The organism is Paenibacillus sp. S-12 (assembly GCF_030363895.1).
Lineage (GTDB): Bacteria > Bacillota > Bacilli > Paenibacillales > Paenibacillaceae > Paenibacillus_B > Paenibacillus_B alvei.
In genome coordinates, this window is record NZ_JASIUF010000010.1 from 1 (window position 1) to 57,671 (window position 57,671).

The following is a 57,671-nucleotide window of genomic DNA, read 5'->3' on the forward strand; positions in this document are numbered from 1 at the left end:
CCGGAGCAACAGGAGCGACAGGAGTAACAGGAGCGGCAGGAGCCACCGGAGCGACTGGAGCCACCGGAGCAACAGGAGCAACAGGAGCAACAGGAGCGACCGGAGCGACTGGAGCCACCGGAGCCACTGGAGCGGCAGGAGCAACAGGAGCGACAGGAGCAACAGGAGCGGCAGGAGCAACAGGAGCGACTGGAGCCACCGGAGCGACTGGAGCAACTGGAGCGGCAGGAGTAACAGGAGCGACCGGAGCAACAGGAGCGGCAGGAGTAACAGGAGCGACCGGAGAGACTGGAGCGACCGGAGTAACTGGAGCAACCGGAGTAACTGGAGCGACTGGAGAGGCAGGAGCCACAGGAGCAACAGGAGCGACCGGAGCCACAGGAGCCACAGGAGCGATCGGAGCCACCGGAGCCACAGGAGCCACCGGAGCGACCGGAGCCACAGGAGCAACAGGAGCGACCGGAGCGACCGGAGCCACAGGAGCAACAGGAGTAACAGGAGCGACTGGAGCAACAGGAGTAACAGGAGTAACAGGAGCGACAGGAGCAACAGGAGTAACAGGAGTGACTGGAGTAACAGGAGCCACAGGAGCAACAGGAGTAACAGGAGCGACTGGTTCTTCAGCAATTATCCCACTTGCTTCTGGTGTACCTGTACTGTTGACCACGCTCGCAGGCGGATTGGCAGGAACAGGCGGACTAATTGGATTTGGAAACTCTGCACCGACCACGAGTGCATTAGGTGCAACGATTGATCTTACTGGAGCGGCAGGTTTGCTTTTGAACATGGCATTCTCGATGCCGCGTAATGGCATAATTACGTCTATCTCTGCTTACTTCAGTACGACAGCGGCCCTTAGCCTTATTGGAGCAACTGCAACGGTACAGGCCCAATTGTGGCAATCGACTACACCGAACAACATATTCACTCCAATTCCAGGAGCTATCGTTACATTAGCACCATCTCTTTCTGGAGTAGTAGCAATTGGTACGATATCCCACGGAGTAACGTCAGGGTTGGCAATACCTGTAACAACAGAGACTCGCTTGTTAATGGTCTTCTCAGTTACAACAACAGGTCTTGCAGCGGGTACTACGGTTGCTGGATATGCAAGCGCTGGTGTAGCGATTTCATAATAACTAAGACGAAATAACAAAGAAGCGGCAGTCTTCACGCTTATTCGACGGTGAGGGCTTCCGCTTCTTTGTTTTGTTCATATTAATCAATTTCCAGTTCGGTTCATGTTTATATTGACTATATTCTTTTAAGGGTCATCATATCATTATTAAATTTGTTGATTCGTTCTCACCTACATATTGAACAGGGGTGAATATATAAAATGTTGGCTTCCTCAACTACAACGATTTCTCCTCAAGATCAAAAAGATCAAAAATAATCCGTTTTCCGGCATAATCAATCCGTCTTGCGGTAGCCGCAGCATTCCGATTTCTTATATCATCATAGGGAAACATTTGAAGCAGCTACTTTGGGAAAGGAGTGTCAGTCAAAATGGTTAGAATAAGGTTCAGCGTATTTTTCAGTGTTTTTGTCTCGATGGTGGCGTTAATGATTATTGCACCGGTCATGCCGCCGCTCATTCGTGAATTGGGGTTAAGCGAGATGCATTCAGGCATCATCATTTCATTAGGCTCTGTCGCTATGGCCGTGATGGCTCCTGTATGGGGACGCCTCAGTGATCTCAAGGGGAGAAAGCCGGTCATACTATTCGGATTCATCGGAATGTTCGTCAGTTATGTCATATTCACTGCAACGATGTATGCTGGATTAAATGGGGCAATAAAAGGCAGTGTGCTTCTTGGATTGCTCATCGCGGCACGCGCCATGGTTGGATTGTTCATTCCAGCCGTCCCTTCATCCGCACAGGCGTATATGGCGGACGTTACCGATGTGAAGGAGCGTTCTTCAGGCATGGCCCTTATAGGTGCGGCTAATGGACTTGGTCTTGTTCTCGGTCCTGCAATCGCAGGTATATTCGCGTTAATTGGACTAATATGGCCTTTGTACGTTGGAGCGGTATTGCCGATCATCGCATTTCTTGTCGTGTTGCTGTTAATTCCGACTCATAAACCAATGATTTACACCAAGCCGCCTAAGGTAAGTCCGTTTCAGAAAGGAATCTCTCTCTATCTATTTGCAGGGCTAACTACCATGATTAGTATCGTTACACTTCAAGTGGTTGGCGGATTCTACTTTCAAGACCAACTGGCCCTCAGCACGCAAGAAACTGCCCGTATGGTCTCAATGGGTTTAATGCTGACAGGAATCGCAATGATATTGACACAGGGTATTCAAATGAAGTCGTCGAAGCTGAAGCCTAAGCAGTTGCTGCTCATAGGATCGCTATTGCTGCTATGCAGTATCGCCCTCTTCCTATTCATTAACAGCTTGATCAGCTTCTATATTGCGTTCTTTTTGTTCGGGGTAGGGGCAGGATTGTTAATGCCGGGCTTTATGACCGGCGCATCGCTTGCAGTATCAAGCGAACAGCAGGGTGGAGTTGCAGGGCTTATTTCAGCAGTACAGGGGATATCAGCAGTCATTGCACCCATTGTGAGCTCGATGCTGTATCGTTTGGATAAGCATATTCCATTCGCAATCATTGGCGTACTCGTACTTCTATTGACCGTTACGTTGGCATCCGCATCGAATAAGCCAGTATTAAATCATTCAGCTATTGAGAAATAGGACAAGATAATGTCAAGAGAATAATCAGCAGCGCATCATCGAAATCGCAAAAAAGGGTGTTACGCTCTTTTGTATTGATAATGATTATCATTTTCTTTAAGATAAAGGTATGTGCATGTACTTGCTTTCATCCAGCAAATGATTGAAGGATGGGATTACATGAACGCCAAATCTGATATATCAGATTTAATGAAGATTGCAGCAGGATTACAATACAATTCATGGAAAATGGATTTTGAGAGTGGAGGAGAAAAACTTGAAACTGCACATCGAGTCCCGCGATTTAAGTGATGCATTCGGAGAATTCGTAGATGTCACCCCTTCACCACGAGCAAGTGCTCAGAACCGCATCTATTCCATTCCGGCACCAAGCGGATCAGGGCATCTACAGAGGTTTCTTATACGAAGAGGCCTTGAAATTAATTTCTTCAATGCAGAATTCCATCGTCCGGTAACTATGGACGTTGAAATCCACTATCCTCATCTTGAAATATCATATACAACGGCAGGCAACGGAAGCTGGTCGGCATCTTCGCAAGAGATCGCTATAACCCCAGGTATGTCAACGCTCATCTATGTTCAGGAGGCAAACATCTATGCGGAACTGTACCCTAACGAACAAATGCAGCATATGGAGCTACGGATTGATCTGCGCTATTTCGACAATAAGATTCCAGAGCTTGATCGCTTGGCCCGCATTCCCGTCTTCTGCAAGCAAATGGCGGGTTCTTCCCAAATTCCGCTGCTTGTAGAGCAAATGAAGCAATGTCCTTATCAAGGTTCGCTTCAACAACTCTATCTGAAAGGAAAGGCACTAGAGCTGCTTGCACTTCAATTGGATGGGGTAGATAAGGAGGTAGCCGCTCGGCAGGTCATTTCCAAACTGACTGCTGATGATATCCAATGTCTATATGAAGCGAAGGAAATCCTGTCGCATACGTGGAAGCAGCCTCCTAGTTTGCTCGGACTGGCACGATTGACAGGACTTAACGATTATAAGCTGAAGCTTGGGTTCAAGGAATTGTTCGGAAACTACTGTATTCGGTTACGTGCGGGGACTGCGCATGAACGAAGCAAGGCGAATGTTGGAACAAGGTGAAGCGAATGTGAGCCAGACTTCTATCATCGTTGGGTATCATAATGTAAGCCATTTTGCTTCCCTTTTCCGCAAAACTTTCGGCTACAATCCAAGTGAATGTGGAAGGCCCACAGTCTCCGCTTCAAGCAATGCGCTTGTTGTCAAACAATAAGGCGAATTAAGATGGTAAGGGAAATCATTCATCATAAATTATGAAATCTGCAGATCATTTCACTCCTTTGAGCGAAATGATCTTTTTTAGCTAGTTTAAAAAGAAGAGCAACGTCCATAATTGAAATTAGGATGCACAAATGAAAATGATGCGGATATGAATCGAAGAGCTCGGAGGTGCATGTGTCTATGTTGGCTAGTATCGGAATCTTGATTGTTGCCGCCATCACCATCCTTATCGATTATCCAACTCGCTCGAGGAATGGCAGTAAACGCGAAGCAACCATATTTGTCATACTGCTGGCTTTAAGCACACTTATTGGAGTGTTACTGGCCCTTCATGTAAAAGTCCCAAGTCCACTTAATATTCTGGCGGCCATCTATAGACCGATAACTAACCTAATTTCAAGTATACTTCAAGGATGATGAATAGGAGCAATGATGAAGCCAATTGGTGAAAATAATGATATAAGCGTTCGTCAGTTTACCATTCTCGTCTTCTTATATTCGGTTGGTACTGCAATATTGGTTATCCCTTCTGGCCTCGCGGAAGAGGTTAAGCAAGATGCATGGATTGCAGCATTAATCAGTATTGGAATAGGTCTGCTGCTTGTCAAACTTTATCTTGCAGTAGGACAATTACATGCAGGATATACACTTATTCAATTAAATGAGAAACTATTAGGGAAATGGGTCGGTCGAGCGGCATCTATAGGGTTCGTTATCTTTACACTCATAACCGCAGCGGAATTGCTCTATTATATGGGGAGTTTTATGACGACGCAAATATTGCCTTCAACCCCGATGGAGGCTACCAATATTATATTTGCGATAATCGTTATAATGGGAGTGCGCTTGGGTCTGGAGGTTTTGTCTCGATCTGCAGAAATCCTCTTTGCATGCTTCCTGTTCTTAATGTTCATTCTCCTGTTCTGTGCGGCTCCAGATATCAAGGTTCACTACATTCAGCCTGTACTTGAGACAGGAATGAAGCCGCTCATGCGTGCAACGCTGTTGTTCACGTGTATTTTCTCACTCCCTGCAGTCGTCTTCTTAATGATCTACCCGTCATCCACCAATGACACACGCAAAGCAGCGAAAGGATTCTACATTGGCGTAATTCTCGCTGGTACCGTATTAACGCTTATTATTGCCTGTACGATTCTCGTTCTGGGAGCAGAGACTACCGCGCGACAACTATATCCAAGCTATACACTGGCGAAAAGAATTATGCTCGGATCTTTTATCCAACATGTCGAAGTGGTCGTTGCGATCATGTGGTTTATCACGATCTATTTCAAAATGTCTCTCTACTTTTATGCAGCCTGCCTGGGCTTATCACAGACATTTCGCCTTGCGAACTACCGAACGGTTGTCATTCCTTTAGGCATACTTATGGTTGTACTCTCTCTAATCGTTCATCCAAACACAGTTCACTATATTAATTATAATAAGACGACTTGGATTCCATTCGTTGCTACGTTCGGGCTCGTACTTCCAATCACGCTATTATGTGCTTCGGCATTTCGGCAACAGCGATCGCAATCAGCCGCAAATCATCCTCAGGAAGGCGAGTAAGCGTGACATTGTCTATTGGGGGGGCCATCTATTGTCATACTTGCAGATGCTTGTGCAAAATCAAGTGATTTATCAAGTCGGTTCTGCTGCTTTGCAAATGAAACACAATATGGAAAACTGCATTTTCGATCTGGGCAAGCAATATACGGGTAAACGTGTGCGAAAGCACTATATACTGAAAAGTCCTCCTCACTCCTTAGAGGCGGTGGACTTTTATTTTCATTCCAAGCATATCTCCTTATCAAGAACCATTTTTCTCGAAAGGAAATGATCAAGCTTGAAGCTGAACCATCTTAACCTTACTGTCACGAATGTTGCCGCAGCCAAGCAATTTTTGCAGACCTACTTCGAACTTACTGACAGAAGCCCGAGCGGAAATCCAAGAGAACATTCCTTTGCACTTTTATCTGACGACAACGGCATGGTACTCACCTTAATGAAAGGAACAGAAGTTCAATACCCCAAAACCTTTCATATCGGATTCGTACAAGAAAGTGAAGAGAAAGTGAATGAACTGAATCAGCGGTTGAAGAACGACGGTTTCGAAGTATCTCCTCCGAAACGCTCACACGGCTGGACATTCTATATCAAAGCACCGGGCGGATTTACAGTAGAGGTAATGGCCTTAGAGAAAGGAAGTTAAATACTCATCGACTTATATTGTTGCTAAGTAACAAGCTCTTTCTGAGCATAAACTCAGAAAGAGCTTAGTTCGTTATTACTACCTAGCGTGTCATTACGACTTAACGCGTCTGAACATCTTGTAAACGTTTCTTAGCTCTTAAGGGTTTCTCAAACAATTGCTTCAGGCTGTCGTAATTGACAATCGCTGTACCAATCAGAATCGTAATCGCTCCAACAGCAGACATCCATGTGAGTGATTCCCTATAGAATAGCACGCCAACGAAAAGCGCCAACATGGGGGACACATACAACCAAGTTGAAGCAAAGATAGGCGTCGTTTTTGCAATCAGCCAATAGAACAGACTGTGTCCAATCATGGAACCAATCACAATTAAGTAAAGCAATGAACCGAGCGCACGAGTTGACAGCATGTTCTGGAAATGCCATTGCTCCGTGAACGCAGAAAGGAGAAGCAATAAGGCGCCCCCATACAGCATCTGAGATGCATTTAGTGCAATTGGTGAGATATCGGCGAAGCGTTTAGCAACTCGTTTGGAATAAATCGCGCCGCCTGCGTAGAACAACTCGCCAGCTATAATCACGATGCTTCCTATAAGCATCCATGAATGCTCAGAGACTGCCATGCTCGGAGCCATCATGATAATAACTCCAATAAACCCGATGACGCAGCCAATTAAAGAATGAACTGACGGCTTGTGGCGCATGATGGTGATCTGGATGATCAGAACCAGAATGGGGCCAGTTGCTGACAATACCGCCGCCATTCCAGATGATACATATTGTTCCCCCCAATATAATGCGGAGAATGTACCGAAAGTAAGACCGAACCCTGTAATCAACATTTCCTTATGGAAAAGCAGAGTGAGGCTTGCCTTTTTCCGCCATAGCATCCACATAAATAAAATAAGACCTGCAACGAAAAATCGTATGCCCCCGGATAAGAATGGTGGTGCTGACGCATCGACGCCAATTTTCACGGCAAGAAATGTCGTGCTAAAAATCAGACACATGAGCACATAATTGAACAAAACCATGGTTTCTCCTCCTTTTGAATTGATCATATACGTGAGGAGATAGAACAGTTTAAAAAGAGTAGAACAGATCGGGGATATATTTGGGAATTTATGTAGTACAATGAGGTTGAGGAAGATAGGAGATGTACCCATGCGATCCAAACAAATATACGACTACATCATAACGAATATCGAACGCGGCGAATGGGGTGCACACGACAAGCTCCCTTCGATTCGCTCTCTGGCTGTAGAGCTTAACGTGAATCGATTGACGGTGTTTAAAGCCTACCAATTGCTGAAGCAGCATGAAAAGGTTTATGTAAAGGAGAAGTCCGGTTACTATGTATGTCCGGATTGTGCTGGGACAGCTGCTGATGCGGTTCATCATACACCCAATGGGGTGTCTGCATTGCAGGTGACCAGCCAACTGTCCGACATTCACAGAATAGCGGTAGAGTATCAGTTTTCCCAGGCCATCATAGACCCCAACTTACTTCCAAATCTGTTTTTATCGGATTACGTCAAGAAAGTATTCGACATTTACCCCAAGCTTATGGGGAACTATTCCACACCGCAAGGCGATGAAGAGCTTCGTGATCTATTATGTCAATACTTCAAGCGCAGCAACCGAGTAGAGCTGAACAATGGCGAAATTGTGATTACGACTGGGGCGCAGCAGGCAATTGATCTGCTCTCGCGAATTCTAATCCGGCCGCTTGATGCTGTATTGGTCGAGCGCCCGACATACAGTGCTGCTATTGACATCCTCCGAGGACAAGGCGCGAGATTGATTCCAGTTGAATTCACGCCGGAAGGCTATGACTTAGAAGCGATAGAACGGCTGATGAAGCAGCATCGTCCAAGGATGTTCTATATGAATCCGACGTTCCACAATCCAACTGGATATATACTTCCCGCGTCCCAACGCAAACAGCTCGTGGAATTAGCCGAACGTTATCGGTGCGTCCTTGTTGAGGATGATGCATTTCATGACATGTATTTTCATGAACGACCGCCGCAGCCATTATTCATGTATGATACAGATGGCTGGGTTGTCTATTTGCGCAGCTTTAGCAAGTACGTCGCTCCAGGACTTCGCATCTGTGCCGTATTCGCCCGCAAATCGATGATTGAGCCGTTAATTGCGGCCAAATCACTGGCTGACAACGGGACTCCGCTCGTCACACAAAAGATATTCCTGCATTATTTTCAATCTGAGCGCATGCAGCAGCATCTAAAAAAATTGAGAACCGCGCTGCAAATTCGCAGAGACGTAATGGAGGAAGAACTGGCGGCTGCTTCGATCGATTGGCAATGGACAACTCCGCAAGGCGGATTGAACATATGGCTCCGTTTGCCGAATCATATATCTGCGAGCATGCTGCTGCAAGAAAGCCTTCAGCACTCGCTTTCCTTTGTTCCCGGGCATATCTGTGATCCCAATAACGGCTATCAGTCCTGGGTGAGGCTCAGTTATTCGTTAATGAACGAAATCCAAATACGCGAGGGCATGCGTCAGTTAACACAACTCGCGCAGCAGCTAGCAACACGATTCGATTTTCCGTCATACCAAAGGAAATAAAAATGGGAAGGAGAAGGGGACAATGAAAAACTTCATCATTTTCGGAGCAAGTAAAGGATTAGGAGACGCATTCGTGAGAGGCTTGCCTCAACAGGGGGATCAAGTATGGGTGGTGTCCCGCAATCGCCCGAACAGCTTGGATGTGGACGACGGGGTGAAGCGAATATGGGTGAAAGCGGATTTGTCTCAGCAGGAAGCAGCCTCGAGTATAGCGCATTCGATTGGGGATGCAGCCATAGATGTATTGATTTATAACGTAGGGATATGGGAACAGAACGGGTTTGAGGACGACTACAATTTTGAACAAGATGAACCTGCGGATATCGCTAACATTATTCAAGTAAATATCACGTCAACCATTACTTGCATTCAAGCGTTGCTGCCGAACCTTCGAAAATCGGATGCAGGCAAAATCATTTTCATTGGCTCCACAGCTGGATTAGAACATACTAACAATTCACAGGTGTCGTTCGTTGCTTCTAAATTTGGATTGCGCGGGATTGCAAATGCTCTGCGCGAGCATGTTCGTAAAGACCAAATTGCCGTTACCTGCGTTAATCCGGGTGAACTGGCCGCAGAAATTCCTTATGAAGAGGGAGCTGAGAAGGCGCTTAAAGCCTATGACAGCAGCCGCATTCCCGTACAAGACATCATTTCACTGGTTACATGCATAATTGGCTTATCCAAAGCAGCCTGCGTAAAGGAAATCGATATTCCTGCAATGCAGGATACGAATGCTTAATCGAAAAGATATACACAACCGTGCCTTGCACGGTTTTTTTTTATACATTTTGGTCATATTCAATATTCATTTATCGTTGACATTTGTAAAAAAAGGAATATACTCCTCTATAACAGGAGATGATCAGATGAATTTGAATGCACCCAAGTTTTCTGCCGTCCCTCGCCGCAAACTGGTGGATCAAGTGCTTGAACAGCTGCACGATGCGCTTAACCACCACTATCGCCCTGGCGATCGCATGCCGACCGAGCCGGAGCTGATGGACATGTTCGGCGTAGGACGTTCGACGATCCGTGAAGCCGTCAAGATTCTGGTGCATGCCGGTGTGCTGGAAGTTCGACAAGGGGACGGGACGTATGTTCGTTCACGCCCCTCTGATTCTGACTCGTTGGAGCAGCGTCTGCTTAGAGCGGAGACCGCACACATTACCGAAGTAAGAAGCATGATGGATGCTCTGGCAGCGCGTTTGGCCTCAGAGCGGCGCACGGACAAGGAGCTTGAGCGGATGAAGCAGCTTCTTGAAGAGCGAAAGAAGGCACTGGTGGTTGGCAATTACGCTGCCTATGTAGACCATGATGTGGAATTCCACTGTTCAATTGCAGAGGCGTGCCACAATCCTGTGCTAATTGACCTGTACCGCGCCTTCTGTAGTGCGCTTCGCGGTGAATTGAGCCATCTCATTGTAGACACGCAGCATTATGAGGATCGATCGGAGCTGCATGATCAATTGCTGCAGGCGATTGCGAACAGAGACGCTGATACAGCCGTTCGCTTGTCGATGGCTAATCTGGAGCCCCAACAGGGCCGCAGAGGCAATAAATAACTGTCGGATACACATAGGAGAGGAGAGAAGTTATGGTTATAGATGTTCGCGATGTTGCCTGGAAGAGGGACAAGAAGATGATTCTGGATCAGGTATCCTGGAAGGTAAACCCAGGTGAGCATTGGTGCCTCCTTGGGCTTAACGGTTCAGGGAAAACAACCTTATTGAATATGATTAACGGCTATATCTGGCCGACTTCAGGGAGCGTTTCTGTCCTTGGAAAGCAATTCGGCACGTTCGACCTGCGTGAATTGCGCAAGCAAATCGGTTGGGTCAGCACCTCTTTGCAGCAGAAGCTATATGGGCATGATACGGTGCAGAAGATCGTACTAAGCGGAAAATTCGCCTCGATCGGCATATACGAGAACATCGAGCAGGCTGACGAGGACAAGGCATTATCCTTAATCCGGCTGCTCGGGTGCGAGCGGCTGCTTGACCGCACCTATGATACATTATCGCAGGGTGAGCGGCAGCGCGTGCTCATAGGGCGAGCGCTGATGGCTTCACCGAAGCTTCTCATCCTCGATGAACCATGCACGGGACTCGATATCTTCGCTCGTGATCATCTTCTCCACATGATTCAAGCAATTGCACGCGAGCCTGATGCTCCGACGCTCATCTATGTTACGCATCATGTCGAAGAGATTATGCCCTGCTTTAACAAAACGCTGCTTATTAAGCAAGGAACTGTATTTTCATCAGGCAATACGGCCGATCAACTAACCTCAGCGCATCTAAGCGAATTTTTCGATTCGCCTATCGAGGTGCGGCAGGAGTTGGGCCAGCGCTACTCTCTTCAATTGCTATCCAACGAACTTAATTACAATAAGTGATAATAAAAGCGGGCGAATATGCCCGTTTTTTTATTTTGCAACCTGTAATGTAAAAATTGGATAAAGGTGTTGAAATATCGTAATAAATGATCTAAAATTATATCAAATGATAGAAAGATCTATCATTATAATTTAAATCCTACAAATGAGGATACTGCTATGAACAAAACGCGATCATCGAAAGAAGCGAAGCTCCATATGATTCTGGATGCGGCAACAGAGATCTTAGTCGAAAAGCCTACTGCTTCGTTGAATGACATTGCCGAATATGCAGGTATTGGCATCGCGACACTGCACCGTTATATCGAGAGTAGAGAGCAGCTTATGCTCCAGCTCGGTCTGCGTGCCGTTAAGGTCGTCGGTGAGACCATGGATCAGCTTGAGCGCTTGCAAAGTAACAATGAAGCGTACATTCCCCAGCTCGTGGATGCGCTAATCCCATTAGGGGACAAAATTCACTTTCTGACCCAAGATGCATCACTGTATTACAATGAGGAGATGGTTGCCGCAGAAGAGCAAATATTGCGGCGCTTACGACAATCCATCGAACAACTTCAACATAAGGGACAACTGCGTCAGGATATGAGCACGGATTGGATTGTCAATGTGCTGTACTCACTTCTCATCCTTGCTTGGCAGCAAGTGCATCAAGGAAATATCGCCAAAAATGGCGCAGCAAAACTAGTTGTGGACACACTGTACAACGGCGTGAACGCATAAGCCTCCATGTAACTGTCCACTTTGCCCCCTGAAACGCTACCTTCCTACTTACTTGCGGAAATAGACAATGGGTATCTTGTATCAATCCATTTGAGAGGATGTTGTATATGAGAGAAGCAGGACTCATTCCTGAACCAAAATCGTATGGACCGCTTGGCCACTTGCCCCTTATGGACAGCGACCAGCCAACGCTATCCCTCTGCAAGCTCGCAGAGCAATACGGCCCAATATATCGGCTAAGGCTCCCCGGATTCACGAGTCTGGTCGTGTCCGGTCATAAGCTTGTAGCGGAAGTTTGCGACATTACCCGATTCGATAAGAATGTGTACAATGATCTGCTCTTCGTGAGGGCGTTCAGTGGAGACGGGTTATTTACTAGTCATACGACTGAGCCGAATTGGAGAAAAGCCCACAATATTTTGCTGCCAACGTTCAGCAAGCAGGCCATGAAGGATTATCATCCCATGATGCTTGATATTGCGCTTCAGTTGATCCAAAAGTGGGCGCGCCTCAATCCGAACGAAAGCATTGATGTGCCTGACGACATGACCCGTCTCACCCTCGATACGATTGGAATATGCGGTTTTAATTATCGATTCAACAGCTTCTATCGGCAAGATCACAGCCCCTTTATCGTTAGCATGGTGCGGGCGCTGAATGAAGCAATGCAAAAAAGCTCCCGCCTGAAGATTCAAAACTTCTTCATGGTCAAAACAAAACGACAATTTCAATCGGATATCGATACCATGTTTACATTAGTCGACAAAATCATTGAGGAACGGAAAGCACAAGGAAATCAAGGGGAAACTGATTTGCTCTCTCGCATGTTGAACGGGATAGACCCTGACACAGGAGAGGGGCTCGATGATGAAAACATCCGGTATCAGATCATTACCTTCCTTATTGCCGGCCATGAAACGACGAGCGGCCTCTTATCCTTCGCGCTTTACTTTTTACTCAAGCATCCACAAGCATTGAAAAAAGCCTATGAAGAAGTGGAACAGGTACTGGTAAGCCCGCTCCCGACCTATCAACAAGTGCTTCAACTGAAGTATATCCGTATGATACTGAATGAATCGCTCCGCTTATGGCCGACTGCACCGGGATTTGACCTCTATGCGAAGGAGGACACCGTTATCGGCGGCAAGTATCAGGTGCGCGAAGGGGACAATGTCAGCGTGCTCCTTCCACAACTGCATCGTGACAAGGAGGCATGGGGAGAGGATGCCGATGAATTCCGTCCCGAGCGATTCGCGGATCCTGCCAAGGTACCGAATCATGCCTACAAGCCGTTCGGCAACGGCGAGCGAGCCTGTATCGGCATGCAGTTTGCCCTATACGAAGCGATGTTAGTTCTCGGTATGATCCTCCAACATTTCAACTTGATCGACCATTTAAATTACCAATTGAATGTGAAGCAGACCTTAACTTTGAAGCCGGGAGATTTTCAAATGCGCGTACAGTTGCGTGATCATAAGCAGGTCGCGAGTATGACGACGGGTGCAGCTGCTATTGTACAGAATGAGGCGGAACAACACAGTTCAACGAATAAAGATGAATCAGCACCTGATGATCGTGCTCTAATAAATTCTGCCCATCTTACACCGCTGCTTGTCTTATACGGCTCGAACTTAGGAACGGCAGAAGGGCTTGCACATCAGCTCGTCAATCAAGCTCGCCTTTACGGATTCCGAAGTGAGGCAGCTCCGCTCCATGATTATGTTGGCAGACTGCCGAAGGAGGGTGCTGTTCTTATTGTGACCGCATCCTATAACGGAAGACCGCCGAAAAATGGAGCAGCGTTTGTAAAATGGCTGGAGGAGACGCAGCCTGGAGAACTCGAAGGTGTGCAGTATGCGGTATTGGGGTGTGGGGATCGCAATTGGGCGAATACGTACCAAAGTGTACCGAAATTTATCGACGAGCAGTTGGAACGAGCAGGCGGCAAGAGGCTTGTACAGCGAGGCGAGGCAGATGCAGGAGGGGAGTTCGAGCAGCTGGTTCATACATGGAAAGATACGATGTGGGTCAATGTAAAGCAGACTCTCGGCTTTGAAGAGGACAATTCGTCGGATGATAGGGATCAAACACAAAGCGCGATTCACGTTCAAGTTGTAAGCAGACTATCAGCGATCCCGCTTGTTCGAAAGCATGACGCGTTCTTAGCTGTCGTACAACATAATCGAGTACTGCATATGACAAGCTACAAGACGTGCACGAGACAGATCGAGGTTGCGCTGCCACACGGAATCATATACAAGAAAGGGGATTTGCTCGGCGTGCTTCCGGTCAACAGCCCAGCGATTGTCGAGCGAGTGGTAAGGCGGTTCCAACTGCAAGAAAATGACCAACTTTTCGTAACTGCGAACGGACATAATGAGGCTGACCATTTTCCACTAGACCGATCCGTCTCTATACAAGATCTGCTTCGCTACTGTGTTCAATTACAAGAGCCTGCAACACCTGCACAGCTTCGGGAATTAGCGGCTTATACGCGATGTCCGCCGCACAAGCGAGAGTTAGAAGCAATGCTAGATGAGAAGGCTTACCGCGAGCACATCCTGACCAAACGCATCACCATGCTGCATTTGCTCGAAACCTATGAAGCATGCGAACTGCCATTCAACAAGTATTTGCAGCTCTTGTCGCCTCTCCAACCTGGCTATTATCCAATCGGCATTGATTCAGAACCCACTTCTCAACAGCCGAGTATCGTAATCGATTACAATGAAGCCGCGTCTAATCAAAGAAAGATGGAACACAACAACGAGCTCACTTCCGCCTACTTATCCATTTGCAATCCGGGAGACGATATCCTTATTTTCATACAAGCAGAGAACCTTGCTGTTCAGCATATCTAAATAAAGATAGATCAACCTATAGAACAATAAAAAGCTGCTGCTAAGCGGTATCATCAGATAAAAGTCATGGGTTGTACACGATGCCCTGAATACAACATCTTAGCATTTCATAACCGAAGAGAACTAGCATACTGGATTGGTAAGCCATACTGGGGCAAAGGATATGGTACAGAGGCGGCTCAAGCGACTCTACCTTATGGGTTCGAACAGCTTAAACTTCAAAAAATATTCGCTGAAGCATACACCTCCAATCCTGGATCGTGGAGAAGATTGGACTCAACTATGAAGAAACACTCAAGCAACATATGTGTCGATTCGGGCAATATCACGATTTAGCATTCTATGGATTAGTAAAAGACGAATATGGACAAAGAACGAGCTGATTGGGCTCGTTTTTTTGTGGCCAGATTTACAGTTCGTATAATAGTAAGGTCCCCTGTCACAAAATATTCGTCTGTAATTGTTATATCCTGTCACAAATAGCCGATTTGAAATTGTTATATAGAGTAGAAACAGCAGTTATAAAACAAGAGAGATTGGAGTAGTGAAACAGAATGATCCGTAAAGAGGGAAATCATCAATCGAATGACAAGCTTAGTTTGATCAAAAAATCCATCATTGTCACTTCTACAGCAGTACTTCTTGGCATAGGAACAATCGGCTCCAGCATACCCGCAACGGCAGCACCGAGGATAGATGGCTTCAATGAAAAAGCTGCTATCGAGCAAGGCTACCTTTACAAGCCTAATTTGAGTGTCAAGCATGACGGGATTACCTTAACTTTGACCGACGTTCGTTACGATGGATCAACATTATCCTTCGCATTGCGTCCAGAAGGGGCGAATCTGGATTTTCCCTTTACCTCCGACCCGGAGAAAGAGAAAATCAAAGGCTACATCAAGCCAGATTGTGAGGTGCTTGCCGATGGCAAACCAATTGCCTTCAGCAGCTCTGATGCAAATGGAGCAAACAAGAGTCTGCAATATTTTGCAAAAGGTGTGAAGCTCCCTGACGAATTCGAGCTTTCGATTAAGGCCGAAGTGACGAAAGTGAAGGAAGCTTTTGATTTTAAGGTGCCAGTGAAGTTGAAAAGCAAGCCGCTCGTCGTGAAGCCTGATGCATCGAAAACTTCCGGGAAGTTCAGCTATACCGTCAAGCAGCTTGTGCTGTCGCCGTTCTCTACCCGACTTATCCTTGACAGCCAAGGGCCGGTTCCTGCTTCTGCCGAACAATCCGGGAAGTACCATGCAAGTCCGGTTTATTATGAGTTATTAGACAACAATGGCAACGAGATCGCGCCTGAAATGATTGGGTTTTTCAATAAAAAGCCGGAAACCAAGTATCATATCGATAAATTCTACTACCCGATGGACGATAAGGCGACATCTATCACGATCAAGCCATATACGTATACGATTAACAGCAAAAACTGGGCTATCCTCGAAGAAAAGGGGAGCAACGGGAAAATGACGAATAAGAAAACCTATTTGAAAGACTTGGAGCTCACAATTCCAATCAAACGATAACACAAAAATGATTTACAATTAGAAGGGAAGATTGATAGAAATGAAACCATTCAAAAAAACGGCAATCGTCGCCTTATCCGTGGCAGCACTGCTTGGCGTAGGTGCATTCGGATCCAGTATGCCCGCAGCGGCAGCATCGAAACTAGACAACCGCATCAATGAAAAGACTGCAATCGAACAGGGTTACTTGTACAAGCCTAATTTAAGTGTCACTCATGACGGAATTACCTTGAATTTGGCCGAGGTTATGTACGACGGTTCAACATTGGCCTTCTTAATTAAGCGAGAAGGAGCGAATCTGGAACGTACCTTGTCCCCATATTACAGCATGGATGATCTAAAGAAAAATCCAAATAATGAGCATATCAAAAAAAATGTCGTTCCTGAGAAGGATCAGCTAAAGGGCTACATAAAATGGGGGACGAAGGTTTTAGTCGATGGACAGCCGATAACATCGACCACTGGCAGTTTCTCTGATCCTAAAGATGAATTTTATTATTACGCAAAAGGTGTCAAAGCGCCCGAAAAATTCGAGCTTGCGATTACGGCTGAAGTTACAAAGGTTAGTGAACCATTTGAATTCAAGATGCCTATCGAGTTGAAAAGCAAGCCGCTCGTCGTGAAGCCCGAAGCAACTAAAACGTCCGGGCAGTTCAGCTATACCGTCAAGCAGCTTGTACTGTCGCCGTTATCTACCCGACTTATCCTTGACAGCCAAGGGCCTGTTCCTGCTTCTGCCGAGCAATCCGGGAAGTATCATGCAAGCAAGGTCTATTATGAGCTTGTCGACAACAAAGGGAAGGAAATAAATCAAGAAACGATTGGTTTTTTGAATAAAAAACCGGAAACCAAGTACCATGTTGATGAATTCTACTATCCGATTGACGACAAGGTGACATCCATCACGATTAAACCATATACGTATACGGTGAATAGCAAGGATTGGAGCATTCTCGGAGCAAAAATGAAGGGCAGTGAAGGAAAGAGAACCTATTTGAAGGATTTACAAATTACGATACCGATCAATCGATAATACAGTGAAAAGCAGGGGAGTTCTAGAACGGCGAAGGCTTTGACTGGAACTGCCCTATTAACAGGCATTTACTCGCATATCATCAGATGATGATTGCGGTAAATGTCTTTTTACTTTGCCTAAATAAAAAAAATTTAGAATGCCTGTCACAAAACCGCCTGTTCCGATTGTTATATATAATAAGTCAACATGAAAGGAGTTAAGCTCTTGCAATCCGACATCTCTGGGGAACGAGTTGTGAAACCTATGAATATTGAAGAGGTTGTAGCGCAGGTACAATCCGGTGATAAGCAGGCATACAGAGTAATTCTGCAACATTACGAACGTCAGATGTATACATACTGTTACTATATTTTAAAAAATCATGCAGAAACAGAAGATGCCGTTCAGGAAATATTTATCCGTGCCTATGAAAATTTATATCAATATAATAGGCGGGTTTCCTTTTCCGCCTGGCTTTATAAAGTCGCCTATCACCATTTGATCAATTTAAAGAAAAAGAAGATCCGATGGCTCAATCTAATTAAGCAGGTTGAGAAGCAGAATGAGCATTTTGAGATTGCCTTTTCCCAGCATGAAACGATAGTCAGTCAACTATTGACCTATCTCACTGCTGAAGAGAGGCATATTTTGCTTTTAAAGGCAGTAGAACAGTATACCTTTGAGGAAATTAGTGAAATTATGGGCCTTAAGTCTGCTACTGTACGCAAAAAGTATGAGCGATTACGCGCAAAATTAATGGATCGCATTTGTAAAAAAGGAGAGAAGGTCCATGGAGCATATGCAGCGCACGGATTACGCTGAAATGGATGGAATCGAGCAAATGATTCGTGATTCGTCGCTGCCTAATAGCCGAAGCGATGAAATTATGAATCACATTGAACAAGAAGGCTGGTCAAGAACACAAAAATTTTCGCGTAAGCCGAATGTATGGAAGAAAACTGTTTTAGTTGCTTCTATTACGTTAGTATTGGGAGCGGGAATCATCGCTATGGGGTATGTATCACCGGCAATGGCAGAAGCCCTGAAAAAAGTACCTATGATCGGACAATTATTTGCGGATATAAGCGAGGAATCTGCACAACTGGCGTTTGACCGCGGTATTGTAACACAGCCTAATCTGAGCGTGACTCACGATGGAATTACCTTGAAATTGGCTGAGGTTCTGTACGATGGCACTCGTTTGTCGATTCTTATCGAGCGCAAGGGGGATAATTTGCCCCAAAGCACCATCAGTTCATATATTATGGATAATGATACTCAGCAATTAAAAGGGAATAAACGAGAGAAATTAAAAAAGACGCCTGAGGAAGAAAAGGAAAAGGGGTATATCACGCTTCCCATTATTCTTGTAAATGGACAGCCTTTTCAATACGGATCAGCCAGTTTTGGAGACTATCCTTTAGAGGATGTTGCTTATCGTATCGAATATACGGAGGGTCTGAATTTGCCCGATGAGTTTGAGCTGAGCATGAAACTGAATGTCACCGGAGTGAAGGAAACGTTCGAATTCAAGGTTCCGGTGAAGGTTGAGAATAAATCCATTGTATTCAAGCCGAATATGACGAAATCCGATGGCAAATTCTCTTACACGGTCAAGCAGCTCGACTTTTCGCCTGTGTCCACTAGGCTCGTTCTGGATAGTAAAGGCCCTGTTCCGGCAACGCCGGAGCAAACCGGCAAATATCACGCCAGCCATGTCTATTATGAGATGCTAGATGACCAGGGACGCGTCATTGAGCCGCGAATCTTCGGTTATGTTCATGCAAAGCCCAAAACCGAATATCATGTTGATGAACTATACCTGCCTGTTGAAGGTATACCGAAGTCCATCACGATTAAGCCGTTCACGCTTACAATTTACAACAAAGGATTCATCGTGAAGGGGTTAAGCAAAACGAGTCAAGGGGATCGAACATACTTGAAAGATCTTGAACTCACCATTCCCATTCAGGATTAATTTTTATGTAGAGGGAAGTTTCTCGACTCCATGAAATCATGGCGAGGGGGCGACCCTCTCTATGTGTTTGCTCTGCTCTTCCAAATTTACATTGCCTAAAATTCATGCCATGAAATGGCTTGTCCTAATTGTAGACATTAAAAAAATGAAGTTTGAAAGGGGCTGAGCTCTTGCAGTCCATTACTGCCGAGGGATTAGAAGCAAATTGTATAGATATAGAAGCAGTTATCATACAAGTCCAAGCAGGAGATAAACAGGCGTATAGAAAGATACTTGACCAATATGAACGACCGATGTATACATATTGCTATTATATTTTAAAAAATCATGCCGAGACGGAAGATGCCGTACAAGAGATTTTTATCCGTGCCTTTGATAATCTGCATCAATACAAGAGGCAAGCATCCTTCTCCGCTTGGCTTTATAAGGTAGCTTATCACCATTTAGTGAATGTGAAGAAGAAAAGAAGCCGATGGTTTCGCATGATTGAACAGTGTAAAGAACGGGAATCGGAGCGGCAATTCTCCCAACATGAAACGCTAGTCAGTGAACTGCTGACCTATCTGACGGCTGAAGAGCGGCATATTTTGCTGCTTAAGGCGGTGGAGCAGTACACCTTTGAGGAAATTAGTGAAATTATGGGTATCAAGTCTGCCACAATACGCAAGAAATATGAGCGATTACGTACGAAGCTGATGGAACGTACTTGTCAAAAAGGAGATAATGCCCATGGAACCTATGTCCCATCAAAATAAATACGCTGAAATAGATGCTATCGAAAACATGATCAGAGACTCGTCGCTGACCAACAGCCGAAGCGATGAAATTATGAATATAATTGAACAAAGGGAAACCGCAGGAAAGCAAAAATTTAAGGATAAGCCCAACTGGATAAAGAGATCACTATTCATTGCTTCTGCTGCTGCAATTATCGGCACAGGACTCATTGGAGTCGGGTATATATCTCCATCAATGGCGGAAGCTTTGAAAAAAGTCCCGGTAATCGGGCTGCTTTTTTCCGAGACGAGTGAAGATGCAGTTCTTGCTGCGATTGAACGAGGAATTATATCAACGCCAAACATCAGCATTACGCATGATGGAGTCACGTTAAGGGTGAGTGAAGTATTATTTGACGGCACGCGCTTGTCCATTCGTATTGAGCGTGAGGGCAAAAATTTGCCTGAGTATATTGGTTCTCCATATTTTGAGGGTATATCGGAAGAGGAAATGAAAAAGATCGTTAAAAAATACAAAGGGGTAAACGATCATATCGTGGAAGCCTTCGCTACTCCTGTTGAAAAACAGACCAAGGGATATGTTCGAGACCCGAAAGTTCTAATCAACGGTGAGCCTATCAAATCCTCTGGCCATCTTCAAAATTATATGATGGATGATACACACAAGCCGATCTATAAATTGGAATTCAGGCATGTCGCGACATTGCCGGATGAATTTGAGCTGACTGTTCGAACGACAGTAACACAGATCAAGGAAACGTATGAATTTAAAATTCCAGTGAAGGTTGAGAACAGAGCTATTATTCTGAAGCCGAATGTGACCAAGTCAGACGGCAAGTTCTCGTATACGGTCAAGCAGCTTGACATCTCTCCTGTATCCACTCGTCTAGTGCTGGACAGCATGGGCCCTGTTCCGGCCTCTTCGGAACAATCGGGGGATCATCATGCAAGCAGAATGTACTATGAGATAGTGGATGATCAAGGGCGTGTACTAAGCCCATCCAAACTCATCTATACGCCTGCTCTACCAAAAACCGAGTATCACCTTAATGATTGGTATGCGCCGGTAGGGATGAAATCGAAATCGATCACAATCAAACCTTATAACTTTACAATAAGTAACAAGCACTTTAGTATGAAACGAACCGATAAGAAAGATTATGGAGATCGAACGTATTGGAAAAATCTTGAGGTTACGATCCCAATTCCGCAATCGAAAAGATAAATAGACAGGGTCGGCACTACGAACCATGAAATCATGGGGAAGAGATCGGCCCTGTCTCATTTTTGCATATAGAGGGATTTCTCCCTCTTTTATTGCAATTTATCCCTTATGATCAGCCCCTCTTTTCTAGATAATGATGTTGTAAGGCTGAGCCGCACAGAGCCTTGTAGATGCTCATGCAGGTGTTGTGTCATAAGTCCGGTCATGAAATAGGAGGGATAACCGAATCTTTTATCAACAACTTGCAAGCTATATCATTATGGATTATAGGAGGATGATTACGTATGTTACGCACAGGGAATTCATCCCACAGAAAATGGATGATTGTCTTACATGCTGCTCTAGCATTGTTGCTCCTGCAAGGCATGGTACTCTGGGCGCCGCAAGCTCAAGCTGCCGTATCCAGCAAGACGATTGTAGGCTACTGGCACAACTTCGATAATGGCTCCGGGTTCATCAAGCTCCGTGACGTATCTCCTAAGTTCGATGTCATTAACGTCTCCTTCGCAGAACCAACCTCTGGCGTCACGAATGGTACAATCGGCTTCACGCCTTACAATTATTCGGATGCCGACTTCAAGGCTGATGTCGCTTACTTGCAGAGCCAAGGCAAGAAAGTCATTATCTCCATCGGGGGCCAGAATGGGCAGGTTCAACTCCCAAACGCCGGAGCCCGAGATAATTTCGTCAATTCGGTTATTGGGATCATTGAGAAATATGGCTTCAACGGACTTGATGTGGACTTCGAAGGACATTCCCTCTATTTGAACGCTGGCGACAGTGATTTCAAAAATCCCACCACTCCAGTTATCGTCAACCTCATTGCAGCTCTCCGTACAATTAATAACCACTTTGGAACCGATAACTTCTATCTTACAATGGCGCCCGAAACCTTCTTCGTACAGCTCGGATATGCTTTTTATGGCGGAAGCTGCATTAGCTGCGACAGTCGTGCAGGAGCATATCTGCCTGTCATCTATGCAACACGCGATATTCTGGATTGGCTTCAGGTACAGAACTACAACTCTGGCCCAATTACAGGCCTGGATGATCAGTATCATACGATGGGAAATGCCGACTTCCATGTTGCGATGGCCGACATGCTCTTAACTGGGTTCCCGGTTGCCAAAAATCCAAACAACTTCTTCCCAGCGCTGCGCCAGGATCAGATCGTGCTTGGATTGCCTGCTAATGCAAATGCAGGAGGCGGCTTCACTACAGTTGCAGAGGTACAAAAGGCTCTTGATGCGCTTATTAAGGGCGTGCAATTGCCCAGCTACACAACGCGCGGCAGTTCAACGGGATATCCGAATTTCCGCGGACTGATGACCTGGTCAGTAAACTGGGATAAGTTCAATAACTTCGAGTTCTCCAATAGTCACCGCTCGTATCTGGATGCACTAACTCCGTCGCTTCCAAAGGGTAAAATTTAACTCAAAATGGTGGAAACGAGATAGCGTAATACGATGAAATATCATATGACATTTCGTCACTATGCCGTATGACAATGAACAAGTATATTCATCCTGAGAGCCATCTGATTGATGTGCTACACATTAGAGGAAAGGGTGATTGTAATTGTTTAAGAACAGTGTCATCATGTTGATTGTAATCGTTCTATCGGGAATGTTGGCCCAGCCTGCCTTTTCCTTAATAGAACCACCAAATCCAAGTAATAAGAATTGTTTACTTGTGCAGGACGTCACCATTGTGGATGTGAAGACAGGCAAGCTGAAACCAAATCAGTCGGTTGTCATTCAGGGCAACCAAATTACAGCAGTAGCTGATACGGTTGACGTTGATGTTCCTAACGATGCGCGTGTGATCAAAGCAAATGGGAAATATCTTATCCCTGGTTTATGGGATATGCACGTCCATATGGAAAATTACATGGATAATGCAGTCCCTCATTTTTTAGCAAACGGAGTGACAGGTGTTAGGGAGATGGGCTCCAGCCTCCACCATGTTCAAGTGACGCGCAGCATGAATAATCAGGAAATCGTGACTCCGCGCATTGTACATTCTGGTAAAGTTATTAATCTATCACCAAATAATGAGGTTCCTTCGCATCACTATAGTTTAAAAAATAAAGCAGCGGTTCGTAAAGCTGTACAACAGTTGAAGACATATAAGATCGATCAAATTAAAATGTACTCCCACATACCTAAAGAACTTTATGCTGTGGCTATGGAGGAAGCAAAGAAGCTGCAACTTCCGGTTAGTGGTCATTTACCATTTACTGTACGTGCAGATGAAGCTTCTAACGACGGTATGAGAAGCTTCGAGCATTTGCATGGGATGCATATTGCTACAGCATCAAAGAAATCAGGTATTTTCAACAGCCTTGTTAAGAAAACAGAAGCGGGTATTATTAATAACGATCAGTTGTTGTATCTTGAATACGAAAATAAAGCTGCAAAGCATTATGATGCAAAAGAAGCCGGGAAGCTGTTTGAGATCTTTAAACGGAACGAAACTTGGCAGGTTCCTACACTTGTAACGGTGACAAGCTTAAATAAGCAGGTGCCTGATGAAAGAGTGCGCTTCTTAGAACCTGCTGTTCAGAAGAAGTGGGCAGCATTAATAGAAAATTGGCACAAGGATAAAAGAGGGGCTGCTATCCATCAGGAACTGGAACATAACAATTTGCAATTAGTTCGTAAAATGAATGAGGCTGGGGTACCGATTATGGCTGGCACTGATTCTACTTACATGATGCCAAATCTATATTACGGCTTTAGCCTACATGAAGAACTTCAACTGCTAGTCAAAGCGGGACTAAGTCCGCTGCAAGCCCTTCAGGCTGCCACGATTAATCCGGCTCGCTATTTGGAAAATGAGGATAAGCAGGGCACGGTAGAGGTAGGAAAGCTAGCCGATCTCGTCCTGCTAGACGCGAATCCGCTCGCAGATATTCGCAACACAACTCAAATCCATGCGGTCGTCATGAATGGGCATCTAATCGATCGGACAGCGATTCTCAAAAAGCTCAAAACGTACCCGATTAGTAAGGAGCTCTCTCGCAATCAGAAATAAACTGTGGTACGTGGTACGTGTCACGTACTACTATCGCTATGTTCAACTCGTAAAGCCTGAACCTAAAAGGATTCAGCCTTTACGGGTTGTTTTTGTGGATTAATTACCCAAACTGCTATAAGGCCAACGACGGAGTTACTTATGCAGGAAAGACTTACTCATAAAGGACTTACTTATGCGGGAAAGACTTACTTATGCCGACAAGCGCATACTTCATTGCCAGGGTGGGAACCGTCCAACGCCCCAGCTTTGTGGCAGCTTACATCCTAAATCAAGTGAGACGAGGAGTTCTGAGCTATCAGGACTCCTTTTTTATGTTCGTTCAACTGCGTCGCTTCTCCTATTGACACCTGCCAGCTATTGCTTATAATCATAAATATCGCTTAACATCACTTAACAATGCTTAACTTTACTTAAAGGGATAGGGGAGAGTTCATGTTTCAAGAAGAACGCTTGGCTGCCATTTTAGAGCACCTAAAGAGGAACAAGCGCATTGAAGTTGAACAAGTATGCGAACTGCTGTCTATATCGCGAGATACTGCGCGAAGGGACATAATCAAGCTCGAAGAACGAGGCTGCATCATTCGAACACGGGGCGGTGCCGTCCTGCCTACCATATCGAAGGAGATGCCAAATTACGGTCAGCGTCTGCAGAAAGAGACGACGTCTAAGCAGATGATCGGGCACGTTGCTGCAAGTCTTCTTCATGACGACGATTACATATATATGGATTCATCCACGACGGTAAGATATGTTGGAGAATACATGAAGACGAAGCGGAATGTTATCGTTACCAATTCGATTGATATGGCCGGCATGTTGGCAGAAAGGAATTTGGCTCGTATTCAGCTGCTTGGCGGTCTACTGGACAATAATCAACGCATGATTTATGGATCGCGGGCGATAGAGATGTTGAGCGATTATCACTTCGACAAGGCGTTCCTTGGCACTTGCGGATTGTCTATGAATGGACTGACGACCGACTTTGAAGAAGAGACGTATCTCATTAGGCAAGTGATTCGCAACGCAGACCAAGTCATTATCCTTGCTGACCACTCCAAGTTCGGCAAGACGATGTTCCATCGTGTTGCCGGCTTAGAAGATATAGACTTTATCGTCACAGATCGTGAGCCAGATACGGATTGGCAGCGTCATGTAAATGAAATAGGCGTTGAAATTATCATTGCTAACAAAAGAGGTGCACCATGATTAACAGATTGATTTGGATGGGATGTCTATCGTACATAGTAACTGGGGTAACACTTGTCATGATGGGCGCAGTTCTTCCTGAACTGCTTCTGAACTATGGCTTGAATTATACGGACGGCGGAATACTCGTATTTGTCCAATTTGTCGGCGTGCTGCTCGGCGTTCTCAGTATGCCAGCTATTTCTCGAAGGTTCAGTCGAAAGCGGGGAGTAATGATCGGATTGCTGATGATTAGCGCCGAGCTGCTGCTGTTTTTCCTCCCGCCATGGCCAGTCGTTATTTTGTTAGCTGGATTTGCGGGAGCGGGAGCGGGGCTTGTGGAGTCAGGCATCGGTACAATTATCCTTGTCGCTGTCAAAGAGAAGCAAGCCATCGCGATGAGCAAGCTGGAGGTTACTTTCGGCATCGGCGCCTTGACGATACCATTCGTGGCAAGCTTCTTAATCGCACGCGGGATATGGACTTACTCTTTCCTTCTGCTCGGCATAAGTGCACTTCTTACTGCAATCGCTTGGCAGCGGATGTCGTTCGGCCATGTCGATGCCATGTTGACGCGGACAGTAAATAAGGGCTCTGAACCCAAACGTAAATCTTACTCAAGGAAGTCCATTCCTTTCCTTATTTTATGCACATTATACTTCATGCTCTATGGGGGGAGCGAGGTGTCTGTTGTTCACTTCTTTCCATCCATTTTTATTGAGAGATGGGGTGTTGCAACCTCTGATGCAACATTAACGGTTACGGTATATTGGCTGGCTATGGTTATAGGACGTGCAATGTGCGGAATTCTTGCTGAGAAGCTAACCTATTATCGCTTCTTATGGATGTCCACAACCATTAGTGTGCTCGCACTGCTGCTGATGCCTTTCAGCTCACACGCATGGGTCGGCTACCTAATTAGCTTCCTGCTAGGGTTGGGCATGGCTGGCATGTTCGCAATTATGCTTATTTATGCAAATAAAGCATTGCCTGGTATGACAGAGCGAACAACAAGCATATTGCTTGCAGCGAATGGACTCGGCGGTTCGCTCATGCCAATCGCTGTCGGCAGAATGATGGATATATGGTCAGTACATGCTGTCATGTGGCTATTTTTTGCTGTTATGCTTGTCATGCTGCTCATTGTGTTCGCTTCGAAGCAGCTACAAGGGCTGGCAGCACGTCCCGGACATTTCAAGCAAGAACAACGGGAAGCAACGTTGTGTGAAGAATCATAATTCTGTTGTGTTACACACTTTAGGATAATTTGTGAAAGTTTAAAGAAAAAGCAGTTCCTATCTTCGATTATGTGTTATTATCCCCTTGTAGTAGGCGATGGAAAATTAATCCATGATATCATGGATTAATCATTGTTGACCGGAGGGGATTTTTCATGTCTGCTGTTTACACCCACTCTACGGTTATTTCCGCATACATACTGCACTGCGCACAGGGGTTTCACACACTTCAAAAACATATGCAAACAACTTACGAGTCAGAACCTTATAAGCAGCCACTCAAGACGCGGAAACCGCCTTGAATAACGCGTGTATAGAATCATTTTTCTCGCATCTCAAAACTGAAAATCTGCACTTAGCCAAGCCAAATATAGAATCTAAGGTCGAATATCTTGTTCGCGAATGCGTCGCCTATTATAACCTAGATCGGTTACAGAAATAATTAGGAACCGATCACCGGTAGAATACCGGGAATCGATCGCCGTTTAAATTAACTCTTTTTCAACCGTCTACTTGACGGGGATACGACCAATGAAGGTGGAATTGCTTTTTTCATTATCATAGCAATGCTCCTTAAGCCATATATTTTGACCATTGGTGCAATATCTGAATACGCTTACGAACAATTTCTTAACGATTTGGGCATTTACACATTACTTTCTTGTGTTCATTGTAAATAGAACTTGTAATGAGGGAGGGAAAGTGATGCCTATACAGCTTCACTACACCATCGCTATTGTTGGAGCTGGAAGTGCCGGATTATCGGTTGCGGCACGATTGCTGCGGCAATCAAAAGCGTTTCAAGGATCTATTGTAATCATTGATCCGCAGAAGAATCATTACTACCAGCCCTTATGGACATTGGTCGGAGGGGGTGTCGTTAAAAAGGAGACAACAAGTCGCAGCTTGCAATCGCTTATCCCTAAGGGAGCAGACTGGCTGCAGGAAGCGGTCGCCCAATTTCAACCGAGTGAGAATCAAATCGTCACTGCTGAGGGAACAGTCATCAAATATGATGCGCTCGTCGTCACAGCGGGCATTCAAGTGAATTGGGATCATATTAAGGGGCTCAAGGAATGCATCGGACAAGAAGGGGTATGCAGCAACTACGATTATCGTTACGTGGATAGCACGTGGGAATCCATTCATCAATTCCGTGGCGGCAATGCAATATTCACTCAGCCAAGTACCCCTATCAAATGCGGGGGAGCGCCACAAAAAATTATGTATTTGGCTGACGATGCTTTTCGTCAGATGGGAGTCAGGACTAAAACCAACATTATTTTTGCTTCCGGGAACGCTTCGATATTTGCTGTTCCTAAATATGCAGCCGCGCTTGATCGAGTTGTGGAGCGCAAGGGGATTACGACCAAATACAAAATGAACCTGATCGAGATCCGTGCTGACAAGCGAGAAGCTGTATTTGAGCATGTCGATACAAAAGAACAAGAGACCATGAAATATGACATGCTGCATGTCGTACCGCCCATGTCCGCCCCATCATTTATTCAGAACAGTCCACTTTCAGGCCCGGGCGGTTGGGTAGAAGTCGATAAGCACTCTCTTCAGCACGTGCGGTTTGAAAATGTGTTCGCCCTTGGAGATTGCAGCAATCTGCCGACTTCCAAGACTGGGGCGGCTATCCGCAAGCAAGCACCTGTAGCGGCGCGCAACATTATCAATTGGCTGGCAGGACAACCGCTTGATGCCAGCTATGACGGATACACCTCTTGTCCGCTCGTAACGGGATATAACCGTCTCATTTTGGCGGAATTCGATTATCAATTGACACCGCGAGAAACGTTCCCCTTCGATCAATCGAAGGAACGGTACAGCATGTACGTGCTAAAGAAAGACCTGCTTCCAAAAATGTATTGGCACGGCATGCTCAAAGGCCGGATGTGAGCAAGTAGTACAACGTGCGAACATACGAGAATTGATTATATGAAAATTGATTAAATGGGAATTGATTATAGGAGAATTGCTTAGAGGAATCAAAATAGAAGGGAGGGGCAGTTTCATGCTGCTACGTTATTTTTATGATGAGAAACTGGCTCATGCATCGTATCTCGTAGGCTGTCAAGCAACAGGAGAGGCTATCGTAATCGACCCTGCTCGGGATATTGAACCGTATTGTACTGCGGCACGAGCCGAGGGGTTAGCGATTGTCGCAGTTGCTGAAACCCACATTCATGCTGATTTTGTGTCGGGTGCGCGTGAATTGGGAGTGAGGCAGGGAGCTACGCTCTATTTGTCCGGCGAGGGAGGCCCGGATTGGGCATACAGCTACGTGGACGATACAGGAAGCGGTAAGATCAAGTACCGAATTATTAAGGACGGCTATAAATTTCACATTGGCAACATTAGTTTTGAGGTGCTGCACACGCCTGGACATACGCCGGAAAGTGTGTCGTATTTAGTGACAGATAAGGGTGGGGGAGCCGATTGCCCAATGGGCATCTTCACAGGCGACTTCGTCTTCGTAGGAGATGTCGGACGCCCAGATCTGCTGGAGAAATCAGTTGGAATGGCTGGTACGGCCGAGCAAGGTGCACGGCAAATGTTCCGCTCTCTGCGACGCTTCAAGACTCTGCCTGAATATGTACAGGTATGGCCGTCACATGGAGCCGGCAGCGCATGCGGCAAGGCTCTTGGCGCAATCCCGTCTTCGACGGTCGGTTATGAGAAGCGCTTCAATTGGGCCTTGTCGTTTGATGAGGAACAATCTTTTATTACCGCCTTACTGGCGGGCCAGCCTGAGCCCCCTACCTATTTTCCGCGTATGAAGCATGTGAATCGAGACGGAGCAGTACTGCTCGATCAGCTTCCTGAGCCACAACAGATGGAAGGAGAAATCTCGGCTATAACCCGTCTTGCGGAAAATGGAGCCATTGTACTGGATACTCGTCCATCTTCCTCATTCGCAGCGAAGCATGTGAAGGGGACAATTAACATTCCATATCAGCGTTCCTTTACGACATGGGCCGGCTGGCTTGTTCGTGATGATCGCCCTCTATACGTGATAGGCGATACTGATCAATTCAGAAATATATTAAGGGACTTGCGGTCAATCGGAATAGATCGCATAGCGGGTACAATAAACACGACAGAGATGTGGAGCAACAAGCGAGGCGAGGCCGCATTGTCTGATTTACAATCCTACACGGAGGTCACGCCTTCCGATATCGTGGGCAGGGTTCGAGCGGATGAGGTAACAATAGTGGATGTGCGCTCAACAGCAGAATGGGAGGAGGGGCATCTGCCCGGGGCGAAACATATTCTACTGGGCACGCTGCCCGCTTGCATTCCAGAAGTCCCGTCTAATAAGCCAGTCCTCGTTCAATGCCGGACAGGAGCGCGCTCCGCGATTGCAGCGAGTATTCTGCAAGCGCACGGCTTTTCGAATGTTATGAATTTACTGGGCGGCATCATCAGATGGAAGGAAGAAGGACTTCCGACAGAGAAGCCGCTCGTTCGACTTGGAGAAAGTAATGGCAACTGATAAGTTTTCGGTTAGGGAGAGCAATCTACAGCGATATTCGTTCTAGCTAACATCTAGCTTACTAAAAAGAGCGGCAGGATCAAGAATCATCTTGAGCCATGCCGCTCTTGTTTTATGTGAAATTATGCGAATTCGTTCAACGCTTCCGGCGTCCAGTCCCTTACCCCGTTGTCTTCAATAATTCCGATTACAACGTCCGTAATATCGGGATCAGCAATTAGTTTATCTTGAACGCGGAATATGATATCGTCAGCATCGGCTAATGATAAGCCCTTGCGCGTTTCTATCATGGCATCTACGTGATAGTAACGTCCTTCTTGTGTAATTCGCAGATCGTTAATATCGGTTACATCCTGATCGGAAAGAATAATGAGCGCCACCTTCTCAGCTACATCGCGAGGAGCCGCCACGCCGATAAGTCCGACCATGTTGTCATACCCGACGCGAAAAGCAACACCAACCATTAAAAAGCCGATCAGAATCGTTACTACGCCATCCAACGCCTTGAATGCCGTCATGGATGTAATGACTACTGCAATCATGGCTAGAAGAGCACCCGATACCGCCACTAAATCCTCGTAAAAAACCAACCGGGTAGGCGGTGCAGAGCGTCCAACGTGCTTAAAGGATGCCGGGATAAATCCCAAGCCGCGCGTTTCAACTCTAGCTTCCTTGGTAATTTCCTTCATTGCTTTCAATAGGATTGCACCGTCAACCGCAAGATTAAAAATCAATGCAGCGATATTGATCCAAAATGCACTGCTGCTTGTTTGCGCGGGATGCTGGATTAAATGCCAGCCTTCGCGCACAGTTTCATAGGCCATAATCGTAACGACGATAACGGCCACCATGCAAAAAATATTAATGACTCGACCGAACCCAGTAGGGAATTGCCGAGTAGGCTTCTTTTCAGATAGCACGCTGCCGACAAATACGAAGCCTTGATTCACACTATCCGCCAATGAGTGCATGGAAGATGCGAACATCGCACCACTGCCGCTCATCGCAGCGCCTACGCCTTTCGCAGCTGCAATAAAGGCATTGCCAATCATCGCAATTGCAGAAGACTTGTTTCCTTTCTTAATAAGTTCTAATACTGTTTCTCGTTCCGGTTCGGGATCCATTGCTTCCTCCTAAGATCATGAATAAGTTAAATGAAATTGTTGACTAAGCTTACTTATTTTATTACAAGAAGCTTTATGCAATCAATTATTAATACGGCTAAATTAAAAAAAGTTTCGAGATTTCATTTTTGCATCTATCGTTGATATAATTACCAAGGTAGGAGATTGATAGAATTTCGCTTTAGTTGAGATTTGTTTTTTCGTTATAGCTACATCATAAATGGAAAAGCGCGGGAGGAGACGCCACATGAGCGAAGAGACAAGCACCGCCGGTTGGGATGCAATTGATCATGCGTTAGCAAAAATTTATGGCAAACAAGAACCAAAGCATTATGGAACAATGATTCCGTATGCATTGGGCGGTGATGATCCTTTGGACGGAATAAGTGCATACAAAGCGGATTCACCATACCCGCATTGGCATTTTATAACCTATGGATTTTCAGAGCTTTATGATAAGGAATCAGATCACGCTGCATATAGCGGTTACGGGTTTGAGCTCACGTTCAGACTTGCCAGGCAGCCCGAGGAAGAGGAACCTCCCGCATGGGCGCTCAATCTGCTGCAAAATATGGGCAGATACGTATTCAACTCCGGCAATGTATTTCGCTCCGGCGATTATTTGGATGCCAACGGCCCGATATGCTTAGGTTCAGATACACAATTAACGGCCCTAGCTTTCATGCAGGATCTCGAATTGCCTGCAATTGATACCCCGAATGGCAGGATGGAGTTCATCCAGATGGTAGGGATAACAAAAGATGAACTTGAAGCTATGCAAGCTTGGAATACACTCGGCCTATTGAACGCTTCCCAATCGCATTTGCCTTTTTACATAACGAATCTGGATCGGGATTCGCTTCTTCGCGTACCTGAAATTGTAAAAGCTGTCGAACGCGGCATGCAGGAAGAAGGCTCGAATACGGGATTCTTATTCGTACAGCAATTAGGATGGGAATCTGGAAAGAATGGCTGGCTGAGCAAGAAGCCGGCTAAGCTTCTTATCGGGGCGAAACAAGCCGCTATTATCGGAAAGCTGATACAGGGTCGGGTACTAAAGCGTAAAGAACTCACATTGGTAGGATCAGAAGTTCGAATCGTGATAAAGTCGAGCGATCATACCTCTTATGAAACGATAGAAGATGAAATTCAGTTGTTCGTAGATGATTGTACGGCTGCTGAACTAAACGCTAAGCTGGAGCCGAAGGCAGGCGTTATTGAACTTGCGTCTGTGCAAGGTATTGTCGTTCAGATCGAAAAAACAGAAATTAAGGATCAAGAAGGCAACGTCGTTGAGGTTATTGGATAAGGCAGGCACAAAAGATACAATGCACAAGGGGAGAATCCGACATTGAGCTGGTTAAAAGAAGAGATTGCGATGAAGTGGCGTGCGGAGGGCAAACGATATGCCGCAGAAATTAATGAATTCGTGCGCATCGGAATGGAAAGCAACTGGGAGCAGGCACAACAAGAGCCTGGGGAAGATCAGCGTTCGAGCATGGCGGCTGAAATCGTTGATATGATAAGGGCTGCCAATCGGACAGGCGATACCGAACGGCTGCGGCAGGAGATTCCGCCAGCATCGTGGCCAATTACATCCGCTTTTCAGGAAAAGCAGCAGGCTATTAAACCCATTGTCTGCTTGAACGATGGAACTGTTCTTGTTAGTACAAATGGCGGAAACATATTTATCATCCAGCAGGATCGCATTACAGAGCTTTCAAACCTAGTTCATGTGGGCTGCTCTTCGGATGGAAACGATTTTGCGCTTATAACGGAACATGGAATACATACAAAACGGGGAACAGTCTCAAGCTTGGAAGAGTGCGAAGAGATTGCCGCATGGTCTTGGAAAGACATTCAGCAAAGCATTAAAGCCATTCTGCCTGATTGGGAATCTCTTGCCGACTCAGAGCATCCAGCAAACCACATTGTGGAGGCGATTCCGTTTGACAACGGAACACGGCTTATTCTCGTTACAGATTACGGCATCTATTTGATCCAAAAAGATGATGTTGTGCTGCTGCATCCTGAGCTTGCTGATATACAGGAATATGATTACGAGGATACACACATCGATATGGCTCACGGCGCTGTATCGCCTGACGGACGCTGGCTGGCGTACGGCAGTCAGTGTAGTGAGCATCTATTGCGAGATGTTGCGAGTGGAACGGTGCATACGTTCGAGCCGCAATCCAGTTATCCTCATTATGCGTTGTTCGCTAAGGATAGCCGTGCAGTCTGGTACAATGCATGTCATTTCTATAATGGGGCAACGATACAAGTTCCGCTTGATAACATTGGACAGCACCGACCTGAGACAGAATACGAATGGCCGCTTATGAATGATGAGATGCGCGTATATGCTGCTGCCGCATTGTCAGACGGGCATATTTTAGGTGATGCCTATGGATATTTGCGCAAAATAGACAGCACAGGCAAGGAGATTTGGCGATATTTTGTCGGCAGCACATTATACGGTATTGTCGCTTCGCCAGATGAATCTCGATTAGCGGTAGGTACATACGGAGGTATGCTTCATCTCATAGATTTAAAGAGCGGAGAGAAAAGTGCTTACAGTATCGGTACTGCGAATATTGTAGAGGTTGACCGCTGGATTTTGTGGCGGGATGAAGAGCCTCTGCGCTGGTAGTAGGCGTACGGCACAGGGAACTAAGCTGATTTGACAATGAAGATTGCAGACAAAATGGAATACCTGTTCTTCACTGAGGAAGTATTCGAACTTGCTAGATTTTTTTCGAATAAAATCAATATGTTAAATTTCTTATTAAAGAAGGAAGGTCTACGATGAGCAAACGCTGCGCATGGGTAAAAGAGAATGAGCCTTTATATGTGGACTATCATGACAAAGAGTGGGGGGTTCCCATATACGACGACCGCAAGTTATTTGAAATGCTGTGCTTGGAAGGTGCGCAGGCAGGGCTCAGTTGGTGGACAATTTTACAGAAGAGAGACAACTACCGTGAAGCATTCGATCAATTCGAGGCGGAGAAAATCGTTCAGTATACGGAGAGCAAACTGCAATCCTTGCTTGATGATACAGGTATCGTACGCAACAAATTGAAAATTCAAAGCGTTGTTAAAAACGCACGCGCCTTTTTGCAAGTCCAGAAAGATTACGGCTCCTTCTCCAATTACATATGGGGTTTCGTAGATAACCAGCCCATTGTGAACCATTGGGCAACCATCAAGGAGGTTCCGGTTACAACCGCCATCAGCGATAGAATGAGCAAGACGCTAAAGAAAGACGGCTTTTCATTCGTAGGGAGCACGATTTGTTATTCATTCATGCAGGCGGTCGGCATGGTGAATGATCATACGTTGGAATGCTTCTGCCATCGGTCACATCAAACGATTCAATCATAGACTCTGCGTACAGCTGTCATGTTTTCGGCTTGAAAGGAGGTGAGAAATCGATGAGTTCGATTCACATGCTGGCTGGCATACCGGGCAGCGGGAAAAGCCACTACGCCAAGGAGCTTTGCAAGCAGCACAAGGCTATTCATGTAGCAACCGATTCCATTCGTCAGAGGCTGTTTGGAAACGAGGCGAAGCAAAAAAATACGTATTTCGTATTTGATGAAGCGTTTGCCCAAATCGAGCAGGCATTGGCTTCAGGACGCAATGTTGTGTTTGACGCAACCAATGTTAGCCGCGACCGCAGACTGAAGTTTCTGAAGCGGTTCAAGGAGTTTCCGGTTGAATGCCATGTGTGCAGCACGCCCTATGATATCGCTATCCAGCGGGCACAATCAAGAAAGCGCAAAATCGACGAAGCTGTTTTGTCCAAGTTTGCCAAGCATTTTGAGTTTCCGGTTATTGGCGAAGGCTTCCAACAGATTCATATTGTGCATGCACCATCTGAAGTTTTGCTTGCGCGGTCGGAGCTGGAACAGCTGCTGGCTGACAATTCTGATCATGACGAGATGTTTGCATACTTGTCCAAATCCCCACATTTTCAATTGATGGTAGGGTATGACCAGCAGAACCCGCATCATTCGAAAACACTGTCTGAGCATACCTATGCGGTGCTTGAATATGTGCGTGTATGTTATGAAGGGGACAACATGCTGGCTATGCAGCTTGCAGCACTGTTTCATGATGCAGGTAAGCCATTCTGCAAGGTGTGGAAGCAAAGCCGGGGATACTACTCTTATTATGGACATGAACATGTATCTGCCGCGATCGCGTGCCATGTTTTGAAGCAAATGGGGTACGAAGAGGAGCTTATCCTGCAGGTCGTTAATTTAGTCAGCTTCCATATGGAGATCCTGCACGGCGGGGATGCCGGAGCATCCCATATTTATCATTTGCTAGGCGAGGAAATGCTGGCCCAATTGTATTTTTTTGCGGAAGCCGACACTTTCGCGAAATAAGGAGGTGACCGAAGTGAAAATCAAATATCCAAAAACGATGCACCTTCCATGGTCGAGAAGCTATACGAATGACGATAAAATATTGCGGAATACGAATCATTTTATCGGGCGCGAGGTTGTCGTTACAGAAAAGATGGATGGGGAGAATACGACGATGTATACGAATGGTATCCATGCTCGTTCACTGGACAGTAAGGATCATCCGTCTCGGCACATTGTTAAAATGCTGCATGGTGGAATTCAATATCTGATCCCGGAAGGCTATCGATTGTGCGGTGAAAATGTGTACGCGAAGCATTCGCTATACTATACGGATTTGCCGAGTTATTTCTTGCTGTTCTCCGTATGGAATGAGCAGAACATATGCCTATCGTGGGATGATACTCTCGAATGGGCTGATAAGCTTCAGCTTGCTGTCGTTCCGGTGCTGTATCGGGGAATATGGGATGAAGAGGCTGCAAAAAAATGCTATACGATGCAATCGCGCTGCGGTGGGGAACAGGAGGGCTATGTTGTCCGGCTTACGTCAGCATTTCAATATGATGCATTCAAGGACAGCGTGGCAAAGTTTGTCCGTCGCAATCATGTGCAAACCGATGAGCACTGGTTAAGCAAGCCAATCGAGCCAAATAGACTCATAATCCGATAATCGATTTTGCGATTTTTATACGATAAATGACTACAAGAAAGGAATGGGAATCATGTAATCCATAATGGAAGTACCCATCAGAAGCAGAAATACATAAGATCACAGCAAAAAACCAGCTTAACCTCCGTAACACGGCATGCAGCTGGCGTAGATTTCCTATATTATTTTATCTCTGCTTTTTCTTGCTCCAGGGCATACGCTGTGCTTCTTTCTACAAACTCCAATACCTCGTCGGATATCGGAAATAATCCCGTCTCACTGACTGGACGTTTCCTTACTTCCCAGAACTTTTCGATTAACTCCTCATCACCATCAAATGTGATCATCGACAGCTCATGCATCTCGTTTGCAATTTTATAGCCTTCATCGGATTCTGGCAGGATAGACTGTTGGATGCACCATTCAATCCGCCGCAGCAAGGACGCATACTGTTGAGTTAACGGGTCGCTGTTGCCGAGATTAGGTAGTGTACGGCGCAATAATTCGCTTTCTTCCTCTTCGAAATAATCCATCCACTGCTTCGAATTTGCAGGCGCGTTTTGCACAAGATTCGATACCTTCTCCCAAGAAAGATTTCCTTCTATATCAATCATATGTATGAGAGTGGCTGTATTGGAAATGCTCGTCTGCAGCGATGTTAACTGCTCCTGAAGAAGGTTATAATGTGCAGTTAAGATATGGCGGTAAGAGAGCTTGTCTATCAATTGCTGAATATCCTCCAGCGGAAGCGACAATGACTTCAAAAGCGTGATCTTCTCAAGTGTAAATAAATCTGTCTCCGAATAGTAGCGTCGACCGTTGTCTTCCTTTTGACTCGGCGTAAGCAGACCAATGTCATCATAATAACGCAATGTTCGTACGGATACATTTCTCATCTTCGAAACCTGTCCTGTTGTCCAACGATTCATGTCAGTCCTCCTGAAAAAAGTGCTTGCAGGTTACGTAACGTCACCTAATATAGTTGGATTATAACACAGAGGATTGAGGGATGAAGTTTGAAGATAACAGAGATGTGGAAGAAAAGTGATCCTTGGACTTGGCGCGAAATGCTAGCTTTACAGGCACTTGAATTCGTATTTGTAATCGTTGTGATTAAATATCCGCTTCAGCAGTTGTACGTCGAATGGTTTGATAATACGCTATATGCCGGGACGCTAACGGGTCTCACCATTGCGATTACATTAATACTGGGCACCTATTTTATTGCTTTGCGACCAAAGTCTCTGTCTTGGGTAGATGTAGGTGTTAGAGCATTTCCTGCTAGAGTTTGGTGGAAAATCATAGGCTGGATCTTGTTACTTATCATATTCAGCTTGGCTGCAGTTTATCTAACCAGCCTGCTTGGGAATACGGTGGAAAACAGCAAAACGGAGAGTCTCAAGCAAAATGTCACATTATTTACGTTATTCCTTGGTATTGTATCGGCAGGGATTATTTCGCCTGTATATGAGGAAATCTTTTATCGCGGCTTCATCTATCGTTGGCTTCGGACACGTGTTGGAATGGGGGGAGCAATCCTTATTAGCGCGTTGATCTTTACAGCAGCGCACTACCCAACGACCAATGCTATGCCCGTTAATTTCATTGGCGGAGTCATTTTCGCTTGGGCTTACGAACGAACGGGTTCTGTTGTGCCCGCTATCCTTGTCCATAGCTTTACGAATACGATTGGTGTTCTATTAACGGTGACTGGGTAAATGATGGTTACCATAATCCTGCAATCATTAGACAACTTCGTTCTGGACGTAGTTGTCTTTTTTTGCATTTTCTGCTGACAGAATACTTATAAAGACAGGGTGAGATCAATTTGACACAGATATTTTAGAGGTATATAATTCAATGGTAAAATAAATAGATAGATAACCTAATTATTTGAATGCCTAATAGTTAGATGATCTAATATAGAGACGAGACTTGGACATATGTTCTAGAAACGATGAGGTGATGCGGAAATGTTTGATCCAGATACGACGGCTTATAAGCTTGTCCAATCGTTTATGCGATTCAATAAGGCAGAATGGAATCAGCGAATGAACGCTGGCAAGAAGCGCAGTGAAATGATGATGCTGTTCTGCATCAAGCGCCATGCTCAAGAAGGGGAGCCTGCAATGCGGGTGTCCGATATCGGCAGTCATTTACGGCTTACCTCACCTACGGTAACGCAAACATTGAACATGCTAGAGAAAAAAGGTCTTGTCGAAAGGTTTATGGATAAGGCAGACAGGCGCGCGGTTCGAGTAAAACTGACCGAAGAAGGTTACAAGACGACAGAAGAAGGTCAGAAACAATTCGAGGAACAGATTAATGGCTTGATTAAGCATCTAGGTGAGGAGGAAAGCCTTCATCTTGCGGATTTATTGAAGAAAGTATATGAATATTACGAAATGCGCAGCCAAGAAAGAGAAAAATAGAGTCACACGATGGAGATGGAGTTGAGGAAGCATGATGAAATTATTTCGGTATTTGAAACCATACCGAGTCCCAATTGGCATTGTATTAGCGCTTGTCTTCATACAATCGCTGTCGGAGCTGTATTTGCCGACGCTTATGTCTGATATAGTGAATTTCGGGATTTCGAAGGGGGATGTCCCGTACATTTGGAAAATTGGAGGCCTCATGCTGGCAGTAGCTATCGGAGGTACAATCTGTGCAATCGTGAGCAGTTACTTATCGGCCAAGGTTGCTATGGGCTATGGGAAATTGATGCGCGGAAAGGTATTTAACCATGTCCAGCATTTTTCCTTGCAAGAATTTGACAACATAGGTACAGCTTCGCTTATTACACGCACAACCAATGACATTACACAAGTACAGCAGGTGCTTGTCATGATTCTGCGCATGATGATCAGCGCTCCGATGATGTGCATCGGGGGGATTATTATGGCCGTTAATAAGGATGCCAAGCTTACGTTGGTGCTGGCCGTTGTCATTCCAATCTTGGCCCTAGCAATCTATTTAGTAGCAAGTAAAGGGATACCGCTCTTTAAGGCACAGCAGAAGAAGCTCGATAAGCTGAACCAAGTGCTGCGTGAAAGCTTGATTGGCATTCGGGTTATTCGTTCATTTAATCGGACGGAGCACGAAAAGGATCGTTTCAATGAAGCCAATACAGACCTGACGCAAACTGCGGTCAAGGTGAACCGCATTATGGCATCACTGATGCCTGTCATTATGCTTGCCTTTAACTTTTCGACGCTTGCGATTATATGGTTCGGTACAGATCGAATCCATGCAGGCAGCATGCAGGTCGGCGATTTGATGGCATTCATTCAGTATGCGGCTCAAATTATGTTCTCCCTTGTCATGGTATCGATCATCTTTGTTATGATACCGCGCGCCTCTGCATCAGCCACTCGAATTAACGAAGTTCTTGACATGGAGCCTGTCATTCGCGATCAAGAGCATGTCAAGAAAGCAGAAGGACTTCGCGGCTATATTGAGTTTGATCGCGTGACGTTCAGTTATCCGGGTGCAGAGAATCCGGCTTTATCCAATATTTCTTTCAGCGCACGTCCTGGAGAGACAACGGCGATTATTGGCGGTACAGGTTCCGGAAAATCAACACTGCTGAATCTGATTCCACGCTTTTACGATGTAGACAGCGGTCGAGTTCTTATTGATGGAATAGACATTAGAGAGCTGTCGCAAGAGGACTTGCGCGAGAAAATTGGTTATGTGCCGCAGAAGGCTGTACTATTCTCAGGCACGATTACAGATAATATCCGTTATGGCAAGCAAGATGCTACTGTTAAAGAGATTCAGCATGCAGCAGAGGTTGCTCAAGCTGCTGACTTCATTGCAGCAATGCCTGATGGGTATGAATCACCGATTTCCCAAGGGGGAACAAACGTATCAGGCGGCCAGAAGCAGCGCTTATCCATTGCGCGCGCATTAATCCGTAAGCCGGAGATTTATATCTTCGATGACAGCTTCTCAGCATTGGACTTTAAGACGGATGCCAAGCTGCGGACTGCATTGAAGAGTGAAACAACGACAGCTACCGTCATTATCGTTGCCCAGCGTGTAAGTACGGTAAAGAACGCAGATCGAATCATTGTGCTGGAGGAAGGACGAATCGCAGATATCGGCACACATCAAGAACTGTTGGAATCCAGCGAAGTATACCGTGAGATTGTATCCTCACAGCTGTCAGAGGAGGAGATCGCATGAGTGAGCGAAACAAATCAGCACAAGCAGGCCGCAAGCATGGCGGCGGTGGCCCTATGGGTCCAGGTATGATGATGCCTGGCGATAAGGCTAAGGATTTTAAAGGCACATTAAAACGGCTGCTCGGTTATTTAAAACCTAGCCGAACGAAGCTGATTATCATATTTGTAATGGCAATTTGCAGCACCATATTCTCGATTGTCAGTCCTAAAATTATGGGTAAAGCAACAACTAAGCTGTTTGAATTTACAATGGCGAAATTCAACGGGCTCCCAGCCGTCATGGACTTTGACTTTATTAACAATATCCTGCTGTTGCTCGTTGGCCTCTACTTGTTCAGTGCATTCTTCAGTTATATTCAACAATATGTAATGGCAGGCGTAGCGCAGAAAATCGTATTTGATATGCGGAAGCAAGTCAATGATAAGCTGAACCGTTTGCCTCTCAAATACTTTGATGCTCGAACACACGGTGAGATATTAAGCAGAGTTACGAATGATGTTGATAATATCAGTACAACGCTGCAGCAAAGTTTAACGCAGTTAATTACTTCGATTATTACGATTATTGGTGTAATCGTGATGATGTTGACCATTAGCCCGCTGTTAACCCTTATCTGTATGCTTACATTGCCGCTGAGTGCGATCGTCATTAAAATGGTTGCCTCAAGATCTCAGAAGCATTTTATGAGTCAGCAAAAATCACTTGGTGAGCTGAACGGTCATGTGGAAGAAATGTATACGGGCCATAATATTGTGAAAGCTTTTGGTCATGAAGAGAAGTCGCTCGAAGAATTTAACGAGGTTAATGAACGCTTGTACGAATCAGGTTGGAAGGCACAATTCATTTCGGGTATGATTATGCCGCTCATGAACTTCATCGGAAATATCGGCTATGTGCTGATTTGTGTGGTTGGCGGATTGCTCGTTACAAAGAAATCCATTGAAATCGGTGATATTCAAGCATTCATTCAATACGCACGACAATTCACGCAACCAATTGCGCAAACAGCCAACATTGCAAACGTCATTCAATCGACGATTGCGTCGGCCGAGCGGGTGTTCGAAGTGCTTGATGAGGTAGAAGAGGTTCCAGAAGCAGCGAAGCCACTCGAAATTGCACATCCAGTCGGACAAGTGGACTTCGAACATGTACAATTTGGTTATAAAGAAGATGAACTGCTTATTACTGACATGAATATTCACGTGAAGCCAGGTCAGATGATTGCGATTGTAGGCCCAACAGGCGCTGGCAAGACGACACTCATTAATTTATTGATGCGTTTCTATGAAATCAATGGCGGTGCCATCAAGATCGATGGCGTGGATATAACCGACATGGAACGCAGCCGCCTGCGGTCGATGTTCGGCATGGTGCTTCAAGATACTTGGCTTTTCAATGGCACTATACGCGATAATATTGCGTATGGTCGAAAAGGGGCTTCGGAGGCAGAAATCATACGGGCGGCCAAGGCTGCACACGCCGATCACTTTATCCGGACGCTTCCAAAGGGCTATGATACGGTTTTGAACGAAGAAGCATCCAACATCTCGCAAGGCCAGAAGCAGCTTCTCACGATAGCTCGCGCGATTCTTGCGAACCCATCCATTCTCATATTGGATGAAGCAACAAGCAGCGTCGATACTCGTACTGAAGTTCAAATCCAAAAAGCGATGAACGAACTGATGAAGGGGAGAACGAGCTTCGTGATTGCCCATCGTTTGTCGACGATCCGAAATGCAGACCTTATTCTCGTTATGAACAAAGGTACTGTGATTGAGCAAGGTACTCATGATGAGCTGCTTAAACAAAAAGGCTTCTATGCTGATCTTTATAATAGTCAATTTGAGGTGACAACAGCAGAAGCAATTTAACACGATAGTCCGAGCATACAAATCCTTGAAGGATCTCGTTGCTCGGGCTATTTTTCTTATAACTTAATGTGGTTGCCTTATTTTGAACCGCGACAAAAAACCAGCTATTATCTTGTCATGATAGTAGCTGGTTTTTTAGTTTGCGCAATTTATAAGTTCAATCTTCTCTGCTTAGAACGATCTTACCTCGTGTGCGGCCTGTTTGATTGGAAAGATGAGCTCTTCTTACTCCATCGACCGTCATGGGATAGACTTCCCCTACAATCGGTCTAACTTTTTGTAATTCGACCAGTTCTCGAATATGATTCATGTTTTCCCCATCCGGACGCGTGAACACATATTCAACGTTCAGTTGACGCTCCACCTCTATTTTTTTCGTGGAATCAGGCCGAACTTCATTGGGCCCGCCGAATATTGTAGCCACCGTTGATTTAAGCTTCATACAGGTTAATGCTTCCTCGAATGAAGAACCCCCGAGTGTATCGAGCATAAAATCAAATTCTATTTCTGAATCTCGAATGCTTTCCTGATCGTATGCAATCACTTTATCTGCGCCTAATTCTTTTACAAAATCAATGTTTTTAGCGCTTGTTGTCGTTGTCACATGAGCCCCAAGCGCTTTTGCCAATTGAATGGCAAATGAACCAATTCCACCACTGCCCGCTAAAATAAGAACGCTATCGCCAGCTTGAACATTTCCCACTTCTACTAGAGCCTGCCATACCGTCAGGCCCACGAGCGGGAGTGATGCTGCTTCGACATACGTCAAATCACGAGGCATTGGAGCAACAAGATTTGCAGGAACAACAATTTCATCCGCGTACGTGCCTTGTTTCTCCATTTCTGGACGGAAGAAAACATTGTCTCCCACTTGAAAGTCTTTTACATCCGTTCCGCAAGCTGCTATTTTACCTGCCGCATCCCACCCCAAGATTAGAGGGAATTTATATGGAAAGCTTTCTTTCAAATGTCCTTCCCGTACTTTCCAGTCTACAGGGTTTACCCCACTAGCTTTTATTGAAATGAGTAGGTCGTTAGATCCTAATGGTTCTGTCGGAACATGAACCACTTTAAGCGCCGATTCATCTCCATAATTTTCAATACCGATCCCTATCATAATAAAACTCTCCTTCTATATTTATTGCCGTAGGTCATTTTATTCTAGTATAGCTTCTTGTATGATGAAAATCCAAAATAGCCCTTAACGGATATATTTTATAACAATATAAAGAGTACATCATTAGTTTACATAACATATATTACGTGCCTTATTGATTGTGATATTTCGTGAATGCAGGCAGATAGGTGCGCTGCGGAAAATAAAATTTGACATTTAATGATTACATATGTAATCATTATGCGAGATATCAATTACATATGTAATCAACAGAGAGAGGGATGTAGAAATGAAAGAGATTCCGCGAATCTCAGAGGCTGAGTGGGAAGTGATGAAGGTCTTCTGGAGTGCGACTGCAAAGGCAACGGCAAATGAAGTCATCGAAAAACTTGGTGAAAACACGGACTGGAAGCCAGCCACCATAAAATCGCTTATTAACAGATTACTTAAAAAAAATGCACTCGGATATGAACAGGAAGGGAAGACCTATCAATATTATCCATTAGTTAGTGAAGAAGAGTGCGTCAGGGCAGAAAGCAATTCCTTCTTGCAGCGTCTATATGGCGGTTCCTTGAAGCCAATGTTCGTTAATTTCCTGAAGCAAGAGAAGCTATCCACGGAAGAGGTAGAGGAGCTTAAGAAAATACTTGATGAGGGGCAGCGCAGAAATGAATAGCTTTTTTACATGGTTAACTACGATCTTCGATTGGATTGCCAAGACTTCCTTAATGGCCTCAATCATTGCCATTCTTATCTTGTTTGTGAGGATTGTATGGAAGGATCGTCTACCGATAAAGTGGCAGTACTTGCTCTGGTTTGTACTGCTTGCCAGGATGATGCTACCTTGGGTACCTGAAAGCTCGATCAGCTTGTACAATTTATTTTCAATTGCAGATAAACCAATTGCGTTTCCTTTCTCGGCAGTTGAAGATGATATGACAAGATTATTAGCGGAACGTACAGCCGGCATGAACGGATCCAGCAGCATTCAGGAAAAAAGCATGTATGACACGAATGAGTCAAACGTCACAGATGACGAAAACCCTACATTCATTCAATCTGCATTGTCACTTGGCTGGTTAATCGGTGTATTGGCAATCACGATCTATGTGCTTCTCTCGAATCACAAATTTTCGCGCAGGATGATGAAAGAAGCCCATGCCGTATCCGATGAAGACAGCTTGCGCGTACTTCAGCAATGCCATGGAGATTTGAAAATAAAGAGAACACTGCCGCTTCTAGTATCGAATGGAGTGAACAGTCCTACACTGTATGGGATTTTACGACCAAAAATTTTGCTGCCAGGCAAGTACTTTGCGCAATTCAGCAGTGAAGAACTAAGACATATCCTGCTTCATGAGCTTGTTCATTACATAAGAAAGGATATTATCACGAACTGGTTATTTACCATTCTACTTATTCTAAATTGGTTCAACCCGATTCTATGGTACGCATCTAGGAAAATGAGGGAAGACCAGGAATTGTCTTGTGACGATCGCGTCATTTCCAATTTGGAGGCGGATGAGATCAAGCAATATGGATACACCATTGTCAAGCTGGTGGAAGCGAATATGGCAAGCAGCTTTCGACCTGTCGTTGCTACGAGCTTCACTACCGACAAATCCCTCATTAAAAGGAGAATCAGCAAGATTGCTCTATTCAAACGAGGCTCGTATAAATGGACTGTGCTCGGTATTGCGATTATTACTATTTTTGCCTGTGTTGCCTTGACGAATGCAGCGGCGGAAAAGCCAGGGGCGAAGAAATCCGAAATCCTAGAGCTGTATGCAAACGAGCCATTATTTAATCAGGTGAATGAAAAAATCCGAAATACAGTGAAGCAAACGGTTAGTGATGTCATGCAGCAACTTGGCAAGCCGCTTGCGCTCAAAAAGATCATGCCCGCAGAAGGAACGAAGGATTTGTTCCTAGAATTCAAAAGCTCGCCAAGCGACGACCCCGGTCATCGCTACATATGGGTAAGCGCGCAAACCGGCAAGCTTAGCAGAGTTGAGTTAGGTTTAAATCTTACACCTGAGGCCATTGGCCCTGAAATACTGACGAAGGCTGCACAAGCACTTCAAGAGAATGGATACAAAGGAAATCCTAATTTTAAAATAAGTCGTACCATTTTTAATGATCCAAACACGAATGAATTTACAGTTCAAACGAGATTGCTACAAAATCAGCACGATCAACGAGTTGAAGTGCTCTTTTTGAATGACAAAATTACTACGTCTTATGATGTGGGCCCTGATCAAATTTCGGAAGATGAAAATAAAAAAGGTCAATATATGCTTGCTGTTCTGCGGGGAAGAAAAGTTGATCAGCTCACTGCTGCATCTAAACTTTTCTCTGACAGCTACAATACCGTGTATTTGTCTTATGGCACTGACGGCGGTGTTAGCTTTGATCCGAAAACCTATAAGATTCGTCAAATCTATGATTCTTCATTATCGCGGTACCCAGTTGACCCCAAAGCTATCGAGCAACGCAATAAGAGGCTGCTTAACATCTCAGATGAAGAGTTAATGACAGCAGCTTTCCCTGTTGTTCCAGAATTGCTGGGTTATGATTTATATGAGTTTGAGATGAAGAGAAATCCAAAGGCTCCTGGTTCTGCTGAATTTATAAAAGATGGGAAACGTATATTTGGGATAGCGTACAACGAGAACGGTCAAATATGGATGATTAACGACTATACGAAATGAAGCAGTCAGTTCTGATTTACTGTATTCGAATTATGATATAGTTGAGTTTCAACAAGTATTGTATTCGTGCATTGAAGGAATCCTGAATCGTTAATATTCAGGATTCTACTATCTTATTCAATGGTTTTTTCGCTGGCCCCTCCATTACCTCACCGTCAATAGAAAACCTAGATCCGTGGCATGGACAATCCCAGCTCCGTTCACCGTGATTCCACTCTAGCTCACATCCCATATGGGTGCACGTCGTATCCACAATATGAAGCGTACCCTGTTCATCTCGATAAGCTCCAGCTCTTTTCCCATCAACAGTAACGACGGCGCCCTCACCATTTGGGACATCCTCGGGTTTGTTGTGAACTGTTTCAAGTTTGCCGCTGATCAGATGTTTGGCTACGTCGGCATTTTGAGCAAAGAAGGTCTTCACATCCGGATCAGCATGGAACCTAGAGGGCGTATACAATTCCCGATATGTGTTTTCTTTTCCCAATATCAAATCTCGAAGCAGAAGCGCAGCAGCAGTACTATTAGTCATGCCCCATTTTCGATAACCGGTTGCTACATAGATATTAGGGGATGTGGATGAAATTTGTCCGACATACGGCATTTTATCCAGCGTTATTAAATCCTGAGCTGACCATCGGTATGATATTTCAGTTGCACCAAATACGGATTGAGCAAAGGCTTGCAGTTCTTCATAATGCTTGATCGTGCAGATGCCCTGTCCTGTTTTATGACTTTCGCCGCCTATAAGTATCAGGTTCTCTCCAGTATCCAGTGAGGCAGTACGGATAGACCGCTTCGGATTCTCTGCACTAATATACATACCACCCCAATGGTCGGTCTTGCTTGGAATCCCAATGACATAGGAGCGTTCAGCATGCATTCTTGCAAAATAAAATCCCATTCCATCATAAAACGGGAAGTGAGAGCATGATACGACATGCTTACAGGTCAGCCTGAAACCGTCCCTAGTGATGACAGTAGGTGTCTCAGCCTTCTCCACAGTGTCTACCGTAGTCTGTTCATGGATCACACCGCCGAATTGAATGAACAACTGGATCAGCTTGTCCACATACTTGAGCGGGTGAAATTGGGCTTGCTTGCGTATAACGAGAGCCCTTTTCATCGGTACAGGAAGATCGAAATGGGTGACCAGTTCTCCGGTAATTCCCAGTTTGTCATACGCAGCCAGCTCTTGTTCAAGCTTCGTTACATATTCATCTGAATTCGTGTAGATATAAGCATCCCGCTCACGAAAATCGCATTGAATACCATGTTCCTTAACTGTGTGCCTTATAAATTGCAACGCTTCGTCATTGGCTTGGTAATACAATCGTGCCTGCTCTTGACCGAAATGTTGAATAAACTCATCATAAATGAGATCATGTTGTGCCGTTATTTTCGCGGTCGTATGTCCGGTCGTGCCATTCAGCAGCTGCCCTGCTTCCACAAGCATAACTTGAAGTCCTTCCCTCGCCAAGAGATAGGCTGTTGTAATGCCGGAAATTCCGCCTCCAACTACAACAACATCGGATTCCTTATGTTCCGCAAGTTTTGGGAAGGAGGTGATCTTCACAGAGTCCCGCCAATAGGATTCTGGAAACTGGGGCAGTTCTTGATTAGACGAGTGGTCATTATACATGGAGCGATCCTCCTTGATTGCTTATCTTTGTCTATTCATTTCCTTGTGAAAACGTATTTAATCCCGTGTAAGATTAAAATTGTACATTCGAAAAGCACGGTGCAAAGGTAGAATAAAATTTAGGATGGAATAATTCAATCCCTAGGCAGTTAACATTGACATCTCCTCTATTTATAGATATCATAGACAAAATAAGTCTGTAATTTAAGAGGGTATATTCATGAAATTCACAAAGGCAACAAATTATGCACTGCACACCATGCTCACACTGATTGAGGCTTCCCCCGTAAAACCGGTAGGTGTACAACAATTGGCCGAAACCCAGGGCGTGTCTCCAACTTACCTGTCCAAAATATTAACAAGGCTTGTGAAAGCCGGCATGATTGAATCGATTTCAGGAGCGAATGGCGGTTATCGCTTGACTCGTAATCGAAACGAGCTCACATTTTTGGATATTATCCATGCCATTGAAGGGACTGCCTCCTTATTCGAATGTAATTTCGTTCATGGCGATGAATGTTTAATCCAGGCCGTAATGAAGGAAGCAGAAGCGAAAATGGAAAATCATCTCAAGAATAAGAAATTGGTGGATATTGCTCAACAAGTAAACAAGAATAAACACTCGTAAAGCCGTTAGGAGAGTGTTTATTCATTTAGAGTTAGATTTAACTTGTATTCGCAATAATACCAACGGATTTGGTATTGCAATTAGGGAGAGATCCTTTGGCGCTTTACCTGTTTTGTCTACATCGCAAAGATATTTTTTTATTAGTATCATAGATATAATTAGTCCGTAATATCTTAAATAAGGAGATGAGCATCATGATTTATGAGCTGGGGATGCGGTCTCCTCTTCACCTTCCCAAGTTGTCTTTGCCGCGGCCGATGGAAGTCGGATAGCAATGCGTGTAAATCAAGATCTATCGGAAGAAGATTTTGAACAGAATACGATATCAGATGTCAATAAAGTATCTTCGAAAAATATGTAATTTTTATAGGAGGGGTTATGATGAACATGCCATGGAATGAGCGATATGATTCAACAGAATATTATTATGGGGAAGAGCCAAATGCATTTATACGAGAGCAGGCGTACCGATTAGACAGCCACAAACGCATCATTGCTTTTGCGGAGGGTGAGGGGAGAAATGCAGTCTATTTAGCGCGAGCGGGACATGAAGTGACGGCCGTTGATTACTCAGAGAAAGGTCTGGCTAAAACGCAGAAGCTGGCTCTAAAGCACAATGTCCATGTGCATACCAAGCAGATGAACCTTCTTACAGAAGATGTCCCTCAAAAAGAATATGATGCGGCGATCATGGTATTTGGTCATTTTCATCATAGTGATCAGCTTGTAGTTCTGAATAAGCTTAAGCAGGTTGTAAAGCCTGGCGGCATGATCATGATTGAGGTCTACTCGAAGGAGCAGATCCATTATCGAACAGGCGGACCTTCCGATATTGACATGCTTTACGAGCCTACGGATATCCTCGCTTGGTCTAGGGGATTAAAAGTGCTGCATTTCTTTTACGGAGAGCAGGAACGCATAGAAGGGAAAGGACACACTGGATTAGCCCATGTTATTCAATTCGTGCTGAGGCTATAATAATTTAGCCTTTTGGAGAGATGCATTACTTTTAATTGGGTTTACTCTACATTTCAAAATAAATCAATTGTGTTAAAATTCCAAGGATTATATTGTAAACGAAATCTATGGGTGCTACTATTTTACAAAGTAGGGCGATTATAGTACCTCTGCCTTTTAGCCAAGACAAACTCCGAATTCGCTTAACCTACTATTACTTATGATAGGAAAACGAAACAATCAGGAGGACTGATGGCACCCACCATGGATAAAAAACTATTTCCTTTAACCCAGGCGCAACGAAGAATATGGTACACGGAGCTTTTATATCCGAATACAACATTAAGCATGATGGCCGGAACGATGGTAATGAGGGGAGCTATTGATGTATCCCTTCTTATGCAGGCTGTTCAAAAGCTCATCAAAGATCACGATGCATTTCGGATTCGCATAACCGAACAGCATAATCAACCCATGCAATGGTTTGAAGATGAGTCCAATATTCATCCCGCAATCGATTATTTGGAAGTGGCGAGCCGCACGGAAGCCGAAAAATGGATGCAACGATTTTGCAGCTCCCCGATCAGCATGTTCGAAATCGACAAGTATAAGATTGCCATTATGAAAATCAATGATGAGGAATATTGGTTTAACTTGAAAGTCAACCATATCATTGCGGACGGCGTGTCCATGTATCAATTATGCAAGTTCATCATGAATAATTATACGGCATTAAAAAGCGGGATAAATCCGCTCCCTGTTCCAAAAGGCACATATATGGAGTACATCCATGCCGACCAAGATTATATGAAGTCGGAACGTCATCGAAAAGATAAATGTTACTGGATGAAAAAGTTCGAAACATTGCCGGAAGTCACTGGATTGAAACATTCTTCCCCTGATGAACCATTAACAGACGCAAAAAGGATCAGCGTCACCCTCACCGATGAACAATACTGTCGATTGCGAGCATTTAGCGAAGCAAGCAATATTAGTGCCTTTGTTTTTTTTCTGACCTCCATGTATCTGCTGCTGTACAAACATACGGGAAATGTCGATGTTCCCGTCGGTACCGTGTTTGCAAACCGCACAAGCAGGAACGAGAAAGAAGCCTTAGGAATGTTTGTAAGCACGGTTGCCACCCGATTGTCGTTTGACCCCGATCAAACACTGGAATCCTTACTCCATCTTGTATTCAAAGAGCAGCAAGCCTATTTCCGTCATCAAAAATACCCATACAACCACCTCATCCAAGATTTGCGGGATCGAGATGCGAAAAGAGATATGCAAGACCTGTTTCGCGTGTCCTTGAACTACACGCCAATTCGTTGGACGCAATATGGCGATATCTCTGTTCAACTGAACGCTAGATTTTGCGGCCATGAGACGAATGACTTTTTTGTACATATCGAGGATTTCTTAGATTTACAACAGATGAGCCTGCATGCAGACTATCGGATTCAATTATTTAAAGAACACGAAATTGAGAGAATTATGGAGCAATTGCTTATTATTGCGGATCAGATACTTTCAAACCCCCAACAAACTGTGCGCGAGTTGTCGATAGTCGGGGAAAGGGAGCTGAGCAGATTGTTGACGGAGTTTAATCCTCATTTTCTGCCGCATTGCCCGGAGCGCTTATTGCATCAAGCTTTTGAAGAACAAGCCAAGCAGAATCCCGACCATGAGGCCGTCATCTGCATAGACAAAAAGCTTACCTACAAGGAGTTGAATGAGAAGGGAAATCAGTTGGCAAGAACATTGCAAGCCCACGGTATAGGCAGAGCATCAATTGTTGGAATATTGGCCGATCGTTCCGTCGATATGCTCATTGGCGTTTTGGCTGTATGGAAAGCGGGAGGTGCGTATGTTCCGATCGATGCCGATTATCCTGAGGAACGCATTCAATTCATGATTGTTGATAGCGGGGCGACATTATTGCTGACGCAGTCGCATTTCCTGCAGCGTTCTCCAGTTCTTGGGGAACTGCCGTCCCTGCCAACCGTACTCTGCATGGACGACGAAACGATTTATAACGGAGACAATGCGAACTTGCCTAATCTGAACGAGCCATCTGATCTGGCTTACGTGATTTATACATCAGGCACGACTGGACGCCCGAAAGGCGTCATGATCGAGCATTCGGCCCTTACGAATACAGCCGAGGCCAATCGACGAGAATACGGTCTTGACCAATTCCCTGTAAAGCTCCTTCAGCTTGCGAGCTTTTCTTTTGACGTGTTCGTTGGTGACATAGCACGAACGCTTTATAATGGCGGGACGATGATCATTTGCCCGGCAGAAGACCGGGTCGATCCGTCTCGGCTAAATGGCTGGATTCAGAAATTTGAAATTACGATATTCGAATCTACGCCCGCACTCATCATCCCGTTCATGAATTACGCATACGAGCACGATTTCAATATGAGCTCCATGCGCCTGCTGATCGTCAGCTCCGATAGCTGCAGTGTTAATGATTACCGGACATTGCAGGAGCGCTACGGCTCCCAATTCCGGATTATTAACAGCTATGGGGTGACGGAGGCGGCAATCGATTCAAGTTACTATGACGAGCCGCTGGATCTATTGCCGAAGACGGGAAGCGTACCGATCGGCAAAGCTTGGATGAATGCACGATTCTATATTGTAGATCGGCAGCTCAATCCCGTTCCGATAGGAATGCCGGGCGAACTGTGCATCGGCGGCCCGGGAGTGGCCAGAGGATATTTGAATCTCCCGGACATTAGTGAGGAGAAGTTCGTACCAAGCCCGTTCGTTCCAGGTGAACGACTGTATCGCACGGGCGATCTGGCGCAGTGGATGGTTGACGGCAATGTTGATCTCATCGGACGCATCGATTTTCAAGTTAAAATCCGCGGCTTTCGCATCGAACTTGGAGAAATCGAGGCAGCAATACTAGCATTTCCAGGAGTTCATCAAGCAGTTGTAATCGACCGAATGGACAGCAGCGGGGAAAACTATCTTATTGCTTACGTTGTTTCCGAGTGCTCATTAGATATGAAAGAACTTCGGTGTTTCTTAAAGAAAACATTGCCGACCTATATGATTCCTGCGCGCTTCCTGCGTCTTGACCGCCTGCCTTTGACATTCAACGGCAAAATAAATCGAAATGCTCTTCCAACGCCGAAAGCTATCGAGCCTGTCGAAGAGGAACACGAAGTGGCGGAGACTCCATTGGAAATCAGACTTGTAGACATGTGGAAAGAAATGTTGGGAGTTGAACAGATCGGCGTTAAGCAAAATTTCTTTGATATTGGTGGACATTCTTTGCGTGCAACAATGCTGGTCAGCAGGATTAATAAAGAATTTCAAGTCAACCTCCCGCTGCGTGACGTATTCCGGTTCCCTACGATTAAGGCAATGGCCCAGGCGATAAGCGAATTGGAGCAGCGGACGCACAAGCCTATTCCCGTAACGGAAAAAAGAAAATATTACGCGATTTCATCTGCCCAGAAAAGGCTTTATACCCTTCATCAGCTTGAGGGAGCAGATCAAAGCTACAACATGTCCGGCAGTGTGTTGATTTTGGGATCATTGTGTCGAAAACAGTTTGAGAAGGCGTTTCGAGATCTGATTGCGCGACATGAAACGCTGCGAACCGGATTCGAGCTGGTTGACGGCGAACCTATGCAGTGCGTGCATGATGAGATCCATTTCGAAATCGAATATATGCATGCTGGCGAGGAAGAAGCGGCGGAAATTGAAAATGCCTTTATCCGGACGTTTGACTTAAGTAAACCTCCGCTTATGCGGGTAGGCTTAGCTGAATTGAAGGACGATCGGCATCTGTTTCTTTTCGATATGCATCACATTATCTCTGACGGCGTCTCGACCGCGATTCTGATCGATGAATTTTCCCGCTTGTACGGCGGAGAGGAACTGATGCCTTTACGCATTCAGTTCAAAGACTACACGGCATGGCAAATGTCCGAAGCACAGCAGAAAGAAGCGAAACTTCAGGAGGCATACTGGTTAAGCGTGCTGGAAGGACAATTGCCAGTATTGGAAATGCCGACTGACTATGCAAGACCTGCCGTGCGAAGTTTCGAGGGAGATACGCATCAATTTGAGTTGGATGCTGAAACGAGTAGGGCACTCGTACGATTGTCATCCGAAACCGGAACAACACTGTTCATGGTATTGTTCACTGTCTATGTGATCATGCTTCACAAATATACAGGGCAAGAGGACATTGTGGTTGGCACCCCGATTGCCGGCAGGACGCACGAAGACTTACAACCGCTCATAGGTATGTTTGTCAATACGCTAGCCATTCGCAGTCATCCGAGCGGGGACAAAACATTCCTGACTTACTTGGAAGAAATAAAGGAAACGACATTGGGAGCCTTGGAGAATCAAAGCTATCCTTTTGCGGAACTCGTAGAAAAGGTTCTTGTGGCGCCGGATAAGAGCCGTAATCCAATATTCGACACGATGTTTGTATTGCAAAACACGGAAGAAGCTGAAGTGAATATTCTCGGGTTGCGCTTGAAGCCGCAGCCAAGTTTGCGGCCGGTTTCAAAATTCGACTTGACCTTCCAGGCTTCGGAGGAAGAAGGCCGGCTTGCGTGCAGCATTGAATATGCGACAGCTTTATACAAGCAGGAAACCATAAAACGCATGGCAGGGCATTTCAAGCAGCTTGTCAGCCAGGTAATCAATCATCCGAAGGCAGATTTGGCCTCGCTGCAGATGTTAACTCCCGAAGAATCTGCGTTAATTTTGAGCAACTTCAATAGTACAGAGATGGAATATGCCAGAGAGAGGACGATACATCAGCTTTTCGAGGAACAAGCAGAGAAAACACCGAATTCTGTGGCGGTTGAGTTCGAAGGCATGCGGCTCACCTACCGAGAACTGAATGAAAAAGCGAATAGTCTGGCGCGAACGCTGCAATCGGCTGGTGTCGTGCCGGATGCACGAGTAGGGATCATGGTCGAACGTTCGATCGAGATGATTATAAGCATCCTGGCCATTCTGAAGGCAGGAGGCGCTTACCTGCCAATCGATCCGGATTATCCGCAGGAGCGAGTTCACTTCATGCTGGAGGATTCGGGAGCTCAAATCATAGTGGGACATCGCCGGTTGCTTGATTCAATCCAGGTGCAATGCAAAATCGTGGCGTTGGACGATCCGCATCTATATAGCAAAGACATGACAAATTTAGAACCAGTTTCCACTCTATGTCATTTGGCATATGTGATCTACACGTCAGGAACGACGGGAAAACCGAAAGGCATTCTAACAACCAATCGAAATGTAGTGCATTTTGTGCATGCATCGAAATTTCTCGAAATTTCCGAAGAGGATCGTATATTGCAGCTTTCCAGCTTTTCATTTGACGGATCGATATTCGATATTTTCGGGACGTTATTGAACGGAGCCAGACTCATTCTTATCCCGCAAGAGTCGGTATTGAATATCGAACAACTTGCAGAACGGATTGAGCGGCAGCAGATTACGAGAATGGTAATTACAACTGCGCTATTTCATCTTCTCGTCGACACAAACCTGGAATGCCTGCGCCATGTGAAATCAATTCTAGTCGGAGGCGAGCGCGCTTCCGTATCTCACGTACGCAAAGCGCTGAACTGTCTCGGTCCCGGAATTATTAAAAATATATACGGTCCGACAGAAGCAACCGTATTCGCGACTTACCATGATATCAATGAAGTGGATGATAATGCCATAAGCGTTCCAATCGGAAAACCGATCAGCAATACGTCCATTTATATCGTCAATGAGCGCAACGGATTACAGCCTATCGGCATGACGGGGGAAATATGTATTGCCGGAGACGGGATCGCACGCGGTTACTTGAATCGTCCTGACTTAACGAGCGAAAAGTTCGTGGATCATCCATTTTCGAATGGGAATCGGATGTATCGAACGGGAGATCTGGGGAAATGGATGCCTGACGGGACGATAGAGTATGTTGGACGAATGGATGATCAGGTCAAAATCCGTGGCTTCCGCATCGAACTGGGAGAAGTTGAAGCCCAGTTATTAACAATCGATTCGGTAAGAGAGGCATTCGTCATTGCGCAATCTGATGAAAGCGGTGCACAACAGCTTTGCGCCTATGTAGTGGCGGACAGGGAATTAACGGGCAAAGAGCTGAGAGTCGCATTGTCGGATAAATTGCCGGCATACATGATTCCGTCTTATTTCTCGCAGGTTGCGAAAATGCCACTGACGACAAACGGAAAGGTAGACCGGAGAGCACTGGATGATTTGGCAGTAAGCTTGCGGCATGACGAGGAACATGTAGCGCCGCGGACAGAAACGGAAATGCAGCTTGCGCGCATCTGGCAAGATGTGCTCGGGTTGCCTGGGAATCGCATCGGCGTAAAGGACAACTTTTTCGAAATAGGAGGCCATTCCCTGCGGGCAAGCACTTTAGTTAGCAAATTGCACAAAGAGATGCGCGTCCAATTGCCGCTGCGAGACGTGTTTCAGTACCCGACGATCGAACAAATGGCTGAAACGATTAAGCATCGGAAACATGCCGACTACGACACGATCCCGAGGATCGGGAGGAGAAATTATTATTTCGTATCTTCAGCGCAGAAACGGTTGTACGTTCTCCAGCAGTTGGAGGGCGGAGAGTTGAATTATAATATGCCGACCGCATTGGAAGTTATAGGGCTTATTGACAGAGAGCGTCTGGAAGCAGCGTTGCAGGCTCTCATCGCGAGACATGAGCCGCTTCGTACCTCTTTCCATATCGTGGATGGCAAGCCCGTTCAACGAATTCATGCGAACACAGAGTTTGAGCTTGCTTGTAAGGAGCTGATTGGAGAAAACACAGAGGAACTCATCCGTTCCTTTATCCGGCCATTTGATTTAGGACAGGCTCCACTGCTGCGCGCAGCTCTTGTAAAGCTTGAGCCGGAACGTCATCTCCTTCTCCTGGACATGCATCATATTATATCCGACGGTACTTCTGTCGCAGTGATAACCGAAGAACTAACTCAATTGTACGCGGGCAACACACTGTTGCCGCTACAGCTGCAATATAAAGAATATGCGGCATGGCAGCAAACTAGTTTGCGCACGGAGACCATAAAGCAGCAGGAACAATTTTGGATGAAGCAGTTCACCGGGGAGATCCCAGTGTTGAACTTGCCGACTGATTTTCCTCGGCCGGCATTGCGCAGCTATTCGGGAGGATGCGTAAACTTCTTGCTGGATGAGGAAATGACAAGGAATGTAAAGCGTCTGGCAAGACAAACAAATACGACAATCTATATGGTGTTAGTGTCAATTTATGGATTACTGTTGTCAAAACTGAGCAATCAGGAAGAAGTTATCGTCGGAACGCCAGTAGCAGGCCGAAGCCAAGCAGACACGGCAAGGATGGTAGGCATGTTCGTGAACACGTTGGCGCTGCGCATGTCCCCAAGCGCCAATCAATCATTCTCTGGCTATTTGCAGGTTGTCAAGCAGTTCGTGCTTGGTGCGCTGGAACATCAAGATTATCCCTTTGAGGAACTTGTACAACGAGTTGCTCCGCCTCGGGAGTTGAGCCGCAATCCGATATTCGATGCCATGTTCATATTGCAGAACATGGAGAATGCGGAGCTCGCTTTGGATGGAGCCAGCCTTCGGCAGCACCATTTTGATTACTCGGCCGCTAAGTTTGATGTGACTTTGTCGATAACCGAAACCGAAAACGGCTTACATGGAAATATGGAATATGCTTCGACGCTGTTCGCCAAGGATACTGCAGTTCGGTGGACAAACTGCTTTATTGAGCTGCTGCGGCAGGCCATTTCCAATCCTGACATAGAAGTAAGAAGCATGGGCCTGATGAACGACGAAGAGCAAAAAAGACTTTGCGCTAGGTTCGCTGGAAAGCAGGTAGCTATTCAGGACGAACAGACTATCCACGGCCTTTTCGAAAGGCAGGCAGCAATAACGCCTGATCAAATCGCGCTTATTTGCAATGGAGAGCAGATGAGCTACGAGGCGCTGAACCGAAAGTCTGCACAGTTGGCACATGCGATTCGATCACTAGGCGTTTCCCGAAATGAAGTCGTTGCAGTGCTTGCCGATCGCTCGATATTGCTAGTGGCAAGCTTGTTGGCTGTAGGCAAAGCTGGAGCCGCATATCTTCCGCTTGACCCGCTTCTGCCGGAAGAACGGATTGCGAGCATCATACACGATAGCGGATGTCGGGTGGTC

Annotated in this window: 45 protein-coding genes (1 of these 45 running past the window's edge); 40 read left to right on the plus strand and 5 right to left on the minus strand. The window is 45.4% G+C overall.

The genetic code is table 11. The annotated features are described in order from the left end of the window. From NO352_RS09565 to NO352_RS09590, 6 genes are all read left to right on the plus strand, one after another. Nucleotides 1–1,136 (plus strand): exosporium glycoprotein BclB-related protein (locus tag NO352_RS09565; RefSeq protein WP_289355479.1); only part of this gene is annotated, 1,136 nt, incomplete at its 5' end. Nucleotides 1,137–1,509: 373 nt separating this feature from the next. After that, the gene (locus NO352_RS09570) at nt 1,510–2,706 is read left to right on the plus strand and encodes an MFS transporter (RefSeq protein ID WP_289355480.1); all 1,197 of its coding nucleotides are present in this window, start codon (nt 1,510–1,512) and stop codon (nt 2,704–2,706) included. A gap of 256 nt (nt 2,707–2,962) precedes the next feature. Further along, nucleotides 2,963–3,805 (plus strand): AraC family transcriptional regulator, encoded by an 843-nt coding sequence (locus tag NO352_RS09575; protein WP_289355481.1) that lies wholly within the window; start codon nt 2,963–2,965, stop codon nt 3,803–3,805. After that, nucleotides 3,789–3,956 carry a helix-turn-helix transcriptional regulator gene (locus tag NO352_RS09580; RefSeq protein WP_289355482.1) on the plus strand — a complete coding sequence of 56 codons (168 nt, stop codon included), beginning with the start codon at nt 3,789–3,791 and terminating at the stop codon, nt 3,954–3,956. Before NO352_RS09575 ends, NO352_RS09580 begins: the two co-directional genes overlap by 17 nt. A 437-nt stretch (nt 3,957–4,393) precedes the next feature. Beyond that, the gene (locus tag NO352_RS09585; RefSeq protein WP_238555920.1) at nt 4,394–5,533 is read left to right on the plus strand and encodes a GerAB/ArcD/ProY family transporter; all 1,140 of its coding nucleotides are present in this window, start codon (nt 4,394–4,396) and stop codon (nt 5,531–5,533) included. Between the two features lie 277 nt (nt 5,534–5,810). Beyond that, a complete protein-coding gene (locus tag NO352_RS09590) occupies nt 5,811–6,176 on the plus strand; it encodes a VOC family protein (protein ID WP_289355483.1) in 366 nt (121 codons plus the stop codon). Nucleotides 6,177–6,276: 100 nt separating this feature from the next. On the opposite strand, the gene NO352_RS09595 is transcribed toward NO352_RS09590, so the two are convergent. After that, the gene (locus tag NO352_RS09595) at nt 6,277–7,212 is read right to left on the minus strand and encodes a DMT family transporter (protein ID WP_005550959.1); all 936 of its coding nucleotides are present in this window, start codon (nt 7,210–7,212) and stop codon (nt 6,277–6,279) included. Nucleotides 7,213–7,342: 130 nt separating this feature from the next. Between NO352_RS09595 and NO352_RS09600 the strand changes: the two genes are divergently transcribed. The 20 genes from NO352_RS09600 to NO352_RS09690 all read left to right on the plus strand — a co-directional run bounded on the left by NO352_RS09600 (nt 7,343) and on the right by NO352_RS09690 (nt 30,197). Next, complete coding sequence (locus NO352_RS09600; protein ID WP_289355484.1) at nt 7,343–8,773, plus strand: aminotransferase-like domain-containing protein; 1,431 nt, start codon at nt 7,343–7,345, stop codon at nt 8,771–8,773. 22 nt (nt 8,774–8,795) lie between these two features. Beyond that, the gene (locus NO352_RS09605) at nt 8,796–9,515 is read left to right on the plus strand and encodes an SDR family NAD(P)-dependent oxidoreductase (RefSeq protein ID WP_005550957.1); all 720 of its coding nucleotides are present in this window, start codon (nt 8,796–8,798) and stop codon (nt 9,513–9,515) included. A gap of 127 nt (nt 9,516–9,642) precedes the next feature. Next, complete coding sequence (locus tag NO352_RS09610; protein ID WP_005550956.1) at nt 9,643–10,338, plus strand: FadR/GntR family transcriptional regulator; 696 nt, start codon at nt 9,643–9,645, stop codon at nt 10,336–10,338. A gap of 32 nt (nt 10,339–10,370) precedes the next feature. Continuing rightward, nucleotides 10,371–11,171 carry an ABC transporter ATP-binding protein gene (locus tag NO352_RS09615; protein WP_289355485.1) on the plus strand — a complete coding sequence of 267 codons (801 nt, stop codon included), beginning with the start codon at nt 10,371–10,373 and terminating at the stop codon, nt 11,169–11,171. A gap of 159 nt (nt 11,172–11,330) precedes the next feature. After that, nucleotides 11,331–11,891, plus strand: a complete 561-nt coding sequence (locus NO352_RS09620) for a TetR/AcrR family transcriptional regulator (RefSeq protein WP_268600026.1) — start codon at nt 11,331–11,333, stop codon at nt 11,889–11,891. Nucleotides 11,892–11,998: 107 nt separating this feature from the next. Continuing rightward, nucleotides 11,999–14,752: a cytochrome P450 gene (locus tag NO352_RS09625; protein ID WP_289355486.1), complete on the plus strand. Its 2,754-nt coding sequence runs from the start codon at nt 11,999–12,001 to the stop codon at nt 14,750–14,752. A gap of 66 nt (nt 14,753–14,818) precedes the next feature. Continuing rightward, the gene (locus NO352_RS09630) at nt 14,819–15,088 is read left to right on the plus strand and encodes a GNAT family N-acetyltransferase (protein ID WP_289355487.1); all 270 of its coding nucleotides are present in this window, start codon (nt 14,819–14,821) and stop codon (nt 15,086–15,088) included. Nucleotides 15,089–15,306: 218 nt separating this feature from the next. Continuing rightward, entirely contained in the window at nt 15,307–16,278 is a 972-nt protein-coding gene (locus tag NO352_RS09635; RefSeq protein ID WP_289355488.1) for a DUF4179 domain-containing protein, read from the plus strand. A 40-nt stretch (nt 16,279–16,318) separates the two neighbouring features. Then, complete coding sequence (locus tag NO352_RS09640; RefSeq protein ID WP_289355489.1) at nt 16,319–17,311, plus strand: DUF4179 domain-containing protein; 993 nt, start codon at nt 16,319–16,321, stop codon at nt 17,309–17,311. A gap of 207 nt (nt 17,312–17,518) precedes the next feature. Continuing rightward, nucleotides 17,519–18,115 (plus strand): RNA polymerase sigma factor, encoded by a 597-nt coding sequence (locus NO352_RS09645; RefSeq protein ID WP_483311830.1) that lies wholly within the window; start codon nt 17,519–17,521, stop codon nt 18,113–18,115. Continuing rightward, nucleotides 18,084–19,271, plus strand: a complete 1,188-nt coding sequence (locus NO352_RS09650) for a DUF4179 domain-containing protein (RefSeq protein WP_289355490.1) — start codon at nt 18,084–18,086, stop codon at nt 19,269–19,271. Before NO352_RS09645 ends, NO352_RS09650 begins: the two co-directional genes overlap by 32 nt. Before the next feature lie 170 nt (nt 19,272–19,441). Beyond that, nucleotides 19,442–20,026: an RNA polymerase sigma factor gene (locus tag NO352_RS09655; protein WP_005550947.1), complete on the plus strand. Its 585-nt coding sequence runs from the start codon at nt 19,442–19,444 to the stop codon at nt 20,024–20,026. After that, nucleotides 20,001–21,233 (plus strand): DUF4179 domain-containing protein, encoded by a 1,233-nt coding sequence (locus NO352_RS09660; RefSeq protein ID WP_289355491.1) that lies wholly within the window; start codon nt 20,001–20,003, stop codon nt 21,231–21,233. Before NO352_RS09655 ends, NO352_RS09660 begins: the two co-directional genes overlap by 26 nt. 284 nt (nt 21,234–21,517) lie before the next feature. Next, nucleotides 21,518–22,666: a chitinase gene (locus NO352_RS09665; RefSeq protein ID WP_289355492.1), complete on the plus strand. Its 1,149-nt coding sequence runs from the start codon at nt 21,518–21,520 to the stop codon at nt 22,664–22,666. Nucleotides 22,667–22,811: 145 nt separating this feature from the next. Further along, a complete protein-coding gene (locus tag NO352_RS09670; RefSeq protein ID WP_289355493.1) occupies nt 22,812–24,269 on the plus strand; it encodes an amidohydrolase family protein in 1,458 nt (485 codons plus the stop codon). Between the two features lie 141 nt (nt 24,270–24,410). Next, nucleotides 24,411–24,539 carry a carbohydrate-binding protein gene (locus NO352_RS25130; protein WP_326101104.1) on the plus strand — a complete coding sequence of 43 codons (129 nt, stop codon included), beginning with the start codon at nt 24,411–24,413 and terminating at the stop codon, nt 24,537–24,539. Between the two features lie 165 nt (nt 24,540–24,704). After that, the gene (locus NO352_RS09675; protein WP_005550943.1) at nt 24,705–25,478 is read left to right on the plus strand and encodes a DeoR/GlpR family DNA-binding transcription regulator; all 774 of its coding nucleotides are present in this window, start codon (nt 24,705–24,707) and stop codon (nt 25,476–25,478) included. Further along, nucleotides 25,475–26,695, plus strand: a complete 1,221-nt coding sequence (locus NO352_RS09680) for an MFS transporter (protein WP_289355494.1) — start codon at nt 25,475–25,477, stop codon at nt 26,693–26,695. The genes NO352_RS09675 and NO352_RS09680 overlap by 4 nt, the downstream gene beginning before the upstream one ends. A gap of 705 nt (nt 26,696–27,400) precedes the next feature. Further along, nucleotides 27,401–28,600 (plus strand): FAD/NAD(P)-binding oxidoreductase, encoded by a 1,200-nt coding sequence (locus NO352_RS09685; protein ID WP_278000068.1) that lies wholly within the window; start codon nt 27,401–27,403, stop codon nt 28,598–28,600. A gap of 115 nt (nt 28,601–28,715) precedes the next feature. Continuing rightward, complete coding sequence (locus NO352_RS09690) at nt 28,716–30,197, plus strand: MBL fold metallo-hydrolase (protein WP_289355495.1); 1,482 nt, start codon at nt 28,716–28,718, stop codon at nt 30,195–30,197. A 122-nt stretch (nt 30,198–30,319) separates the two neighbouring features. On the opposite strand, the gene NO352_RS09695 is transcribed toward NO352_RS09690, so the two are convergent. Then, nucleotides 30,320–31,321: a cation diffusion facilitator family transporter gene (locus NO352_RS09695; protein ID WP_005550938.1), complete on the minus strand. Its 1,002-nt coding sequence runs from the start codon at nt 31,319–31,321 to the stop codon at nt 30,320–30,322. 247 nt (nt 31,322–31,568) lie between these two features. Here NO352_RS09695 and NO352_RS09700 point away from each other — a divergent pair, with 247 nt between their 5' ends. The 5 genes from NO352_RS09700 to NO352_RS09720 all read left to right on the plus strand — a co-directional run bounded on the left by NO352_RS09700 (nt 31,569) and on the right by NO352_RS09720 (nt 36,367). Next, on the plus strand, nt 31,569–32,630 hold the full coding sequence (locus tag NO352_RS09700) for a suppressor of fused domain protein (protein ID WP_289355496.1): 1,062 nt from the start codon (nt 31,569–31,571) through the stop codon (nt 32,628–32,630). Nucleotides 32,631–32,672: 42 nt separating this feature from the next. Beyond that, complete coding sequence (locus tag NO352_RS09705; RefSeq protein WP_289355497.1) at nt 32,673–33,974, plus strand: WD40 repeat domain-containing protein; 1,302 nt, start codon at nt 32,673–32,675, stop codon at nt 33,972–33,974. A 155-nt stretch (nt 33,975–34,129) separates the two neighbouring features. Continuing rightward, complete coding sequence (locus NO352_RS09710) at nt 34,130–34,708, plus strand: DNA-3-methyladenine glycosylase I (RefSeq protein WP_005550935.1); 579 nt, start codon at nt 34,130–34,132, stop codon at nt 34,706–34,708. Between the two features lie 50 nt (nt 34,709–34,758). Next, on the plus strand, nt 34,759–35,718 hold the full coding sequence (locus NO352_RS09715; RefSeq protein ID WP_289355498.1) for an AAA family ATPase: 960 nt from the start codon (nt 34,759–34,761) through the stop codon (nt 35,716–35,718). Between the two features lie 37 nt (nt 35,719–35,755). Beyond that, nucleotides 35,756–36,367, plus strand: coding sequence for an RNA ligase family protein (locus NO352_RS09720; protein ID WP_412071004.1), 612 nt, complete (start codon nt 35,756–35,758; stop codon nt 36,365–36,367). Nucleotides 36,368–36,528: 161 nt separating this feature from the next. On the opposite strand, the gene NO352_RS09725 is transcribed toward NO352_RS09720, so the two are convergent. Then, nucleotides 36,529–37,275 carry a MerR family transcriptional regulator gene (locus NO352_RS09725; protein WP_171417101.1) on the minus strand — a complete coding sequence of 249 codons (747 nt, stop codon included), beginning with the start codon at nt 37,273–37,275 and terminating at the stop codon, nt 36,529–36,531. 87 nt (nt 37,276–37,362) lie between these two features. On the opposite strand from NO352_RS09725, the gene NO352_RS09730 reads away from it, so the two are divergent. The 4 genes from NO352_RS09730 to NO352_RS09745 all read left to right on the plus strand — a co-directional run bounded on the left by NO352_RS09730 (nt 37,363) and on the right by NO352_RS09745 (nt 42,408). After that, nucleotides 37,363–38,064: a CPBP family intramembrane glutamic endopeptidase gene (locus tag NO352_RS09730; protein ID WP_289355499.1), complete on the plus strand. Its 702-nt coding sequence runs from the start codon at nt 37,363–37,365 to the stop codon at nt 38,062–38,064. A gap of 255 nt (nt 38,065–38,319) precedes the next feature. Beyond that, nucleotides 38,320–38,778, plus strand: coding sequence for a MarR family winged helix-turn-helix transcriptional regulator (locus NO352_RS09735; RefSeq protein WP_005550930.1), 459 nt, complete (start codon nt 38,320–38,322; stop codon nt 38,776–38,778). Nucleotides 38,779–38,809: 31 nt separating this feature from the next. Continuing rightward, a complete protein-coding gene (locus NO352_RS09740) occupies nt 38,810–40,537 on the plus strand; it encodes an ABC transporter ATP-binding protein (protein WP_289355500.1) in 1,728 nt (575 codons plus the stop codon). Continuing rightward, on the plus strand, nt 40,534–42,408 hold the full coding sequence (locus tag NO352_RS09745; RefSeq protein ID WP_289355501.1) for an ABC transporter ATP-binding protein: 1,875 nt from the start codon (nt 40,534–40,536) through the stop codon (nt 42,406–42,408). The genes NO352_RS09740 and NO352_RS09745 overlap by 4 nt, the downstream gene beginning before the upstream one ends. Before the next feature lie 157 nt (nt 42,409–42,565). On the opposite strand, the gene NO352_RS09750 is transcribed toward NO352_RS09745, so the two are convergent. Next, the gene (locus tag NO352_RS09750) at nt 42,566–43,525 is read right to left on the minus strand and encodes an NADP-dependent oxidoreductase (RefSeq protein WP_289355502.1); all 960 of its coding nucleotides are present in this window, start codon (nt 43,523–43,525) and stop codon (nt 42,566–42,568) included. 289 nt (nt 43,526–43,814) lie between these two features. Here NO352_RS09750 and NO352_RS09755 point away from each other — a divergent pair, with 289 nt between their 5' ends. Both NO352_RS09755 and NO352_RS09760 read left to right on the plus strand, forming a co-directional pair. Further along, the gene (locus NO352_RS09755) at nt 43,815–44,201 is read left to right on the plus strand and encodes a BlaI/MecI/CopY family transcriptional regulator (RefSeq protein ID WP_005550926.1); all 387 of its coding nucleotides are present in this window, start codon (nt 43,815–43,817) and stop codon (nt 44,199–44,201) included. Then, on the plus strand, nt 44,194–46,236 hold the full coding sequence (locus NO352_RS09760) for a M56 family metallopeptidase (RefSeq protein WP_289355503.1): 2,043 nt from the start codon (nt 44,194–44,196) through the stop codon (nt 46,234–46,236). The genes NO352_RS09755 and NO352_RS09760 overlap by 8 nt, the downstream gene beginning before the upstream one ends. Before the next feature lie 97 nt (nt 46,237–46,333). Here NO352_RS09760 and NO352_RS09765 read toward each other — a convergent pair whose 3' ends face one another. Further along, entirely contained in the window at nt 46,334–47,878 is a 1,545-nt protein-coding gene (locus tag NO352_RS09765; RefSeq protein WP_289355504.1) for an FAD-dependent oxidoreductase, read from the minus strand. A gap of 220 nt (nt 47,879–48,098) precedes the next feature. On the opposite strand from NO352_RS09765, the gene NO352_RS09770 reads away from it, so the two are divergent. From NO352_RS09770 to NO352_RS09780, 3 genes are all read left to right on the plus strand, one after another. Next, nucleotides 48,099–48,506, plus strand: coding sequence for an Rrf2 family transcriptional regulator (locus NO352_RS09770; RefSeq protein WP_289355506.1), 408 nt, complete (start codon nt 48,099–48,101; stop codon nt 48,504–48,506). Between the two features lie 378 nt (nt 48,507–48,884). Then, on the plus strand, nt 48,885–49,484 hold the full coding sequence (locus NO352_RS09775) for a class I SAM-dependent methyltransferase (RefSeq protein WP_289355507.1): 600 nt from the start codon (nt 48,885–48,887) through the stop codon (nt 49,482–49,484). A gap of 231 nt (nt 49,485–49,715) precedes the next feature. Next, nucleotides 49,716–57,671: the 5' portion of a non-ribosomal peptide synthetase gene (locus NO352_RS09780; RefSeq protein WP_289355508.1), read on the plus strand. Its footprint extends 1,545 nt past the window's final position; the window shows 7,956 of its 9,501 coding nt (coding positions 1–7,956); the start codon lies at nt 49,716–49,718; its stop codon lies off the right edge, out of view.

What these genes read in the sequence shown, in the direction of transcription:
- NO352_RS09570 (WP_289355480.1), top strand. Translation starts at nt 1,510, where the DNA reads ATGGTTAGAATAAGGTTCAGCGTATTTTTCAGTGTTTTTGTCTCGATG.
- NO352_RS09580 (WP_289355482.1), top strand. Translation starts at nt 3,789, where the DNA reads ATGTTGGAACAAGGTGAAGCGAATGTGAGCCAGACTTCTATCATCGTT.
- NO352_RS09585 (WP_238555920.1), top strand. Translation starts at nt 4,394, where the DNA reads ATGATGAAGCCAATTGGTGAAAATAATGATATAAGCGTTCGTCAGTTT.
- NO352_RS09595 (WP_005550959.1), bottom strand. Translation starts at nt 7,212, where the DNA reads ATGGTTTTGTTCAATTATGTGCTCATGTGTCTGATTTTTAGCACGACA.
- NO352_RS09600 (WP_289355484.1), top strand. Translation starts at nt 7,343, where the DNA reads ATGCGATCCAAACAAATATACGACTACATCATAACGAATATCGAACGC.
- NO352_RS09605 (WP_005550957.1), top strand. Translation starts at nt 8,796, where the DNA reads ATGAAAAACTTCATCATTTTCGGAGCAAGTAAAGGATTAGGAGACGCA.
- NO352_RS09610 (WP_005550956.1), top strand. Translation starts at nt 9,643, where the DNA reads ATGAATTTGAATGCACCCAAGTTTTCTGCCGTCCCTCGCCGCAAACTG.
- NO352_RS09615 (WP_289355485.1), top strand. Translation starts at nt 10,371, where the DNA reads ATGGTTATAGATGTTCGCGATGTTGCCTGGAAGAGGGACAAGAAGATG.
- NO352_RS09620 (WP_268600026.1), top strand. Translation starts at nt 11,331, where the DNA reads ATGAACAAAACGCGATCATCGAAAGAAGCGAAGCTCCATATGATTCTG.
- NO352_RS09625 (WP_289355486.1), top strand. Translation starts at nt 11,999, where the DNA reads ATGAGAGAAGCAGGACTCATTCCTGAACCAAAATCGTATGGACCGCTT.
- NO352_RS09630 (WP_289355487.1), top strand. Translation starts at nt 14,819, where the DNA reads ATGGGTTGTACACGATGCCCTGAATACAACATCTTAGCATTTCATAAC.
- NO352_RS09635 (WP_289355488.1), top strand. Translation starts at nt 15,307, where the DNA reads ATGATCCGTAAAGAGGGAAATCATCAATCGAATGACAAGCTTAGTTTG.
- NO352_RS09640 (WP_289355489.1), top strand. Translation starts at nt 16,319, where the DNA reads ATGAAACCATTCAAAAAAACGGCAATCGTCGCCTTATCCGTGGCAGCA.
- NO352_RS09650 (WP_289355490.1), top strand. Translation starts at nt 18,084, where the DNA reads ATGGAGCATATGCAGCGCACGGATTACGCTGAAATGGATGGAATCGAG.
- NO352_RS09660 (WP_289355491.1), top strand. Translation starts at nt 20,001, where the DNA reads ATGGAACCTATGTCCCATCAAAATAAATACGCTGAAATAGATGCTATC.
- NO352_RS09665 (WP_289355492.1), top strand. Translation starts at nt 21,518, where the DNA reads ATGTTACGCACAGGGAATTCATCCCACAGAAAATGGATGATTGTCTTA.
- NO352_RS25130 (WP_326101104.1), top strand. Translation starts at nt 24,411, where the DNA reads ATGCAGGAAAGACTTACTCATAAAGGACTTACTTATGCGGGAAAGACT.
- NO352_RS09675 (WP_005550943.1), top strand. Translation starts at nt 24,705, where the DNA reads ATGTTTCAAGAAGAACGCTTGGCTGCCATTTTAGAGCACCTAAAGAGG.
- NO352_RS09680 (WP_289355494.1), top strand. Translation starts at nt 25,475, where the DNA reads ATGATTAACAGATTGATTTGGATGGGATGTCTATCGTACATAGTAACT.
- NO352_RS09685 (WP_278000068.1), top strand. Translation starts at nt 27,401, where the DNA reads ATGCCTATACAGCTTCACTACACCATCGCTATTGTTGGAGCTGGAAGT.
- NO352_RS09690 (WP_289355495.1), top strand. Translation starts at nt 28,716, where the DNA reads ATGCTGCTACGTTATTTTTATGATGAGAAACTGGCTCATGCATCGTAT.
- NO352_RS09695 (WP_005550938.1), bottom strand. Translation starts at nt 31,321, where the DNA reads ATGGATCCCGAACCGGAACGAGAAACAGTATTAGAACTTATTAAGAAA.
- NO352_RS09700 (WP_289355496.1), top strand. Translation starts at nt 31,569, where the DNA reads ATGAGCGAAGAGACAAGCACCGCCGGTTGGGATGCAATTGATCATGCG.
- NO352_RS09710 (WP_005550935.1), top strand. Translation starts at nt 34,130, where the DNA reads ATGAGCAAACGCTGCGCATGGGTAAAAGAGAATGAGCCTTTATATGTG.
- NO352_RS09715 (WP_289355498.1), top strand. Translation starts at nt 34,759, where the DNA reads ATGAGTTCGATTCACATGCTGGCTGGCATACCGGGCAGCGGGAAAAGC.
- NO352_RS09720 (WP_412071004.1), top strand. Translation starts at nt 35,756, where the DNA reads ATGCACCTTCCATGGTCGAGAAGCTATACGAATGACGATAAAATATTG.
- NO352_RS09725 (WP_171417101.1), bottom strand. Translation starts at nt 37,275, where the DNA reads ATGAATCGTTGGACAACAGGACAGGTTTCGAAGATGAGAAATGTATCC.
- NO352_RS09735 (WP_005550930.1), top strand. Translation starts at nt 38,320, where the DNA reads ATGTTTGATCCAGATACGACGGCTTATAAGCTTGTCCAATCGTTTATG.
- NO352_RS09740 (WP_289355500.1), top strand. Translation starts at nt 38,810, where the DNA reads ATGATGAAATTATTTCGGTATTTGAAACCATACCGAGTCCCAATTGGC.
- NO352_RS09745 (WP_289355501.1), top strand. Translation starts at nt 40,534, where the DNA reads ATGAGTGAGCGAAACAAATCAGCACAAGCAGGCCGCAAGCATGGCGGC.
- NO352_RS09750 (WP_289355502.1), bottom strand. Translation starts at nt 43,525, where the DNA reads ATGATAGGGATCGGTATTGAAAATTATGGAGATGAATCGGCGCTTAAA.
- NO352_RS09755 (WP_005550926.1), top strand. Translation starts at nt 43,815, where the DNA reads ATGAAAGAGATTCCGCGAATCTCAGAGGCTGAGTGGGAAGTGATGAAG.
- NO352_RS09760 (WP_289355503.1), top strand. Translation starts at nt 44,194, where the DNA reads ATGAATAGCTTTTTTACATGGTTAACTACGATCTTCGATTGGATTGCC.
- NO352_RS09765 (WP_289355504.1), bottom strand. Translation starts at nt 47,878, where the DNA reads ATGTATAATGACCACTCGTCTAATCAAGAACTGCCCCAGTTTCCAGAA.
- NO352_RS09770 (WP_289355506.1), top strand. Translation starts at nt 48,099, where the DNA reads ATGAAATTCACAAAGGCAACAAATTATGCACTGCACACCATGCTCACA.
- NO352_RS09775 (WP_289355507.1), top strand. Translation starts at nt 48,885, where the DNA reads ATGATGAACATGCCATGGAATGAGCGATATGATTCAACAGAATATTAT.